The sequence below is a fragment of the Coleofasciculaceae cyanobacterium genome, assembly GCA_036703275.1.
Classification (GTDB): Bacteria; Cyanobacteriota; Cyanobacteriia; order Cyanobacteriales; family Xenococcaceae; genus Waterburya.
In genome coordinates, this window is record DATNPK010000076.1 from 1 (window position 1) to 57,671 (window position 57,671).

The 57,671-nt window shown below is 39.6% G+C and carries 60 protein-coding genes and 1 pseudogene (1 of these 61 running past the window's edge); 27 read left to right on the forward strand and 34 right to left on the reverse strand.

What is annotated here, in order from left to right; translation table 11 throughout:
• Positions 1 to 104: 104 nt before the first annotated feature.
• The 3 genes from V6C71_13560 to V6C71_13570 all read right to left on the reverse strand — a co-directional run bounded on the left by V6C71_13560 (position 105) and on the right by V6C71_13570 (position 1,856).
• On the reverse strand, positions 105 to 407 hold the full coding sequence (locus V6C71_13560; protein HEY9769500.1) for an MSMEG_0567/Sll0786 family nitrogen starvation N-acetyltransferase: 303 nt from the start codon (positions 405 to 407) through the stop codon (positions 105 to 107).
• Positions 408 to 1,389: 982 nt separating this feature from the next.
• A complete protein-coding gene (locus V6C71_13565; GenBank protein ID HEY9769501.1) occupies positions 1,390 to 1,734 on the reverse strand; it encodes a hypothetical protein in 345 nt (114 codons plus the stop codon).
• Positions 1,734 to 1,856: a hypothetical protein gene (locus V6C71_13570; GenBank protein ID HEY9769502.1), complete on the reverse strand. Its 123-nt coding sequence runs from the start codon at positions 1,854 to 1,856 to the stop codon at positions 1,734 to 1,736. The genes V6C71_13565 and V6C71_13570 overlap by 1 nt, the downstream gene beginning before the upstream one ends.
• Before the next feature lie 124 nt (positions 1,857 to 1,980).
• On the opposite strand from V6C71_13570, the pseudogene V6C71_13575 reads away from it, so the two are divergent.
• Together V6C71_13575 and V6C71_13580 are read left to right on the forward strand one after the other, a co-directional pair.
• Positions 1,981 to 2,702, forward strand: a pseudogene (locus tag V6C71_13575) (IS6 family transposase).
• Positions 2,703 to 3,078: 376 nt separating this feature from the next.
• Positions 3,079 to 3,900, forward strand: coding sequence for a DUF1838 domain-containing protein (locus V6C71_13580; protein ID HEY9769503.1), 822 nt, complete (start codon positions 3,079 to 3,081; stop codon positions 3,898 to 3,900).
• A gap of 22 nt (positions 3,901 to 3,922) precedes the next feature.
• Here the strand turns inward: V6C71_13580 and V6C71_13585 are convergent, their stop codons facing one another.
• Positions 3,923 to 4,726: an aspartyl/asparaginyl beta-hydroxylase domain-containing protein gene (locus V6C71_13585; protein HEY9769504.1), complete on the reverse strand. Its 804-nt coding sequence runs from the start codon at positions 4,724 to 4,726 to the stop codon at positions 3,923 to 3,925.
• A 153-nt stretch (positions 4,727 to 4,879) separates the two neighbouring features.
• On the opposite strand from V6C71_13585, the gene V6C71_13590 reads away from it, so the two are divergent.
• The gene (locus tag V6C71_13590; GenBank protein HEY9769505.1) at positions 4,880 to 6,367 is read left to right on the forward strand and encodes an amidohydrolase family protein; all 1,488 of its coding nucleotides are present in this window, start codon (positions 4,880 to 4,882) and stop codon (positions 6,365 to 6,367) included.
• A 35-nt stretch (positions 6,368 to 6,402) separates the two neighbouring features.
• Here V6C71_13590 and V6C71_13595 read toward each other — a convergent pair whose 3' ends face one another.
• From V6C71_13595 to V6C71_13605, 3 genes are all read right to left on the reverse strand, one after another.
• Complete coding sequence (locus V6C71_13595; protein HEY9769506.1) at positions 6,403 to 7,428, reverse strand: VOC family protein; 1,026 nt, start codon at positions 7,426 to 7,428, stop codon at positions 6,403 to 6,405.
• Positions 7,429 to 7,600: 172 nt separating this feature from the next.
• A complete protein-coding gene (locus tag V6C71_13600) occupies positions 7,601 to 8,527 on the reverse strand; it encodes a VOC family protein (GenBank protein ID HEY9769507.1) in 927 nt (308 codons plus the stop codon).
• A gap of 116 nt (positions 8,528 to 8,643) precedes the next feature.
• Complete coding sequence (locus tag V6C71_13605; protein HEY9769508.1) at positions 8,644 to 9,648, reverse strand: zinc-binding dehydrogenase; 1,005 nt, start codon at positions 9,646 to 9,648, stop codon at positions 8,644 to 8,646.
• A gap of 159 nt (positions 9,649 to 9,807) precedes the next feature.
• Between V6C71_13605 and V6C71_13610 the strand changes: the two genes are divergently transcribed.
• A complete protein-coding gene (locus V6C71_13610; GenBank protein ID HEY9769509.1) occupies positions 9,808 to 10,680 on the forward strand; it encodes a DUF4437 domain-containing protein in 873 nt (290 codons plus the stop codon).
• Positions 10,681 to 10,833: 153 nt separating this feature from the next.
• Here the strand turns inward: V6C71_13610 and V6C71_13615 are convergent, their stop codons facing one another.
• Together V6C71_13615 and V6C71_13620 are read right to left on the reverse strand one after the other, a co-directional pair.
• Positions 10,834 to 11,655: an alpha/beta hydrolase gene (locus tag V6C71_13615; protein ID HEY9769510.1), complete on the reverse strand. Its 822-nt coding sequence runs from the start codon at positions 11,653 to 11,655 to the stop codon at positions 10,834 to 10,836.
• 27 nt (positions 11,656 to 11,682) lie between these two features.
• On the reverse strand, positions 11,683 to 12,129 hold the full coding sequence (locus tag V6C71_13620) for a DUF3598 family protein (GenBank protein ID HEY9769511.1): 447 nt from the start codon (positions 12,127 to 12,129) through the stop codon (positions 11,683 to 11,685).
• Between the two features lie 515 nt (positions 12,130 to 12,644).
• On the opposite strand from V6C71_13620, the gene V6C71_13625 reads away from it, so the two are divergent.
• The 6 genes from V6C71_13625 (at position 12,645) to V6C71_13650 (ending at position 18,957) form a co-directional block, all read left to right on the forward strand.
• Positions 12,645 to 13,688, forward strand: coding sequence for a nitrilase-related carbon-nitrogen hydrolase (locus tag V6C71_13625; GenBank protein HEY9769512.1), 1,044 nt, complete (start codon positions 12,645 to 12,647; stop codon positions 13,686 to 13,688).
• Positions 13,689 to 13,733: 45 nt separating this feature from the next.
• A complete protein-coding gene (locus tag V6C71_13630; protein ID HEY9769513.1) occupies positions 13,734 to 15,149 on the forward strand; it encodes an aldehyde dehydrogenase family protein in 1,416 nt (471 codons plus the stop codon).
• 423 nt (positions 15,150 to 15,572) lie between these two features.
• Entirely contained in the window at positions 15,573 to 16,667 is a 1,095-nt protein-coding gene (locus tag V6C71_13635; GenBank protein HEY9769514.1) for a DUF499 domain-containing protein, read from the forward strand.
• Positions 16,668 to 16,691: 24 nt separating this feature from the next.
• A complete protein-coding gene (locus V6C71_13640) occupies positions 16,692 to 18,140 on the forward strand; it encodes a hypothetical protein (protein ID HEY9769515.1) in 1,449 nt (482 codons plus the stop codon).
• Positions 18,103 to 18,465 (forward strand): hypothetical protein, encoded by a 363-nt coding sequence (locus V6C71_13645; protein HEY9769516.1) that lies wholly within the window; start codon positions 18,103 to 18,105, stop codon positions 18,463 to 18,465. The genes V6C71_13640 and V6C71_13645 overlap by 38 nt, the downstream gene beginning before the upstream one ends.
• A gap of 63 nt (positions 18,466 to 18,528) precedes the next feature.
• Positions 18,529 to 18,957: a hypothetical protein gene (locus V6C71_13650; protein HEY9769517.1), complete on the forward strand. Its 429-nt coding sequence runs from the start codon at positions 18,529 to 18,531 to the stop codon at positions 18,955 to 18,957.
• Between the two features lie 15 nt (positions 18,958 to 18,972).
• Here V6C71_13650 and V6C71_13655 read toward each other — a convergent pair whose 3' ends face one another.
• From V6C71_13655 to V6C71_13665, 3 genes are all read right to left on the reverse strand, one after another.
• Positions 18,973 to 19,491, reverse strand: a complete 519-nt coding sequence (locus tag V6C71_13655) for a hypothetical protein (protein HEY9769518.1) — start codon at positions 19,489 to 19,491, stop codon at positions 18,973 to 18,975.
• Between the two features lie 414 nt (positions 19,492 to 19,905).
• Positions 19,906 to 20,262, reverse strand: coding sequence for a type II toxin-antitoxin system PemK/MazF family toxin (locus V6C71_13660; protein ID HEY9769519.1), 357 nt, complete (start codon positions 20,260 to 20,262; stop codon positions 19,906 to 19,908).
• Positions 20,263 to 20,265: 3 nt separating this feature from the next.
• Positions 20,266 to 20,532, reverse strand: a complete 267-nt coding sequence (locus V6C71_13665) for a type II toxin-antitoxin system CcdA family antitoxin (protein ID HEY9769520.1) — start codon at positions 20,530 to 20,532, stop codon at positions 20,266 to 20,268.
• Positions 20,533 to 21,058: 526 nt separating this feature from the next.
• Between V6C71_13665 and V6C71_13670 the strand changes: the two genes are divergently transcribed.
• Genes V6C71_13670 through V6C71_13685 form a run of 4 tightly spaced genes read left to right on the forward strand, consistent with a single transcriptional unit; the run spans position 21,059 to position 24,111 of the window.
• A complete protein-coding gene (locus tag V6C71_13670) occupies positions 21,059 to 21,637 on the forward strand; it encodes a helix-turn-helix domain-containing protein (GenBank protein ID HEY9769521.1) in 579 nt (192 codons plus the stop codon).
• Between the two features lie 21 nt (positions 21,638 to 21,658).
• Positions 21,659 to 22,756, forward strand: a complete 1,098-nt coding sequence (locus V6C71_13675) for a transposase (GenBank protein ID HEY9769522.1) — start codon at positions 21,659 to 21,661, stop codon at positions 22,754 to 22,756.
• Between the two features lie 3 nt (positions 22,757 to 22,759).
• Positions 22,760 to 23,608, forward strand: coding sequence for a TniB family NTP-binding protein (locus V6C71_13680; protein HEY9769523.1), 849 nt, complete (start codon positions 22,760 to 22,762; stop codon positions 23,606 to 23,608).
• Entirely contained in the window at positions 23,605 to 24,111 is a 507-nt protein-coding gene (locus V6C71_13685) for a TniQ family protein (protein HEY9769524.1), read from the forward strand. Before V6C71_13680 ends, V6C71_13685 begins: the two co-directional genes overlap by 4 nt.
• A gap of 172 nt (positions 24,112 to 24,283) precedes the next feature.
• Here V6C71_13685 and V6C71_13690 read toward each other — a convergent pair whose 3' ends face one another.
• The 5 genes from V6C71_13690 to V6C71_13710 form a co-directional block, all read right to left on the reverse strand.
• On the reverse strand, positions 24,284 to 24,502 hold the full coding sequence (locus tag V6C71_13690) for a restriction endonuclease subunit S (protein HEY9769525.1): 219 nt from the start codon (positions 24,500 to 24,502) through the stop codon (positions 24,284 to 24,286).
• 95 nt (positions 24,503 to 24,597) lie between these two features.
• A complete protein-coding gene (locus V6C71_13695; GenBank protein ID HEY9769526.1) occupies positions 24,598 to 25,488 on the reverse strand; it encodes a sugar phosphate nucleotidyltransferase in 891 nt (296 codons plus the stop codon).
• A 22-nt stretch (positions 25,489 to 25,510) separates the two neighbouring features.
• Positions 25,511 to 26,632, reverse strand: a complete 1,122-nt coding sequence (locus V6C71_13700) for a THUMP domain-containing protein (GenBank protein ID HEY9769527.1) — start codon at positions 26,630 to 26,632, stop codon at positions 25,511 to 25,513.
• 338 nt (positions 26,633 to 26,970) lie between these two features.
• Entirely contained in the window at positions 26,971 to 27,534 is a 564-nt protein-coding gene (locus V6C71_13705; GenBank protein ID HEY9769528.1) for a GAF domain-containing protein, read from the reverse strand.
• A 249-nt stretch (positions 27,535 to 27,783) separates the two neighbouring features.
• Positions 27,784 to 29,010 carry an MFS transporter gene (locus V6C71_13710; protein ID HEY9769529.1) on the reverse strand — a complete coding sequence of 409 codons (1,227 nt, stop codon included), beginning with the start codon at positions 29,008 to 29,010 and terminating at the stop codon, positions 27,784 to 27,786.
• 152 nt (positions 29,011 to 29,162) lie between these two features.
• Between V6C71_13710 and V6C71_13715 the strand changes: the two genes are divergently transcribed.
• Complete coding sequence (locus V6C71_13715) at positions 29,163 to 29,513, forward strand: hypothetical protein (GenBank protein HEY9769530.1); 351 nt, start codon at positions 29,163 to 29,165, stop codon at positions 29,511 to 29,513.
• Positions 29,514 to 29,671: 158 nt separating this feature from the next.
• Here V6C71_13715 and yidD read toward each other — a convergent pair whose 3' ends face one another.
• From yidD to V6C71_13740, 5 genes are all read right to left on the reverse strand, one after another.
• A complete protein-coding gene (gene yidD / locus V6C71_13720) occupies positions 29,672 to 29,908 on the reverse strand; it encodes a membrane protein insertion efficiency factor YidD (GenBank protein ID HEY9769531.1) in 237 nt (78 codons plus the stop codon).
• A gap of 62 nt (positions 29,909 to 29,970) precedes the next feature.
• A complete protein-coding gene (locus V6C71_13725; GenBank protein HEY9769532.1) occupies positions 29,971 to 31,602 on the reverse strand; it encodes a polysaccharide biosynthesis tyrosine autokinase in 1,632 nt (543 codons plus the stop codon).
• On the reverse strand, positions 31,563 to 32,213 hold the full coding sequence (locus tag V6C71_13730) for a hypothetical protein (protein ID HEY9769533.1): 651 nt from the start codon (positions 32,211 to 32,213) through the stop codon (positions 31,563 to 31,565). Before V6C71_13730 ends, V6C71_13725 begins: the two co-directional genes overlap by 40 nt.
• Positions 32,161 to 32,451, reverse strand: coding sequence for a DegT/DnrJ/EryC1/StrS family aminotransferase (locus V6C71_13735; protein HEY9769534.1), 291 nt, complete (start codon positions 32,449 to 32,451; stop codon positions 32,161 to 32,163). Before V6C71_13735 ends, V6C71_13730 begins: the two co-directional genes overlap by 53 nt.
• Positions 32,452 to 32,486: 35 nt before the next feature.
• Positions 32,487 to 33,584 (reverse strand): glycosyltransferase family 4 protein, encoded by a 1,098-nt coding sequence (locus V6C71_13740; GenBank protein ID HEY9769535.1) that lies wholly within the window; start codon positions 33,582 to 33,584, stop codon positions 32,487 to 32,489.
• Positions 33,585 to 33,813: 229 nt separating this feature from the next.
• Between V6C71_13740 and V6C71_13745 the strand changes: the two genes are divergently transcribed.
• On the forward strand, positions 33,814 to 34,746 hold the full coding sequence (locus V6C71_13745) for an ABC transporter ATP-binding protein (GenBank protein ID HEY9769536.1): 933 nt from the start codon (positions 33,814 to 33,816) through the stop codon (positions 34,744 to 34,746).
• A 245-nt stretch (positions 34,747 to 34,991) separates the two neighbouring features.
• Here the strand turns inward: V6C71_13745 and V6C71_13750 are convergent, their stop codons facing one another.
• A complete protein-coding gene (locus V6C71_13750; GenBank protein HEY9769537.1) occupies positions 34,992 to 35,354 on the reverse strand; it encodes a DUF1815 family protein in 363 nt (120 codons plus the stop codon).
• A 135-nt stretch (positions 35,355 to 35,489) separates the two neighbouring features.
• A complete protein-coding gene (locus V6C71_13755; protein ID HEY9769538.1) occupies positions 35,490 to 36,254 on the reverse strand; it encodes a hypothetical protein in 765 nt (254 codons plus the stop codon).
• A 156-nt stretch (positions 36,255 to 36,410) separates the two neighbouring features.
• On the opposite strand from V6C71_13755, the gene V6C71_13760 reads away from it, so the two are divergent.
• Positions 36,411 to 37,169 (forward strand): ATP-binding cassette domain-containing protein, encoded by a 759-nt coding sequence (locus tag V6C71_13760; GenBank protein HEY9769539.1) that lies wholly within the window; start codon positions 36,411 to 36,413, stop codon positions 37,167 to 37,169.
• A gap of 24 nt (positions 37,170 to 37,193) precedes the next feature.
• Here the strand turns inward: V6C71_13760 and V6C71_13765 are convergent, their stop codons facing one another.
• The gene (locus V6C71_13765; GenBank protein HEY9769540.1) at positions 37,194 to 37,961 is read right to left on the reverse strand and encodes a response regulator transcription factor; all 768 of its coding nucleotides are present in this window, start codon (positions 37,959 to 37,961) and stop codon (positions 37,194 to 37,196) included.
• A gap of 216 nt (positions 37,962 to 38,177) precedes the next feature.
• Between V6C71_13765 and V6C71_13770 the strand changes: the two genes are divergently transcribed.
• Positions 38,178 to 38,441 carry a DUF6761 family protein gene (locus tag V6C71_13770; GenBank protein ID HEY9769541.1) on the forward strand — a complete coding sequence of 88 codons (264 nt, stop codon included), beginning with the start codon at positions 38,178 to 38,180 and terminating at the stop codon, positions 38,439 to 38,441.
• A 219-nt stretch (positions 38,442 to 38,660) separates the two neighbouring features.
• Here V6C71_13770 and grxD read toward each other — a convergent pair whose 3' ends face one another.
• The 3 genes from grxD to V6C71_13785 form a co-directional block, all read right to left on the reverse strand.
• A complete protein-coding gene (gene grxD, locus V6C71_13775; GenBank protein HEY9769542.1) occupies positions 38,661 to 38,984 on the reverse strand; it encodes a Grx4 family monothiol glutaredoxin in 324 nt (107 codons plus the stop codon).
• A 143-nt stretch (positions 38,985 to 39,127) separates the two neighbouring features.
• Complete coding sequence (locus V6C71_13780; protein HEY9769543.1) at positions 39,128 to 39,379, reverse strand: BolA/IbaG family iron-sulfur metabolism protein; 252 nt, start codon at positions 39,377 to 39,379, stop codon at positions 39,128 to 39,130.
• A 171-nt stretch (positions 39,380 to 39,550) separates the two neighbouring features.
• Complete coding sequence (locus V6C71_13785; GenBank protein ID HEY9769544.1) at positions 39,551 to 40,213, reverse strand: hypothetical protein; 663 nt, start codon at positions 40,211 to 40,213, stop codon at positions 39,551 to 39,553.
• Positions 40,214 to 40,400: 187 nt separating this feature from the next.
• Here V6C71_13785 and V6C71_13790 point away from each other — a divergent pair, with 187 nt between their 5' ends.
• The 3 genes from V6C71_13790 (at position 40,401) to V6C71_13800 (ending at position 42,894) form a co-directional block, all read left to right on the forward strand.
• Positions 40,401 to 41,786: a phospholipase D-like domain-containing protein gene (locus tag V6C71_13790; protein HEY9769545.1), complete on the forward strand. Its 1,386-nt coding sequence runs from the start codon at positions 40,401 to 40,403 to the stop codon at positions 41,784 to 41,786.
• 222 nt (positions 41,787 to 42,008) lie between these two features.
• Positions 42,009 to 42,329 (forward strand): Asr1405/Asl0597 family protein, encoded by a 321-nt coding sequence (locus tag V6C71_13795; GenBank protein HEY9769546.1) that lies wholly within the window; start codon positions 42,009 to 42,011, stop codon positions 42,327 to 42,329.
• Positions 42,298 to 42,894, forward strand: a complete 597-nt coding sequence (locus tag V6C71_13800) for a (2Fe-2S) ferredoxin domain-containing protein (GenBank protein HEY9769547.1) — start codon at positions 42,298 to 42,300, stop codon at positions 42,892 to 42,894. The genes V6C71_13795 and V6C71_13800 overlap by 32 nt, the downstream gene beginning before the upstream one ends.
• Positions 42,895 to 42,896: 2 nt before the next feature.
• Here the strand turns inward: V6C71_13800 and V6C71_13805 are convergent, their stop codons facing one another.
• The 3 genes from V6C71_13805 to V6C71_13815 form a co-directional block, all read right to left on the reverse strand.
• Positions 42,897 to 43,790: a LysR family transcriptional regulator gene (locus V6C71_13805; protein ID HEY9769548.1), complete on the reverse strand. Its 894-nt coding sequence runs from the start codon at positions 43,788 to 43,790 to the stop codon at positions 42,897 to 42,899.
• 211 nt (positions 43,791 to 44,001) lie between these two features.
• A complete protein-coding gene (locus tag V6C71_13810) occupies positions 44,002 to 45,162 on the reverse strand; it encodes an aminotransferase class V-fold PLP-dependent enzyme (GenBank protein HEY9769549.1) in 1,161 nt (386 codons plus the stop codon).
• A gap of 40 nt (positions 45,163 to 45,202) precedes the next feature.
• Entirely contained in the window at positions 45,203 to 45,505 is a 303-nt protein-coding gene (locus V6C71_13815) for an NIL domain-containing protein (GenBank protein ID HEY9769550.1), read from the reverse strand.
• 205 nt (positions 45,506 to 45,710) lie between these two features.
• Here V6C71_13815 and folK point away from each other — a divergent pair, with 205 nt between their 5' ends.
• The 3 genes from folK (at position 45,711) to V6C71_13830 (ending at position 48,042) form a co-directional block, all read left to right on the forward strand.
• Positions 45,711 to 46,202: a 2-amino-4-hydroxy-6-hydroxymethyldihydropteridine diphosphokinase gene (folK, locus tag V6C71_13820; GenBank protein HEY9769551.1), complete on the forward strand. Its 492-nt coding sequence runs from the start codon at positions 45,711 to 45,713 to the stop codon at positions 46,200 to 46,202.
• 242 nt (positions 46,203 to 46,444) lie between these two features.
• Positions 46,445 to 47,758, forward strand: a complete 1,314-nt coding sequence (locus tag V6C71_13825) for an RNA-guided endonuclease TnpB family protein (protein HEY9769552.1) — start codon at positions 46,445 to 46,447, stop codon at positions 47,756 to 47,758.
• A 95-nt stretch (positions 47,759 to 47,853) separates the two neighbouring features.
• Complete coding sequence (locus V6C71_13830; GenBank protein HEY9769553.1) at positions 47,854 to 48,042, forward strand: hypothetical protein; 189 nt, start codon at positions 47,854 to 47,856, stop codon at positions 48,040 to 48,042.
• 140 nt (positions 48,043 to 48,182) lie between these two features.
• On the opposite strand, the gene V6C71_13835 is transcribed toward V6C71_13830, so the two are convergent.
• Positions 48,183 to 51,344 (reverse strand): alkaline phosphatase, encoded by a 3,162-nt coding sequence (locus V6C71_13835; GenBank protein ID HEY9769554.1) that lies wholly within the window; start codon positions 51,342 to 51,344, stop codon positions 48,183 to 48,185.
• 540 nt (positions 51,345 to 51,884) lie between these two features.
• On the opposite strand from V6C71_13835, the gene mutS reads away from it, so the two are divergent.
• Both mutS and hisC read left to right on the forward strand, forming a co-directional pair.
• On the forward strand, positions 51,885 to 54,500 hold the full coding sequence (gene mutS, locus V6C71_13840; protein HEY9769555.1) for a DNA mismatch repair protein MutS: 2,616 nt from the start codon (positions 51,885 to 51,887) through the stop codon (positions 54,498 to 54,500).
• A gap of 5 nt (positions 54,501 to 54,505) precedes the next feature.
• On the forward strand, positions 54,506 to 55,558 hold the full coding sequence (gene hisC / locus V6C71_13845) for a histidinol-phosphate transaminase (protein ID HEY9769556.1): 1,053 nt from the start codon (positions 54,506 to 54,508) through the stop codon (positions 55,556 to 55,558).
• A 22-nt stretch (positions 55,559 to 55,580) separates the two neighbouring features.
• On the opposite strand, the gene radC is transcribed toward hisC, so the two are convergent.
• The gene (gene radC / locus V6C71_13850; GenBank protein HEY9769557.1) at positions 55,581 to 56,312 is read right to left on the reverse strand and encodes a DNA repair protein RadC; all 732 of its coding nucleotides are present in this window, start codon (positions 56,310 to 56,312) and stop codon (positions 55,581 to 55,583) included.
• A gap of 73 nt (positions 56,313 to 56,385) precedes the next feature.
• Positions 56,386 to 56,922 carry a bifunctional pyr operon transcriptional regulator/uracil phosphoribosyltransferase PyrR gene (pyrR, locus tag V6C71_13855; GenBank protein ID HEY9769558.1) on the reverse strand — a complete coding sequence of 179 codons (537 nt, stop codon included), beginning with the start codon at positions 56,920 to 56,922 and terminating at the stop codon, positions 56,386 to 56,388.
• A 131-nt stretch (positions 56,923 to 57,053) separates the two neighbouring features.
• Between pyrR and pyrC the strand changes: the two genes are divergently transcribed.
• Positions 57,054 to 57,671: the 5' portion of a dihydroorotase gene (gene pyrC, locus V6C71_13860; GenBank protein HEY9769559.1), read on the forward strand. The gene runs 429 nt beyond the window's last position; only the first 618 of its 1,047 coding nucleotides appear in the window; its start codon is at positions 57,054 to 57,056; its stop codon lies beyond the right edge, outside the window.

Sequence of the window (57,671 nt, forward strand, 5' to 3'; positions counted from 1 at the left end):
ATTTTCCTCACCAACACGAACCTTAAGTTGTTTAATTGTTAATTCTCGTTATTTTTTTATGTAACTTTGCTTAACAATTAACCGCTTTTCTCTGAGTCATAAACTCATTTAAAGCGAACGGTTCGCACCAATCCAATACCAATACGCGCCCCTCGTCGATAGTCTGGGTGTACTCCCAACCTACCTCCATTCCAAAGTCCTGGTTGCGCCTCGTAGATCCTGACAACTCCGACAACTTTATCATCGTCATTAACTGCAATAATCGGATAAGCAATTGAATCATGTTCATCACGATCGCTTGTTTTAAAAATTCTTTGTTCCTGGCTGAATATTTGCTGTCTTAGCAAGAAATATGCTTCTAATTCGGCGGGAGACAATGCTAGTTTAAATTGATAGGTTTGTTTCATTTGGTATACGATAAATACAGATTGAACTCTAAGGGCGATTCGCCCTTAGAGACAATTATTTTCAAATGTAGATAACGCCGAACAAGCCCCACATTTAGCGCAACCTGCTTTAATATCTTGAGAAAACATAGCTATGCTATTTAACATTGCACCGACTTGTTCGTAGATAGCATACATAAACTCACTGCTGGGTGGCTGATGATTTGCTAAAGGCGTACCTGTAATCGGAACAAAGGGAACAACAAAAGGATAAACACCTACGAGGAAAAAGAAGCAGATAAACTAGCTCGTAATTGGTTGATAGAGGAAGAAGTATTAAATTTTTTTATTAACCAAACAAAACCAAAATTTTTTAAGAAAGCGATAATTAATTTTGCTTAATCACAAGACAGACACCCAGGTATTATTCTTGGTCGTCTTCAGCATGAGGGTTTAGTTCCATTCATAATGGTTTTTCCCGCCCCAGGATCGTCTACCAATAAGAAGCGCAGGGGTTGACGAGGTAACATATCCCCCTAGACTGCCATAATCTGGTATTGAACCTAAAGAGTATAGAAAGAATAATAGCGATCGCCTGCAAAAGTTTGAATGATTAAATTTCTTTCTTCTCTCTCGGTGAATCCTTACAGTAAAATGTATTTGTCTATATTGTGTAAATGCCGGGAGGCAGACTTGAACTGCCGACACGATGATTTTCAGTCCTCAAACAAATCTTTTAGCATCAGTATTTATAGCGTTTTTTAAATACAATTACTCCCAATTTACACCCAAAACTCTTATTTAATTCGGAGAGTTCTTAAAGTCATAGATTCATGACTATTATTTTCAATTCATAGTGAATTTGAATGTGTGTATGACTTTCACTACCCCAAAGTGACAGAATAACACTTGAAAAGCTTATAAGATAGAGTTCTTGGTTATTGAAAATTATATTGCCTACCTATTTTCTGCTATTTTAGGTTTTGTTAATCTAAAATCATTACTATGATTTTTTACTTTCAAAGTGCATTGCTCGATCAATATTTGCTATGGCATCAGAAATAATTTCTGCCGATTGTTTTATTTCTTCTTCAGTAGTAAATTTACCCAATCTTATTCTGAGCGAGCCTTCGATTAACTCTTCAGATAGATTCATTGCTCTTAATACATGAGAAGGTGCTGCGACTCCAGAAGAACAAGCCGAACCAGTAAAAATAGCCAAGTGATCGCGGATTCTAGCAATAATGGCACTATTGGGAATCCCTGGAATGGAAACATAAAGATTTCCAGCTAATTTAGAGGTTAGATCGCCGTTGACTACTAGATTTGATATTTCGTCTTGTAACATTATTGTAATTTGTCTCGTAATAGAGCGATCGCTTTTTCATCTTCTAGCATCTCTAACTGTTTTAACCGACAGGCTTCACCCAAACCAACAATACCAGTCACATTAAGCGTTCGTGATCGCATTCCTTTTTGATGGTTCTGCCGCAAAAAACTTGAAACGCGTTCGTAGTATGTTAAGCCTACAAACAATAAATAGGACAAATCAACTTAAAGCAGCCATAAAGAGTGGAAACATTTTCACGGAGAAATTATTTTACTCTGCGTCAGATGGTATCTAAAGTATGCTTTAAGTTACAGAAATCTTGAAGAGATAATGATGGAAAGAGGATTGTCTGTAGACCATACTACTATTTATAGATGGGTAATGATTTATGCACCTCAAATAGAAGAGAAAGCTCGAAAACATCTAAAGTTAACTAATGATTCTTGGCGAGTAGATAGACATATATTAAAATTAAAGTAAAGTGGAAATATTTGTATCGTGCAGTTGATAGTAATCGTAAGACTTTAGAGTTTATGTTGAGTGCCAAGAGAGATAAAAAAACAGCCTATAGGTTTTTAAAAAAAGCTCTAAAAGCTACACATAATAAACAGCCTAGAGTAATCAACATGGCGATTATAGATGCGGAAGCAAGTTCCGCCTGTCTCGCCATCAATGTCGATAAAAATCCTGCTTATCCTGCTGCTATTAAAGAATTAAAAGAAGAAGAGCTATTGTCAGAGGACTGTGAATTAAGACAGAAAAAATATCTGAATAATATAGTAGAGCAAGACGATAGGTTTCCCAAAAAGTTAGCGAAATATAAATCATGTTTCCAGTATTTTTATAGAGCATGGCGAACATTGAGAGGCTATGAAATTAAGGACGCTTCGGTCGGAGGTTGCCTCCGAATCGGAACGCATTCCCTTGCGACTTACGCCGTCCTAAAGGAAGACGCGAAGCGCGACACGAAGTTAGTCCGTGCATGATAAGCTTCGAGACCGAAGGGAATCCTTTAGGGCAAATGCTTACTTCATACCGCTCCGCACTTGTCCTTACCGCAATGAGGATAACGCGGGGTCGTTCCTCCATTTTAGCCGTCCGTATGAATGCAATTCGTAAAGGTCAAATTGAAAATATCATGAAAAGTGATGTATTAGTACAAAGGAATTTTATTCATTCTCTCTTTGGAATTACGGTCTAAAAAATTAGTTGTTTACAGAGTTTTTCTGTCCATTGAAATTTTTTGCAACAGAACCAAATAAAGTTTTTACTAAATTGTACATTTGGTCACAATATTGCTACCTTATAGCAAATATTAATTAAGATGAGAGATCTCGAACTCAAAACCCCATAATTAAGCTCATGGTTAATTCAATCAAGAAAATTAATAGCACAGAAGAGTTAGATGTTTCCTGTTGGGTTAAAACTCGTAACTCTCTTGCTGGCAAATCAACTATTTTGTTATGGGAAGGTTCTGTTTACGCTTTTGTTCCTAATGAAAAGAAAAAACACCTGTTTAAAATTGTGGGCATGAGTGTTAGTCGCTGCCTGCAAAATGCTGATAATAGTTGGGATTTCACTTCTCGTGAATTAACCTACTATCTCGATCCTCATACAGAAGAGGTAGTTCATCAGTGGCATAATCCTTGGATAAGAGAAACAGTGCCTGTTGTTCATGTTGCCAATCATCAAGTTCAAGGTTTATTTGAAGGCAATTTGCCTGCTCAAGTTAATGGGGAGACTACGACCTTTGTCTTCGATATATTTAGTGACTATCCTAATCCTTTAGGGGGAGATCCTAGATTTATTGAATATAGTCCTCAGAATACTTATCAAGCGACGGAATTATTTAAGCTAACTGTACCTACAGCAGAACTTCACGATCGCAATATTTCTGAAGTATCTCAAGTAATTCTGAGTTGGGATCGGATTGGTCCTTGGCTACCTTGGATGAAAATGGGTAATAAGCCTGGGCAACTAATCTATAGCGCCCATGGTTGTAAAATAAATGGTTTTAACGAATTACCCAAGTGGCTACAAGCAGAAATCAACCACCGTGTCCCATTGTATAAAGATGCTGCTGACCAGAAATTAGACGCAGAAAATATTACTTCTTGGAAATATTTTAAGCAACATTTTGCTGATTATTTAGCTGGGGCAAGATTTCCTTTACCAACTCCCTAAAAATTTCAATTATTAAATATTGTCAGGGAGTTCCTAAAGCCTTGTCCCACTCCAACTGATGCGCTAAACCATATTTAACAAAATCTTCTGGTTTAGCGCGATCGCTTTTGCCAAATACCCCCAAACTATAGGGATTTTCTTGCATTCTTTGGGAAATTAATTCTGTTTCAAATTTGATGACTTCCTCTGTTGGTTTATCGGGTTTAAAAAAGTCAACAATCAAGACCGTTCGATCAAAGTCAGTATAGTTATGGGGACAATGGGGATAACTATGATCGAGAATCATAAATTCTCCCTGGTGCCAATATAGCTTATCGTGACAGATTTTCATGGCCACATCTCCCTGAGGCACAATTAATCCTAAATAACCTCGATTCATGTGGGGATTATAGTTGACGTGGAGCTTAATATCTAAACCTGGATGAAATGTACCAAAATAAACGTTCCTAATTACATTATCATTGCTTTGGTTCACTTCGGTGATCGCTTTGCCTAAAGTCGGAAAATATTTGGCTCGTAATGCCAGTACCTCTGCAACTGTCTGGTCTGTATCGCGATCGGGATAAGTTATTTGATACTCTTGAATATATTTTTCAATGAATTTGCCCTGAAATAAGACCCCAAAGGCACTATATTTCTTGACACCTTTGGTTTTGATTGTTTTAGTTTTCGGACCCATAACATTCTCTGCCAGAGCTAATTCTGATGGAGATGCCTGTTCCATGAAGCAGCTAAACTCATCCCGAATTTCCTGCCAGCAATCTTGAAAACTCTTGAGAAAGGAAAATTGTTGAGGGTCTAGATTATACTCAGTATAAGTTTCCATCGTCTTTTCCCCAAAAGTGCCAGCTAAAGTATAAACAACATTTTGATTTACATCATAACCAACAGCTAGTTACTTCTCCATCTTAAGTCAGCTTTACTAGTAAATGCTTGGATTCAAGCTAAATTTAAAACAGAGCTAGCAAAAGAGGTTATTGTGTCTGAAACTCCTGTTCTGGACAAAATTATCAAAAACGTCCGTGTGGTTCGTCCCAATCAGCAATCTATTGAAACCCTCGATCTAGGGATTAAGGATGGTAAATTTGCCCAAATTGCCCCAAAAATAAACTCAAATCGCTCAATAAAAGTCTTTGATGCTCAAGATCGACTAGGATTCCCAGGCTTGATTGATGCCCATATGCACATCGGTATTTATCAACCCCTAGAGCAGGATGCTGTCACTGAAAGTAAAGCAGCGGCAATGGGAGGGGTGACTACTAGCCTCAATTATATTCGTACAGGTCAGTATTACCTGAATAAAGGCGGCTCTTATCAAGATTTTTTCCCCGAGGTACTGGCACTATCAGAAGGCAATTTTTACGTAGATTACGGCTATCATATCGCGCCGATCGCTTCTGGGCATATTGAAGAGATGGAGTATCTCTTTGAGGAACAAGGGGTAACGTCATTTAAAATCTTTATGTTTTACGGTGGTTATGGGTTACATGGTCTATCCGACCAACAAAATCTCTTCTTGATGATCAATAAGGAAGAACGATATGACTTTGCCCATTTTGAATTTATTATGCGCGGTCTGACCCAACTAAGGGAACGTCATCCTGAAGCCAGTGATTATCTTAGTCTGAGCCTACATTGCGAAGTTGCTGAGATCCTCAATGCCTACACCAAAATTGTCCAGGGCGATCGCAGTCTAACTGGTCTAAAAGCCTACAGTGCCGCCCGTCCGCCTCATTCCGAAGGATTAGCCATTTGTATCGCTTCCTATCTGGCACACGAAACCAACTGTGTGAATATTAATCTGCTGCATTTGAGTTCTCGTAAAGCAGTCGAAGCAGCCCTAACTATGCAAGCAGCATTTCCTCAGATTAATTTCAGGCGAGAAGTAACGGTGGGACATCTGATGCTGGATGTAGATGCGCCAACGGGCAAATGGGCAAAGGTCAACCCACCCATTCGTCCTCGCGAGGATGTGGAATATTTATGGGAACAGGTTTTAAACCGAAATATTGATTGGATTGTCAGTGACCATGCCTGTTGTTCATCTGCCAAGAAAGCCAGTCTCAAAGACCCCGATAATATCTGGTTGGCAAAATCTGGTTTTGGTGGTACGGAATATCTGCTTTCAAGCATCTTTAGTGAAGGTAGTAAGCGCGGGATGTCCTATAACCACATGGCTGAGTTACTTTGTTGGAATCCATCCCAGCGTTTTGGCTTGCGGGAAAAAGGAGATATTGCTGTAGGTTATGATGCGGACTTAGTTCTGCTCGATCCAAATGAAACTTTTGTCGTCCGTGCTGCTGAATCAGAATCTCAACAAGGTTATACACCCTTTGAGGGGATAGAGTTGAATGGAAGGGTCAAAAGTACATTCCTGCGGGGTAATCTGATTTATGACCAAGGACAAGTTATTGGTTCTCCTTGTGGGCAGTATTTAAAAAGACCTTATGGAATCTCCCCATCATAAAACTACCAAGACTTTTGCTATTTTGGACTTTAATTCTAAGTGCCGATCAAAGTCCAAAAATAACCATCAGGAGCGATAAAGGAAAAACTCTCTTCTCCAAACTCATTAGGGATTATGTCCGTAACTTGTGATGCGTTACTGCTTTTAACACGGTTAAAATACTCCTTGATTCCTCGGACACGATAGGTATAGAGAGACATCCCCAAAGCTCCAGGTTGCGCCTGGGCCAAGCTACTTTCTAACTTCATCTCTTCAGGAAAGCGAATAATATACATTCTGCCAGATCGGGCTAGTTTCCAGTCTGAAGCAGAAGATCGTGGATCGTCAAAAGAGGTTACCCAAAATCTCTCCCCTGGTTGTAGGTCAAAAATCGGTCTTCCACTTGGGGCATTTTCATAGGTACTTTCTACATCATCCTGGGTACGGAGTAGTCCTAGAACTTCTTCGTAAAACCTAAGGGTTTCTTTGCTATCATCCTGAACCACCATACCCATGTGGGTAACTTGGCTGGTTTGAAAAGTTGCATTCGGGTCGATCGCACCATAATTGGCAACAGTATAATTGAAGCGTTGAAAGAAAACCTGCCTCGTTAATGGTTGCAAGAGCATCATTTCCCTTACTCCCACCAGAGTATCGACAAAGGGACGACCCTTCTCTGTTTGATAGATCACAGTCCATTGAGGATTGATGTACTTGATAGGTAAACCATCTTTCTCTGCTTTCTCTGCATGGTTAAGGATATTCAACACATCAGCGGTTAAACTAGTCGCCCAACGGTTGCCTTTAATTTTCATTGGTGTTAGCTGCAATCCTTCATTAGTCGGATTTTCCCACATCATTAGACGAATCAAACCGTGGTCGGCATTCTGATGATAGAGTCTCACAGAGTGTAAAGCAGAATTTACTCCATATAAATCTTGTGCTACTGAGGTGGATAATTCTCCCTCCTGTTCAATTCGATAACCGAATTGTGACCAATATTGAATCATCGGTTTGGGATCGCTCACACCAATACAGACTTCATAGATACCTTCTATCTGATTAGTATTAATCTGATTCATCGCGATCGCTTATTTTAAAGGAGTAGGATTATTTATCAGTCTAGAGCAATCGGGCGATCGACCAATAGTCAAACTGTAAAAGGTTCTATAATTCCAGCATTGAGATACAGCTTTAGGACTACCCTTTTTCTTTCAAAACACAGTCAATGTATCATCTTGTTAGACAGCATTATTAACTCTTGAAAAACTGTATATTAACCCCATTAGGAGCTTCAACCAGGATCGCCCTAGCCCTTTCCCGATCGCAGCTAGATATTTCAACTGGTTTAGATAATATCTTGATATTGTTATCTTGTAACTTTTGGATCAAAGCGGATAGATCATCTACGGCAAAGGCGATCGCAAATAATCCGAGATGGGGAGGCCCCGCGCCATCAGCTAGGGATTTCCCCTTAACCGAACATTGAATAAACTCCAATGCCGCATTTTTACTTCCCGTTTGATTGATGAATGCCATTCTCGATTCAGTACCTTCTGGTAAATTGAGAATATTATCAATCATGCCTGTTGGTAATACTTGGTCGAAGACAATGTTTAGTCCCAGAATATCCACATAGAACTTAGTTACCTCTTCGATATTTTCCACCACTTGAGAGGTATCCAGCATAATGCCAAAATCACCTTTAAATTCTGGTATTGGTTCGCTTACCCGTTCGATCAAGGCAATAGCAGTGTCGTTAGGCGCAATCATAATCGCTTCCTTGACGGTGACGGGAACCCAACTGGGGGTATAGGTAATGGGAGGACAAATAAATTGATAACCTTTTTGCTTCAGGCTTTCATAAGCAGCATCAACGTTTTTAGCTCGAAAGGCGATGGTAAATAAACCGTAGTCCGTTGTATTGCCTCCAGAACGAATAAATTTATCAGATTGGGGCTTGAATTCAATTAACTCTAGTAAGGTTGTCTGTTCGTCATTCTTAAGACAGACTGCTTGACCAGTTGTTTCTGGCGGTAAGTTCCAAAGCTGCTCAATGGTATTAGGGTCTAGAGAATATTCCCCGACTACAGACATCTGGAAAATATCCCGATAAAATTTCACCGATTCATTCAGATCGCTTAAGCTAATGAGAATTCGAGCAATTCCATTTTTAATCATCTTTTTAACCTCAATAGAAGAATTTCAGCGATACTTAATTCGACAGAGGGCTTATGCCATAAGCCCCTACATGCCACACGCCCATACAAGCCATAAACTCCTGATAATTCCTGGTATTAAAATTTGACGACGACTTTGCCACAATTTTGCCCTCCCAGCAGGTAATCTACAGCAGCAGGGATAGATTCAATGCCTTTGAAATTGGTAGTATCTACTGCAACTTTGATTTGACCTGTATGGAAAAGATTGAACAAGCGATCGCGAGCTTCAGGCATATATTCTTGATACATGGACATCAGAAACCCTCTAACTGATGCAGCTTTCCAAAACAGCTTATGGTACATGCGCGGTTGGGATACTGGCTCTAGATTCTTACCATATTCAGAAATAAAGCCTACGACAACTAAACGTCCCCGTACTGCTAAATTATCGACGCAGGTGTCAAACATCTGCTTGCCAATACACTCAAACACTAAATCTATGCCCTGAGGATATTCTTGCTGAAGGACATCAGCGACATTTTCTGAGCGATAATTAATGATGCGATCGCAACCCAATTCTTTTAATAGCTGAAACTTTGCCTCTGAACCACAAGTGCCAATCACATGATTCCCTGCGAGTTTTGCCAGTTGCACCGCAATATGACCCGTTCCCCCTCCCGCTGCTGTCACCATCACAGTTTCTTGACTACCCATTGCGCCTACTTGTTCTAATGCCACTAAAGCGGAGACACCAGTAGGCATCAAACTCAAGACTTCTGGGGTTGGTTCAGCAACTTTATATGCCAAAGCAGAATCGATCGCCTGATATTCGCGGTATCCTCCTCTTTGAGTAGTCAATACCGCGTCACCGACAGAAAAATCAATGACCTTGTTGCCAATAGATTCCACTATGCCCACAGCTTCTACCCCTAACGCTATCGGAGGTGTTTCTAAAAAATAGGGTATCTTACCTTTGCACAATAAAGTATCAAAACCTGCATTCACTCCAGCATAATGGTTACGAATCAAAATTTCATTGTCAGCAGGTTCGGGAATTTTCTCCTCGACTATTTCAACAGCAGAATTAAAATCCTTGCTAAAATTCTTGGCAACTAATTTCTTGTAAGTTTGGGAATTCATAAATGAGCAATACTCGTGAAGCTATTATTCCTCTATTCAAGGTATGAGGGTAAAGTAAATAAACTCTTTTTACTATTTTTTACTATTAAGATTAGCAGCAAGATCGATCTAGTTTAAATTTAAATAAGATTCATCGTACAAGAGTAGACTAGAAGCATCATGGGAGAAAACCAGGAAAATTTTCAGGCAAAATCTATCAAAGAAGATTGGGGTGGAGATGGTAGAGGGCGCATGAACCTATCGGGTAGAAGTACAGCAATCTCCCCAGATTATGTGCCTCGTCAATACCAATTTTTTAACTCCAATTCTGTTCCAGAAATTGCAGAATGGCGTATTAAGGGAATGTCATCAAATGTGCCACAAGCAACAAGGCGATTATTATCTTGGCATGAATGTGGCGCATCCACATCAAAAGTTACTTTCCCCTCCCAATTTGAGGGCCCCGCAGGGATCTTTACTGCTGATTTAGAAATGTTTGTGCTTAGTGGAACAATCCAAATAGGGGAGTGGCAGCTAGATAAGCATAGTTACTCTTTTATTCCTGCTGGAGTTAGGGTTGGTGATTGGCAAGTATTAGGGGATGAACCAGTAGAAATTCTCTGGATGGAAAATGGACCAGTTTCGTTAAAATATGAAGCCACAGAAAGTGATCTTCCTAATACTAGAATGAATGAGTTTATTCCTGTATTGGACAGCAAAATTTTACCTTGGGGAAAAACAGATACATTACAGTTTGAAATTTGTAAAAAAAAGTGGTTAAGAAAAGATGGTCATGGAGGGGGAGTATGGTTACTGGCGCTCTTGCCTCATTATGACGGCACACATCAAATGATTCAATCCTACAATGAGGAAGCTTATTGCCTAGTTGGCTACTGTGACATAGGGGATTATCGATTTGCTAAAGATCATGTTGGCTATTGTCCTAGCTTTAGCACTCTTCCTCGGCATCAGACTGATGATGGCGGACTATTTTTGGTTCGAGTGGATCGGAATCTATCGCAACCTGGAACAGTTTTGTCTTATCGTTTTTAATTATCTAATACCAAATATCAAAGAGAATGCAGCAGATTTTCTATATATAAGCCAAGGCACTGCCTGCTCTAACTTTAGCTTGTTTAAATGTATGGTAAACATTGATTAATTTGGGATGATAACATGAATTCAATCTACTTTCTTGCTGTAATTCTAATCACTTTGGTCTAGAAAATAGCCTATTATTTGGGCTATTGCATCTTGCATCTGATTCATCATCCACAGAGTTCCATTAGCTACTTCAATCTCCTGACTATGGGGAATTGCTTTACAGAGCCAATCTTGATTCTCTGCTTTAGCTAAACCAGCTTGGAATAGAGGTTCTAAGGCTTTTTGTCCTGACAAAATCAGAGTCGGACATTCGATCGAGCGAAATTGTTCCTTAGCTTCGAGAAAGTAGTTTGTTGCTGCCATAGCAGGATAGATAGGAGAACCAAAACACTTAAGATCGTCGATGACACAACGGTGATTTAAATCTTGATTGCCAAGATAATTCATCCGAGCCAACCATCGTGCCATGAGGTGAGAGCCATCTTCTTCGAGGTCAAATCCCGCAGTATATTTCTGGAGAATTTTCTCTTGCTCATCTTTATTAAATCCAGGCACATTGCAGAGAATTAACTTATCAACTCGTTCTGGATAAGCTACTGCTATTGCTCCCGCGATATAACCCCCTGTAAGGCTACCGAGAATACTGCATTTTTTAATGCCCAATTCATCCCATAGTGCGATCGCATTTTGAGCATAGTCGGCAACTGAATATTCTCTCGATGGTTTATCGGAATCCCCTAACCCCATAAAATCCATAGCGATGACCTGTCTACTTTGAGCGAGAATGGGCATTAATTCCTGAAATTCATCACTACTGCGAGGAGCCATATGCAATAACAGTAGAGCTTCACCTTCTCCACCAATACGATAAAGAATCTGACCATCATCTATATCTAAAAATGCTCTTTTAATAAGTTGGCTCATTGATTAATTTTTATCCCTGTTTCTCGGCTATGGCTTGCGCTCTTCTTTAATCAGAGTTCTTTGATAAATTTGATTATCTTTAAACCAATGCCAAGTACGGGCGCGATAATTATTGCACGGACTAAGATGGATCATTTCGTAGATATAGGCATTGGCTATGTTTTTGTAGCTAAAGTAGAGAATAACTAGAGAGTCGTCCGCTTCCCACGCCTTGCCTTCAATCCGTTCTGTATCGAACCAGAGTGCTTGATCTCGATACATTCCAGGGAACTGATATTCTTCCTGTTTTCCATCAGCCCACTTATATCGATTGGTTTGAAAGTAAGGATATTCTTTACCTTCAGGAAACTCACAAGTTATATGGGATTCATTCTGGTCGAGAATCTTACCATTATTATCAACGGTTGTATAAGTACCAATCCAATCACCTTCATGTCGCACAAGAACGGGCATTTCGTCTTCGATCTTAGACATAAGACTTTCTCCTGATATTGCTAATCTCAAATTAAGCTTATGGCAAATATTCTAAATTTTCCCTTAAATATTAGGCTTTTTGCTAAATCCCGAAAGAAACTTTTACCGAAAATTATTTGAAAGCTAAGATTTTCTGATTAACTTGTCGTATAGTGCATTAAATTTCTTGACAGTTACCAGCCTCAAAATCAGCGATCGCTTCATTAGCCAATGTTTCTAGCTTCCCTTCTGCCACATCTTTTTCTAAATCCCGATCCCACCGCTGATAATCTAAGTCAGAAAACCACTTTCTTAGTTTCTCTAAATCATTTTTGGTTCGGGAATTGCTATGTTATCTACTCTCACAGATGAAGGGTTGCCGTAATTGTGAATTCTTAATGCTTTCATCAGAGGTTTTTATTTATCTTAATCCTCAAATTTCTGCTTAATTAATTTAAAGGTTTAAATTCAAAGCATTGATAGTCGATAAACTGAAAGATAACTGCAAGCAAAATTATCAAAATAGCAGCACCAAGATGGAAGCAAACACCGATCGCATCGACTCATTTAGAGCTTTGGCACTCCAGGTAACTTGCCATGCCGTTAACCATGTCAAAGAAAGGACACAAGTGCGATCTCTAATGGAGCAAGCAATCATGCGCTTAGAGCCACAAATCGCTGCCAGCCGTGCTTTTATTGGGTCTGATTGTCGCTTAGTATTGCTACCTGAATATTGGCTGACTGGCTTTCCGATGGGAGAGCCGATTGCTGTTTGGGCAGAAAAAGCCTGTCTGGAAATGGAAGATTCTCTATACGATGCCTTGGGTAGTATTGCTCAAAAGCATGACATATTTCTGGCAGGGAATGCTTACGAACTAGACCCGAATTTTCCTCATCTTTACTTTCAGAACTGTTTTGTCTTCGATCCTACAGGAACCATGGTTTTACGCCATCGCCGACTCAATTCTATGTATACCCCTACACCCTACGATGTCTGGGATAAGTATTTAGATTGCTATGGTTTAGAGGGAGTCTTTCCCGTAGCCAAAACTGCGATCGGTAACTTGGGAGCGATCGCCTCAGACGAAATTTTGTTTCCTGAAATTGCTCGCTGTTTAACTATGCGGGGGGCAGAAATCTTACTTCATCCCACCTCAGAAGTTTATGGCGATGCGCGAGCGCCTAAAGAGGCGGCAAAAATTTCTCGGGCGGTGGAAAATATGGCTTATGTTGTTTCTGCCAATACGGCGGGAATTGCTAATACTCCAATTCTTCAGGCTTCTGTGGATGGAGGTTCTAAGATTGTTGACTATCGAGGTCTTATTTTAGCTGAAACAGGCTTAGGGGAAAGCATGGCAGCATATGCTGAGATCGACTTGGCTGCCTTACGACGCGATCGCCGTCGTGCGGGAATCAAAAACGTGCTATCTCGACATCGCCCGACACTGTATGCGGAAAGTTATCAACAGCAACACTTTTCTCCTGCTAATACTATGTTAGAAGGGGAAGTTGAACGTCAACATTTTATTAAAACTCAGCAGGAAACTATCGAGCGCTTAACTAAGCTCGGGATTATTTGAAATGAGGTTCAATTAAAGATAATTTAAAGAATAAGGATTGGAGTAATGGATAACAAAATTGAGGTTCGCAATCCACGTACAGGAAAAATTGATTACTGGATTACTCCCCCAACAGGCGATCGATTAGCGGGCATTTGTACTCGTTTGCGTCAAGGGCAAGTTGCTTGGCAAGAATCTGGTTTAGAAAAGCGTATTCAAGCAATGCAACAGTGGAAAAACGTTTTACTATCCCATAAGGAGGAGCTGACAACAGCCCTAGTTGCTGATACGGGCAGACTATCTGAGTCGAGGATCGAAGTTGATTCTTTTTTGTCTAGCATCGATCGCTGGTGTCGTTTAGCACCAGATTTATTACAAACCGAGTCACGAACTACAGCAGTTCCTTTTATTCGTTTAGAACAGCAATTAGTTCCCTATCCCTTAGTGGGGGTAATCAGTCCCTGGAATTTTCCCTTGTTACTTTCGGCGATCGATGCCATACCTGCATTACTGGCAGGCTGTGCTGTCATAGTCAAACCCAGTGAAATCGCTCCCCGCTTTATGCAACCATTGCTCAATACCATTGCCTCAGTTCCTCAGCTACAAGATATCTTGACATATGTTCCCGGGGCAGGGGATATAGGTTCTGCATTAATTGAATCTGTCGATTTAGTTTGTTTTACAGGCAGTGTTGCTACAGGGAGAAAAGTTGCAGAATTTGCTGCGAAAAATTTTATTCCTGCCTTTCTCGAATTAGGTGGCAAAGATCCTGCCATCGTTTTAGCTTCAGCAGATCTGGAATTGGCAACTTCGGCTATTTTGTGGGGATCTGTGGTCAATGCAGGACAATCCTGCCTCTCCACTGAGCGTATTTATGTAGCAGAATCTATCTGCGATCGCTTTGTTGAGAAACTAGTAGCCAAAGCTCAAAATCTAAAACTAGCTTATCCATCTGTTGAAGAGGGACACATTGGACCAATAATTGCCGAAAAACAAGCGGATATTATTGCCGAACATTTAAAAGATGCAGTTAATCGAGGGGCTGTGGTTCGTTGTGGTGGTACTGTCGAAAAACTAGACGGTGGTTTTTGGTGTCAGCCTACAGTTTTGACTCAGGTTAATCACTCCATGAAAATAATGACCGAAGAAAGCTTTGCCCCAATTATGCCAGTTATGTCTTTTTCTCTGACCGAAGAAGCGATATCTTTGGCAAATGATACTATCTATGGACTTAGTGCTGCTATATTTGCTGCCTCGGAAACGGAGGCACTGCGAGTAGCCAACCATTTAGATGCTGGTGCAATTAGTATTAACGATGCAGGATTAACTGCCTTCATCCATGAAGCTGAAAAAAATGCTTTTAAGTTCTCTGGTATGGGCAGTTCTCGTATGGGTGCGGCAGCTCTCAAACGGTTTATGCGGAAAAAAGCTTTTTTAATCAAAACAAATTCATTTGTAGATCCCTGGTGGTTTGAAATATAAACGGTTTTATCATTATTGGATATGAAACTAGAGAAAAAATTTTCATATAATTTCTGATTATGCCCAAAATCTATATTAAAGTTTAAAATCGGTCTAAATGTTAGGGGGCTAGGACAATTGTTTGCACTCCTGAATTATGGGGTGCATTGACGACTCTCACTACCCCAAAGTGTGCAAATAATTCTTTAACAACTTTTATTGATTGGTTTTTAGTTATTTTCAATAACTCTATCTACCGATTTTCTATCAGTTACAGCAGTTTTGTAAGAGCATTCAATAGATTTATAATTTGCTTTAATTAGCAATCAAGGATAAAAATCTAGTTGTATAAAAGTGTTACTAGTAAATAGTCTCATATCTTACGAAGATTACTAGAAGTAAATGGGCATTCTAGGAACAAGCTTCTAATTAGAGACTTGGTTTATGCTACCTTCCATTTTTGAAACTTGTATTCCCAGAGAAGAAATATTAGCAGGAGAACTTTCAGTAGACCTTTTTGCTGCTAAATTACGGTCTGTAGTTGAGGGAAAAGCACCTCAGATATATCAGAATGCAGAAAGTTTCTTTGCTAATACTTATGCTACTGATGGGATAAAAACGCTAATAAGAGAGGTTTTTAGCAGGTTAACAGGAAAGTCATCAGATTCTCTCATTCGATTAGAAACTAGCTTTGGTGGTGGTAAAACTCATGATGAGATTGCTTTATGGCATATCTGTAGAGAAGGAAGAAGAATTCAAGGCTTAGAAAGATTTGCCGAACTTGGTTTAATCCCCGATCGCCCTGTACAAGTAGCAGCAATAGACGGACGAGATTTAGATCCTGAAAATGGTATTAATCACAGCAATGGCATAACGACCAAAACCCTTTGGGGTGAAATCGCCTATCAAATTGCTGGAATACAGGGTTATCAGCTTTTGGCAGGAAGCGATCGCTCTGGCATTAGTCCTGGAACAGATGTTTTAGAACGGTTATTAGATGATCGGTCAACGGTAATCATTTTAGATGAAATTGCTCGTTATCTGAGGGCAGCTAAAGCGAAACAGATAAATAGAAGTGACTTGGCAGAACAGGTTGTGGCGTTTCTTTTTACTTTGATGGATTTGGCAGGAGCTTGTAATAATTTAGTGTTTGTATATTCTCTGGCTTCAACTTCAGACACCTTTGCCGAAGAAACTACAGAATTGCAAGAATTAATTCGTGCTTCTGCTAGACAAGAAAGAGTTTTAAGCCCTTCAACCGATGTAGAAGTCTACAATATTGTTAAGCAACGCTTATTTAAGAGTGTTAGCTCTGAAGCAGCAGAAAAAGCAGCATCAGAGTATTTTACTGGTTGTCGTGCCAGTCGAAGTGATTTACCCGATGCTTGTAAAGACGCTCGTTATAGTGAGGCGATCGCCCAAAGTTATCCGTTTCATCCAGAACTATTTAATCTGCTAACTAAGAAAATCGCTTCTATTCCAGAGTTTCAAAAGACTAGAGGCGCATTACGCTTACTGGCAGTGGTTAGGCATCTATAGCGTAACCAAGAAAATTGGACACCGATGATTCACACTCACCATATACCTGTGGGTTTGGATGAAGAAATAACTAACGACTTAACCTCAAGACTTCAACGTCCGCAGATGCGACCACCTATAGGAGCAGATATCTACAATCCGAGTGGTAGAGAAGCTTATGCTCAGATACAAGATGAAGAATGGATCGCAGCAGATAAACCACCTTTTTCTAGTTGGGTAGCTAGAACTATCTTTTTACATTCCCTGACTCAAGGGATTTCTTCTGGTATTAAGAGAGCAGAATTAAATTTATCATTACTGACTCCTGGACTAGAAGTTAGTTTTGTCGATCGCGCCTTAGACAAACTGACAGCCGTAGCTTGGTATCTCGATGACGATCCGATTACTTCTATTTCTCGCTTTAAAGAAGAACCATCGATTAATAAAATTGTTACGGAAGAAAAAGAACAAGTAGAACGCAGTGAAGCAAAAGATGATTTGCGATCGCGTCGAGATAGTATTTTTGCTAAGAAAATATTTACACCAATTTTCTCCCCTGAAGGATCGGGAGATGTTGATGATGTTCCCGATAGTGTTGCCCTTTGTTTAATTGATTTTGACGAGGCGACTGTAATTAGCTCTGTTGATAGTCCACCCAATATTGTCGAGCAAATTTTTAATAATACGGGAGAATCTGGTAAATTCCGTCTTTATCGCAACCGTTTATTGTTCCTGGTTGCTAATCGACAGGAAATAGAGCGAGCCATTGATAACGCTAGAGAATACAAAGCAATTCAGAATATCTTAAAAAACCAGACTCGCTTAGAAGACTTATCGGGTACTCAACAAAAGCAACTTAAAGAAAGAGAAGGGGGTAAAGACTTAGATGTGCGAATATCTTTGACTAATGCCTATCGTCATCTATTTTATCCTACTAAAGATGATGTAAAAGCTCCTACTGGCTTAATGCACTATGTCTTACCCGCTCAAGATTCTAGTACTGTTAAGGGTAATACCAATCAGCAGTCTGTCATTCTCAAAGCTCTTAAAGACTGTGAAAAAATTCGTCCCGAAGGTTCTAAGCATTTTACCCCTGTTTACATTTTGCAGAAGGTTTGGAGTAAAGGTTTAGATCGCTGGACAACTAAAGCTTTAAAAGATGCTTTTGCCAAAGATTTAAACCTAAACATTTTGCTGGATGCCGAAATTGCGCTATTGCGAGACACCGTTCGCCAAGGCTTACAGGAAGGACATTGGGACTTAAAAGTAGGAGAAAAGGTTTATATCAAAAGCGATGTAAGGGCGATTCGCCCTTCAGGTTCGGCACTTTGCTCAACGGAGGATACCTCCGCAACGCAAGTGCCTCACGAATCGCCCCTACCTGAATCAATTGAGTTTAGCGATCGCTTTACTTTATATAGTCGTGGAATTCTTCAGCCTCCCGAACCTAAAGTAATTGAAAGAGATCGAGTCTTTAGAAATATCAGTAGATAAACTCATTGACTACCGAAAGCTAGGTACAACTATTCCTTTATTAAGTCGTTTCCCTCTCAGAATTGACCAAACCGCGACTATTCAAACAGGCGACCAATTTGTGCGTTTGGAGTATCAAGGACAAATTAAAGGATTTCAAAGCTTTTTCTCTACTATTAATGGCTTACTTAATAGCCCTGAAGCTCAAGCTAATGTCAATCTTAAAATTACCTTTGAGTTTGAACAAGCAATTTTATCGCAAGGAACAGAGTTAAACGCCATCCAACAAGCGCTCGATCGCAATCCAGTAGAGCGAATTAATTTAGCCGCAAAAGTCAAGTATTAAATCATCTGTAGAGCGAGCGTCTCGATCGCTAATGCCTCATTTTATCTGGGAGTAAAACAACCCGTGCAAGAATTTCAATTAAAAGTAATACCTACAGATAATAATAATTTTGCGTTGGAATTATATCAATGCGCTTATAAAAAAGCAGGTGAAAAAAAGCGTCCTGCTGCTGAATTAATTGGTTGTCTTAAAGGTAATACTTTGGTTTTGGTCAAACACAGTATTTATCAAATACTTAAAGCCAATAATTATGATCCTAAAACTCTTTATAACAAACGACAAACTCCTTACATACTATCAGAAGAGTCAGGAGTACAAATAGCAATCTTATTCCAAACAGTTAGCCCTCTTTCTCAGTGCGATCGCATTAGTAAAATTGCTATGGGTATTTCGGCAATGAGTAACGAAGAAGCTCATTATTGGTTTGCTATGATTGCCAATGGTAGACGAAATAGTGCTTTAAAAGCTTTGAGAATATTGTTTGGAGATTAGTTGCTATCCTTCAACTCAAAATTTAATTTCTTGCCATTCTTTAGCTTCAGTGAAGGGACTGAGATGTTTGACGTTAGTGGTAGCAATAACGCCCTCGCCAGTCGCTTCAACGGGTTGCGAACCCGCAACGCGCTGGCTCGCAATATATCTGCCTGGATATTTTTTTCCCAGTAGTTTGTACTGAGCGCAGATGATTATATCGGCATCAAGGCTTTTATCATCAGCGGTAGGTATTCCTTGTATGCGCGTTTCTGCCCAAAGATTAGCAGCTTCTTTTAAAACTGCATCATTTATGGGTAAAAAATTAATGAATTCGGACAATTTGTCTAAGTTACTAATTCCCTCTGAAGATAAACCTCTCATAGAATTAAGAATTAGCGATCGCCTTACTTCGTAATCACAGATTTGACTGCTAACAACATATACTCCTTTGGCTAATAGCGAGTATAATTTTTCTCTTGCAACTTCAACTTCAGCAGAAGAATTGGGATTGCAGAGTTTCCCTAGTATTCCAGAATCAATCAGCACAATCATTCTAATGCTCGTATAGTTTTTGTCCTACTGGTCTTTCTGCATCAATTGTTTGTTTAAATTCTTCAAAAGCAGCTTCTTTTTCTAGTGAGGGAGATTCTTGTTTTTTTTGCGTCAATCCATTCTCTAAGTTTTTTCAGTTTGGGTTGATTTTTGCGTAATTGTTCTTCTCTATCCCATACACCGTCGCTATTTTGCTTCAACTTTACTTTAAGATGCTCTTTGATCGATATTGCTTCTTGTGAATCTAAGGCGATCGCTTTTTCACAGCCTTCTAGAATCAAATGATATTCGTTGTTTTCTGCTTTCTCGTCTTGGGAGTAAAGCAATAAAGCGATTTAAATCAATAATCTTACCGCTTGGCAATTCTATAGTTTTATTTATATTTTTCATTTCCTTTATTAATTGATTGCTGAATTAATAAATGCCGATCGCGATTTGAATTGCCCTTTGAATACGGGCAAACGATTCAGGGGTTATTTCGCCATAAGGTCCACGCTCAAGATAGCGTTTCTCTATATTGGTCATAACATCGCACATCGCCACAGAATCTACATTCAAACCCCCTTCTCCCTGTTTAACCAAGACACGACTAGGATTAGCTGCATCAGAAGTATCGCTAGAAAAAGGGACGACTAAGACAGTAGAACTATATTGATTACGGATATCTATCGACATGACTACTACTGGACGTTTTTTAGTATCCCCAGACTGTTTTAACGCCTTGGATAAATAAACTTGTCTTTGGCAAGGGAAATTTTCACTACTACTCATATCCTATTTAGATTCGTCCCAAGGAAATTCCTCCCAAGCTGCGATCGCTTGTTCTTGTGTTTCTTCCGTCCAATCTTTTTCAAACTCGATATCAGCCTGAGAACGGTTTTGATAGAAGTTTCTCAATTGTTCCTCGATTTGCTGTTTGCGCCACAGACGTAAACCCTCTTCCACCGCAGCGGAACGATTTTTAGTCATTTGGTCTACTTCTTCTAGTAACTGTGAATCTACGGTGATTGATATTCGTTGTTTCTGGGAATTATTAATCATAGAAGCTTATTTTCTCTCTGTATAAATAATAATACTTTTTATATTACTAAAAATAATAAATTTATTCGCTTCCAATTTAGGTCTACTGTACATTTAATTATTGAATGTACACGTTGAAAGTCAAATGAAATCGGCTGGCTTTACCACTAGCGGAAGTTGCTTCGACTCTCTCGATGTGGGAGACGTTGAAAGCTGAAACAGCCAGCTCAGACCATATCTTGAAGAAGAGTTGCTTCGACTCTCCCGATGTCTCCATTCGAGGATAAATGTACAGTGACTAATTAAATGACATCGAGACTAATTGCTGTCATCGATTCAACCTGATCTATACAAGGGTTTTAGAGCTTTGGATGTATTTTACCTTATTAATTTCAGTGACAAAATAAGTGTCGTCTTTCATATAAAAGACAAATTAACTATCGTCAATCTAAAAACAATATTTAAGGAAAGTGACAAAATCTGCGTCACTTTTTTATTTTTGTTATAGGATTACATTATGTGCTTTTAAAAAATTTTTTTTTAAATAATGCAAAATGATGACACTATCAAAGAAATGTCAGTAGAGAACAGATTGAAAGCAGAAAAGAAGGAAACCTTCGTTACTTCTGAGCTAAAAGAAATAGCAAAGGTAAGACTAGAGGTAATCCAGAGTCTGCTCGAACCATGCGATCGCACCACTTATGGAGAGAGATTAAGATCGGGAGCTAAAAAGCTTGGTATTTCAGTACGTTCATTGCAGCGACTATTTAAGAAATATCAGGAACAAGGATTAACGGCTTTAGTTTCTACAAGCAGAGCAGATAAAGGAAATCATCGCATTAGCCAATTTTGGCAAGATTTTATTCTCAAAACCTACCAACAGGGAAACAAAGGCAGTAAGAGAATGAGTCCTAAGCAGGTTGTTTTAAGAGTGCAAGCTAAAGCAGCAGAAATTGGAGAGGAACAACCTCCAAGCTATAAGACTGTATTGAGAGTTGTCAAGCCAATTCAACAGAAAAAAGAAAAAAGTATTCGTTCTCCTGGATGGCAAGGGACGACTTTATCGGTTAAAACTCGCGATGGTCAAGATATCAGTATTAACCATAGCAATCAAGTATGGCAGTGAGATCATACTAAAGTTGATGTTTTGCTTATAGATCGACATGGAGAGGTAATTGGTCGTCCTTGGCTAACTACCGTAATTGATAGCTATTCTCGTTGTGTGATGGGAATAAATGTCGGTTTTGATGCGCCGAGTTCTCAAGTAGTGGCTTTGGCATTACGTCATAGTATTCTGCCCAAAAATTATAGCCATGATTTTCAGTTACATTGCGATTGGGTAACTTTTGGTCTGCCAGAATGTTTGTTTACGGACGGAGGAAAAGATTTTCGCTCCAATCATTTAGAAGAAATTGCAACTCAATTAGGTTTTATTCGTAAGTTACGCGATCGCCCTTCTGAGGGAGGAATTGTCGAACGTCCTTTTAAGACTCTAAATCAATCGTTGTTTTCTACTTTGCCTGGTTACACTGGCTCAAATGTTCAAGAGCGTCCAAAGGATGCAGAAAAGGATGCTCTATTAACTTTGAGGGATTTAGAAATATTAATAGTACGTTTTATAGTCGATAAATATAACCAAAGTGCGATCGCAGGTAAAGACGAGCAAACTCGCTATCAACGTTGGGAAGCAGGATTAATCAGAGAACCAAAGATTATTGCCGAGCGAGAATTAGATATTTGCTTGATGAAAACTGCTAGACGTACTGTTCAAAGGGCGGGAAATCTACAGTTTGAAAATATTGTTTATCGTGGTGAATATTTAGCTGGATATGCAGGAGACATAGTTAGCGTTCGATACGATCCTAAAGACATAACTACAATTTGGGTTTATCGCCAAGAGAAAGGAAAGGAAGTATTTTTGACTCGCGCTTATGTTTTAGGTTTGGAGACAGAAATACTTTCTCTATACGAAGCCAGGGCATATGTGAAACGCATACGTATGGCAAAGAGAAAAATAAGTAATGAATCAATACATCAAGAAATTCTTCATCGAGATAGTGCAGTAGAGAAGAAGAAAAGTCGCAAGCAACGGCAAAAAGAAGAACAAAGTTATAAATTACATTCAGCACCAAAAGTTGTCGCTGAAGATATTGAACTACAAGAAATAGAGCAAAACATTTCAGAGGAAATTGCTGATGTAGAAGTGTGGGATTTCGATGAATTACAAGATGAATATGGATGGTAAACAATGACTGAAGCTAAAGCGATCGCCGATAAATTAGGCAAAATCGAATCAGATGAAGAATGGGTACAAAAAGAAATTGCTCGTCTAAATCGTAAAAGTACAGTAGCCCTAGAACATATTAAAGAATTACATGATTGGCTAGATGGAAAGCGCAAATCAAGACGATCTTGTCGGATAGTAGGAGAATCAAGAACGGGGAAAACAATTGCCTGTGAAGCTTATGTTATGAGAAATAAGCTGAATAAAAAGCCTCAAGAAAGACAAAGTAAAAATCAAATTCCTATTGAGCCTATAATCAAGATTATGCCTCCACAAAAATGTGGTGCTAAAGAGTTGTTTCGGGAAATCATTGAGTGTTTAAAGTTTAGGGCTGTCAGAGGTAGTATTGCTGAATTTAGAAATAGAGCAATGGATGCTTTGCAAGGGTGTCAGGTAGAGATGCTGATTATTGATGAGGCGGATCGCCTTAAGCCTGAGACGTTTTCTGAAGTAAGAGATATTTATGACAAGTTAGAAATTGCTGTAGTTTTAGTAGGAACAGATCGTCTGGATGCAGTAATAAAAAGAGATGAGCAGGTTTATAATCGCTTTCGGGCTAATCGTCGCTTTGGCAAATTGGCAGGAATAGATTTTAAGAAAACAGTGGTGATTTGGGAGGAAAAAATTCTCAAACTTCCTGTTGCTTCCAATCTAACTAATAAGACTACACAAAAAATTTTGCTGACAGCTACTGAAGGCTATATCGGTAGGCTTGATGAGGTTTTGCGAGAAGCTGCGATCGCATCTCTGTCTCAGGGATATCAGAAAGTCGATCCCAAGATTCTTAAAGATATAGCTAGGGAGTACTCATGAGTGATACTAATGAAGTTGAACCTTGGCTGTTTCCTATCGAGCCGTATGAAGGAGAAAGTCTGAGTCATTTTCTGGGAAGATTCAGAAGGCGCAATCATCTTTCTCCTAGCGCATTGGGAGATTTGGCAGGTATTGGTGGAGTTGTTGCACGTTGGGAAAGGTTTCACCTTAATCCTTTTCCTACAGTTCGGGAGTTTCAAGCTTTAGCTGAAGTTGTAGGAGTCGATAGCGTCAGGTTAAGAGCTATGCTTCCACCAAAAGGGATGGGGATGAAATGCGAACCTATTCGTATATGTGGGGCTTGTTATGGGGAAGTTCCTTGTCATCGGTTGGAATGGCAATATAAATCTGTTTGGGAATGCGATCGCCACAAATTGAAGCTCATTTCTAAATGTCCTCATTGCCAAGCTAAGTTTAAATCTCCTGCTTTATGGGAGTTTGGTTGTTGTCATCGCTGCCGTTTGCCTTTTGCAGAGATGGCAGAGTATCAGAAAAATAGCTAATTTTTATGTATTTTTAATAGATATTTCAATCAATGCCTCGAATAAATTTGATTTTCCTGTTCCGTTTTTACCAACAAATACATCTATAAAACTATTTTCATTAAAAGACAGGTTAAAGTCTTTTAGGTTTTTATATTCACTAATATACACAGATTTTAACCGCATATTTTCCCTAGATAGCTGCTATAACTTCATTTAAGAGAGCAGTTTGTTTTTCGGTTTGATTTGTTGATTGTGCTTCGAGTCGATCGCATAATGCCATCAGGCGATCGACTTTGGCAACGATGCGCTGTTGTTCTGGTAGTGGTGGCAGGGGAATTAAAGCATTTCGCATATCTCCAACATTAACGTGTTTTGCTCCAATTCCTTTATGTAGCTCAAGAAGTCTCAATAAAAATGAAGGGTTCGATAATGTAAGTTGTCTTTTGCTCGAACAATACACACAACAATTTTATGACCTCAAGTTAAAACTTTAATCGCAGTCGGCTACTTGCTACTGTTTTGATAATAATCAATTATTGTTTGGCGATAGAACAAAGGCATTCCCGTATCATAGTATTGTCCTTTGACTAAGTAGGCGATCGCCCCATTTTCGGCTCTTAGTTTATCCAAGCAGGTTGTTAATTGAAATTCGCCTTTAAAACGTTCATTGTTGGCGATCTCTGAATCCAATAAATTGAAAATAGCGGATTCCAAGATATACATTCCGAAAACTCCTAAAAATCGATCTTGGGGCATACCTGAGACTTGCAAATGTTGCCTGGCATACTTTAAGGTGGGCTTTTCATAAATCTGAGCTATTTCTAAAATCGAATCGGTTTTCCACTTACCGCCAACACATCCTGCTTTGTGAATCACATCGGCATCCATCACGGTAATACCGATAACGCTTGTACCTAGTTCTTGATAAATATTTACCATTTGCGCTGCGCAAGAATCATCGTCAGAAGTATAGACATGATCTCCTAATAAAAGTAAAAAGGGCTGGTTGTCCACCCAATCACGGCTGCAAAAAACAGCATGACCAAAACCTTCTTGGTCACTCTGAGTCAAAATTGTAATGCGATCGCCAATAGTTTGTAGATATTCCGTATAGGCTCGATTTTCTGATGATAATTTCTGCCATAATTCAGGTTTGGGCGGAGATTTTAACAGATCGTTAAATAAATCGCGATCGCTCTTTTGCACCACAATTGCTACTTCTTCAATCCCGGCACTAATCGCTTCTTCTACTATAGCCAGGATAATTGGCTTGGCTCGTCCATCTTTGTCAATGATGGGAAACAATTCTTTTTTTAGAGCCTTGGTAGCAGGATACATCCGAGTACCAAAACCCGCAGCAGGAATTACTGCTTTACTTACTTTCTTACTAGACATAGTAAATGGTTACTAATTAGGCTCAATACATTTCATATTTCAAAAGAGTACAGGGAATTGCGCCGTTGTACAGTTTAATGCGCTTAGAAGTCCTGAGTCCGACGTGCTTGGAAAGCTTCATGCTACCCGTCAGAATATATGCTGTCCAGCCTCTAAATCTCTGTTTAAAAATATCTCCTAGCTGTTTATATAATTCTCCTAATTCCGCTTCTTTGCCCAATCTTACGCCATAAGGAGGATTACAGACCAAAACTCCACGATCTGCTGGTGCTTCGATAGTAGAGAGTTCCTGACGGGCAAATTTAACATAGTCTTCTAGTCCAGAACTTTCCGCGTTGACAAAGGCTTGCCTAATCACGTTCATATCGCGATCGCTGCCAATAATCGGCACGGCAAGATCGTGTTTTTGGCGATCGCTAGCGTCTTTAAGTAAACTCTGCCACAAATCGCGATCGTAGTCTAACCAGTTTTGAAATCCAAAGTCGCGATATAAACCTGGGGCAATATTTAAAGCTTTTAGGGTGGCTTCAATTGGTAAAGTACCGCTACCGCACATCGGATCGAGAAAGGGTAAATCTGGTGTCCATTCCGCCATTTCCAGTAAAGCTGCGGCTAAAGTCTCTTTCATCGGTGCTGCGCCAATTGCAGGGCGATATCCCCGACGATGTAAACTTGAACCTGAACTATCTAGGCTAATAATACAGTGCTTTTCGTCAATATGGGCATTAATTAGCAGATCTGGGTTTTCCGTATCAACGCTGGAACGTTTCCCTCCTCTGCGTTTTTGCCAATCTGTGATGGCGTTTTTGATTTGCAAAGCAGTAAAATGAGTATGATTTAGATTTTGATTCTTACCCGTACAGGTAACAGCCAGAGTCATATCTGGATCTAAATATTCTGACCAATCTAGCTTTTGCACGCTACGATAAAGCTCCTCGCCGTTGAAACTTTTTACTTTAGCGATCGGCATTAAAATCCGAAAAGTAGTCCTTGTCCAAAGATTGGCTTTGTAGAGTAGTTCTTTATCGCCCTTAAAGTGAACCCCGGTAAAGTCTGGGCGAACCTCTTCTGCACCGATACGTACCAATTCTTGTGCAGCAACCTCTTCTAAACCGCGAGATACTGTAGCAAAATAATTATTCATGCGCCCGATGTGAGTTGGCTTCGTTTTGATTGATGCTCAAAAATCTTTGACTCTTAGCTTTTAGATTATTGTAGGTGAATCTGGGATACAGATCATACAACAGTTTTTGATTGGGTAAACCACATTGATTTGTCTGAGTAATAAATCCTTTAGGACTGCTTCTTTAAGCTATGCCCTAAAGGACTCCTAAAGGATACACCTTCGGATATAGCTTCGCGTCGCAAATAATAAGTTTTACTCAACTGAAATTCGCTGTAAGGAACTAAGTATGGGGATCTATTCGCCTAAAAATTAAAAATCTCTTGTTTAATCTCAACCTTAATCAGAATTAATCAGATTTAATTGCCAATGAATTGCTGTTTTCTTTGAGAGCGATCAATTTCTTTAGTTAAACATTCTCGCAAATAGCGACGATTATATAGTCCAGTCAAAGGATCGCGCAGACTTTGATATCTCAGTTTTTCCTGAAGTTTTAAATTGGCAAAAGACATCGCAATATTTTGCGCGACGGTTTCTGCTAAGTCTTGAATTGATTTATTAATTGTTGCAGAATCACTGAAACTCAAATACAGCATTCCCAATGTTTCTCCTTTAGCAATCATTGGTAAACAAAGAGTAGGAGTTAAATTAGTCTGACAGTCAACATGAGAACAATAAAGTCCAGAAGTATGAGGATGGGAAATATGGGAATTTCCTCTGCGCAATGACCAACATTCATTTGGCTCAAAGCTAATGTTACTATTAGATACTCCCCAAACGGCGATCGCCTGAAATAAATTTTTGCTATTGTTCATGAGATATACTGCACCGTGAGCGTTAGGAAATAATGGCTGCAATAAATCGGTTAACGCTGTCTCAGCTTCTTGGATAGTTAAACAAGCTTGCAGAAATTCGTTCTTTATGCCATGATTCTAAAGTTTTGACTTGTTCAACTAATTCCAGGTTAGGTCTGGCTGATTCTGACTGATTTTTTTAGTTTCGGTAATATCTTGGGTAACGCCTAATATTTGTATTGGCTTGCCAGTATTATCTCTTGAGATTTTAAAACAACTGTTGCACAAATAATGCAGTATCAAATTATACTGTTTTAATCAAGTAGTAAGCTGGTAAAATAATGTTTAATATTTATTGCCAGTTAAATTTTTAGCTATTCATCTAACTGCTATTAACCGTTTTAAATACTGTAAGATCCCCATACCAACAAGTATAGAGGTGGCACAACTAAGCCAAAAATAATTAGTAAACTGGGGATGATCTAATGCCCAACCTCCCAGTGGTGGGCCAATAAAGTAGCCGATCGCCCAACACTGAGAATTAATCGAGAGATATACTCCTCTCAAGGATTCTGGTGCTAAATCTGCTACTAAGCTAGATGCAATAGGGGTATAAGTCACCATTCCTAAAGACATTATTCCTAAGGTCAAAACTGCCCAGTTCAGAATATAATCGCTCCTAGTTCCTGTTACCCAAACAAAAAGAAAGGCGATTCCCCAAAGTAATAGCGAAAAGCTTAATCCAGTAATGCGACTGAATCGATTTAGCATCCAGGCTGCGGGAAGCTGGCAAATAGCAGCAAAGGCAATGTGCCAAGTAAACAGACCGCTAATGACCTTTTCTGAAAAACCCGTACTCGTATCAGACAGTTGCACAAAATTTTTCAGATAAAGAGGCATGGTGCTTTGTACCTGAGATAGATAAATAGTAAACAAAATATTGACCAAAACAAATACCATCAAAGCGCGATCGCGTAACGCCAAAGACCAAGCGTTTTGATTAACTATTGTTGATTGGGGTTTAAATTGATAAGTTTCGGCGATCGCAAAGTAAATTACGGCAAAAAAGATGGCAAAAGAAATTCCATCAATAACGAATAAAGCTCGGTAATTGCCAGAGTTAGCAATTAAAGCTCCTCCTAACACCACCCCCAAACTCAAACCTAAACTATCAGCTAATCGAGTAATGGCGAAGGCTTCGTTACGTTGTTCTGGGCTAGTTAGATCGATAATTGCTGCTTCAGTAGCTGGCCAATATATTCCAATCCCGAAACCCATCAACAGATTGCCTAAAACTAAGGTCGAAAAATTTGCTGCTAAAGATAAAACCACGTCTGCCAGTACGGATATGGCAGCAGAAGCCAGCAATGTTTTTCTGCGTCCCCACCGTGGAGAATCTGCGCCCTGCCCACCTAAAAATCTACCTACAACTCCTGAAACAGAAGCACTGCCCAAAGCTACGCCAACCAAAGTAGAAGAAAGCCCGACCTGATTGACAAAAAAGATCGGTGCATAGAACAAAGTAAAGCCTGACCCAATTTGGGATAACAATCTGCCTGCTGCTAAAATCCAAACCTTGAAATTAAAATTTAATATTCGGGACATAAAATTATTGCTCGTCGCTCATTCATCATGGATCGATTCCTAGTCATACTGCTAATTCTGAACAAAAACTGCATAAAAAAATAGACCAGTCGTAACTAGTATCTGTAAGCAAAACACACTAACTCAAACTTACTAATACGAGGTCTACAATCATGAAGAAATCCACACTAGCTTTTCTAACTACAGTTATCGCATTCGCTCCTTTAACTGCTTTTGCCCAAGACGCTCAAACTGGCATTCAAACTAATACCAACTCGGCTGCTGCCGTAGGTGACGCTAATCTAGTCCTGCAAGATGCTGACCAAGCCAACTATCAACAACAGCTTAACTTAGATGCCTACGGTGTACCCGCTACACCAAATGCCCAAACATCTGTACAGAGTGGAGTTAATGAAGCTGCTGCTGTAGGTGGTTATAACATCATCGATCAGCAAGGAACTCAAACCAACGTTCAAGATCAAGCTGACGTTAATCAGTATATTCCTTCCGACCTTCAGTATTAAAGTTATCTCCAGTATTAATCATCACTAAGAAACCGATAAGGGCAGGCTGCTGCCCTTTTTTGATTTGACGAGATCGCCTTAAATTGTCTATTTTACTGTTAAAACTCAATCCGAGTAGTCAAGAATTTAAATACGTCTAAAGTTTGGTTGAAATTACGTTATTTGGAATTAGAAGCTCGATCCGAAGATGGTACAGGGTCGTAACCTCCAGGATGAAAAGGATGACACCGCAAGATGCGACCAACGGCTAACCAACTACCTTTTATCGCTCCGTAAATCGCGATCGCTTCCATAGCATATTGAGAGCAAGTGGGTTGGAAGCGACAAGTAGGAGGAAACAAAGGCGAAATTAGCTGGCGATAACTGCCGATTAGCCAGAGCAAGATAGTTTTCATTAAAGATTTATGCGTCGCTAGAGGAATTACCTAATACATTTAATTCAAACATAATATTTATTTTAAATGCGAGAACCAGCGTTTTTTCTAGTTTCCAATACCTGTTGATATTGGTGAAGCATTTCTCGGCGTTTTTCTAGGTTTCGTTTCTGTCCTACTAAAGTTTCATCAAGCATTCTCTTTCTTTCCTGCTCCTGGCTTAACTGACTATCCGAATAGAACAGCTCGTTTTCACTAGTAATATTGGCTTTTCGCTGAAGATTTTTTACCTTGTGACGCTGTAGCAAAAGTTCATCTTCTTGTTCATTTACCAGTTGAGTCAAATTGAATAGATCTTGCTGGAGGTGCAACACCATTGCTTCTAGCTTGTCTAAAGGAGCTTGCTGTAGTTCGGACTCATTTAAATTGCTAGCCAGCTTATCTTTCTTTGATTCCATCGCCCAAGTAGAAATTGTCTGCCACAACGCTTCTTCATTAGAAGTCTCTGGTGCTGTGCCTAGCTGAAGAACGCTTGGTTTCTCTTCAATGGCATAGTAAGAAGAGTGCGAATCGAATTGAGGAACAACACCATTAAAGACAATTCCCAAAATATTGAGTCCCGAGCGAGCCAAAATTTCTTTAGTATAGGTTGCTTGAGAGCGCTCCACAGAACCTGGTCGAACAACTAGTAATACTCCATCAGCTATACGACCCATAATTGGCGCATCAGCAGTTAAATCCAAAGACGGTGTATCAAAAATTACAAAGTCGTAGCGTTCTGACCAATAGTCCATCAACATTCTCATTCTTTGAGAATCTAGTAGAGTAGCAGGATAAGGGGTTATGGTACCAGAGGTCAGTAAGTCAAGGTTAGACATGACTTCTTCGATGGTTATCTTAGGATCTAATTGTTCTGCAACAACATTACTTAAGCCTTTATCGTTACCAGTGTTCCAAATACGATGTTGCATTGGTTGGTGAAGATTAGCGTCAACCAGCAGAACTTTATTTCCCACCTGAGCCATAGATGCTGCTAAATTCGCAGCTACGGTAGATTTTCCCTCTTGAGGCGCAGAGCTGGTAATGACAATACTCTTAACGGAGCGCTCTGAATTCAAAAACTTAATATTAGACTGCAACATCCGATAAGACTCGCTTAGTGGTAGTGAAGGAAAATTTCTCACCACTATTCTGGGTATAGATGCGTCTTGATTAGATTCTGGCAGGCTTAAGGGTTTGATTTTATCAATTCCAGGTATTACCCCTAGCCAGGTGTAACCGTATAGCTGTTTGGCTTCTTCGATAGTTTTGATGGATTTGTCGCTAATTTCTAGCAGATAAATTACTCCCGCTGCTGCAAGCAGAGCTAGAGAGCTAGAAGCAAGATAACCAACTGCGCGGGAAGAAACAGGTTTAGTAGGAACAACCGCATTAGATATTACCCTTACATTTCCAGGATCTTGGCTTTGCGCTATTCTAACCGTTTGTAGCTGTTGCCATAAAACTTCGTAAGTCGATTCAAACGATCTTAGTTCCCTCGATAACTGCTGCAATTTTTGTTCTAATTCAGGCACTTTGTCGATTTTATCCGGACGATCCTGTTCTATTTCGGTAAGACTCTCAACTTGCTGGCTTAATCCAAAATTACTAGCTTCAAGCTTGATCAATTCACTAGTCAGCTCATGTTGAATTTCACCAGTTTTGATATTCTGCACGATATCTTTTGCCGCCTTGCCACCGATAGATACGGTTGTTTACCCAGCAGTTTTTCTAAAGAGTTTACCTGCTCTTTTAGCTCAATTACGTTAGGACTGTTGGGCGTAAAACGAGCCTGAGCGATCGCCAAATCTGATTCCGCGCTTTGTAGCTTGGATAATGTTTCTCTAACCTCAGGAGACTGGCTAACCGTAGCTAAGACTATAGCCTGCTCTGCCGTCAAACCTAAATTATCTTGAATATAACCAGCCTGAGAATTAGCATTTGCCATTTCTCCTTTGGCTTTAGCTATTTCTGCCTGTAGTTCTTGCATACCTTCGATTAAAGCTTTGGTATCTTCATCTGGAGAGACAAATTCATTAGATTCTTTAAGTTGGCGTATTGCAGCTTCAGTTTTTTGTAAAGATTGCTCCACCTTGGGCAATTGTTCTTCTAAGAATTCTCTGGCAGATATTGCTTCAGCTTTGTTAACCACCAAGTTATTATCTAAATAGTTTTTGACCAGCGTATTAACTACTTTTGCTGCCTGTTCGGGATCTTGACTTATGTAAGAAACCTTAAGAATATCTCTGTGGGGCTGGCACTGGCAATAAAGGTAAAGGTAAAACAAAATACCTCATCTCCAGCCTTAACTTAACTCCAATCAACTTCAAAGCTAAATATAGTGCAGCCGTACCAGATGACAACGCAGTAGCATATTCCGCTCCTACTACCTGAGAAAATTCTTGTTCAAAAGCATCGATATTATGGCCAACAGGAGCCACCCAATTGGTATCAAAGGCTTGTTGAACAAACTTGAGTTTCTGCTGACTGATGTGGGGCGTTGATAAAAGTATGGGCTGTTTCACTTAATTATTTTGCATACTGAATAAAGCAATATGTTTTAAGACTTTTGCGCGATCGCTTCTTGATAAGCTGCAATAGTTTTGTTATACATATGTTTAAACGTGAGTTGAGATTCATATTTCTGGCGAGCCATAATGCCCATGCTGATTCTAGCTGACTCATTTGCGATCAGATAATTTAGCTTTTGTCGTAACATTTGGCGATCGCCGCGGGGAATTACATAGCCCGTTTGCCCATCAATAACAATTTCTTTGACCCCACCAACATTAGAAGCAACCACGGGTAACCCCGCCCGCATCGCCTCAATAATCGTACAGGGCAGCCCTTCCCAGTTGGAGATTAAAGCATAAATTTGTACCTGGGCTAAAATTTGCGCTACGTCCTGGCGAAAACCTAGAAAAGTTACTTTCTGATTGATTCCTAGCTGCTCTACTTTTTGGCGGGTTTTTACCAAACCTGGGCCATCTCCCACCAAAATTAATTCTGCATTCACGTCTTTAAAAGCTTCGATTAAAGTCAAATGATCTTTTTGTCGGTCGAAACGAGCAACCATCGCTACTTTAACCGGTTCAGATTGAGTTGGATTAGCTCTCAAATTGAAAACAACATCTTTCATGCCGTTATGAATCATTACTAGTTGCCGCGAGTGAATACCAGCTTTTAAACCAATTTGGCGATCGTATTCGGAGACACAGATTATTTTATCGGCCAGAGGTACAGTTAGTTTTTCTAGCCAACGATAAACACTACGGTGAGGTTCGGGAATACCTGTGGTAAAAGACCAGCCGTGAGCAGTGAACACACAAGGCACTTTAGTGATTTGACTAGCCAAACGCCCCAAAATTCCAGTTTTGCTTGAATGAGCCGCGATTAGATCTGGTTTAAATAAACTTACTATATTAAGGATGTAGCGTAAACTTTTGCCGTCTGCAACAGGGCTAATTCGCTTCTGCAAGTATTTGCAGGCAACTGATTCTATACCTGCTTGTTTTAAATCTTCATTGTAGATGCCTTGCTCTCCAGTAACAATCATTACTTTATGCCGATTTTCCTGTAAAGCAATAGCCAAATCTTTGACGTGTACTTGAGCGCCCCCGATCGTATCTGCTCGAGTAATTATAAATAGTATATTCATGTTTTTATAAAAAAAAATTGAAAAAATTAAGTTAACTTACTGTAATGATCATTACAGTAAAATAATCTGCAACGATATTCTATGTTGTTTTGATAAATTGCCCAAAATAAGGCGGAGATAATTGTAAAAAAAAGACAATTTAAGGGAACTATATAGGGAAAATATACTTTCTAAGCGACTGTTGTTTATGCATTCTGCTGATTTATCACCCACTTTTTCTCGCGATTCGATGCCAGTAGTTCAAACCTGGAATCTGGGTAAAACCTACCGAACTGGCTTTTGGATGAATCAAAAAATTGAATCGCTAAAAAACTGTTCTCTAACTATTTATCAAGGAGAAACTTTTGGTTTATTAGGTCCTAATGGTGCAGGAAAAACTACTTTACTAAAAACTTTACTAGGTATTACTCGTCCGACTACTGGTAAGGCGGTTATCTTAGGTAAACCAATAGGCGATCGCACCGTCAAGCAAAAGATTGGCTATCTACCTGAAAATGCTTATCTTTATGATTTTTTGACTGCTTGGGAATTTTTGGAATTTATTGCTGGACTATTTCAAATACCGAAGCATAAACAGCGTCAACGTATTGTCGAATTACTCGATCTGGTGGGACTAGCTCAGTCTACCGCCCGTCAAAAGAAGCTCAAGCAGTATTCTAAGGGAATGTTACAGCGGGTGGGGATGGCACAGGCTTTAATTAACGATCCCGAAATTGTCTTTTTAGATGAACCCATGTCTGGACTAGATCCGATGGGTCGTTATCGAATGCGAGAAATTGTTTTATCGCTCAAGCAGCAGGGTAAAACGATTTTTTTTAATTCTCATATTTTGTCCGATATTGAACAAATTTGCGATCGCATTGCTTTTTTAGCTTTAGGAGAATTAATCTGCCAAGGTTCTCTCGATGAATTACTGGGTACTACTAATGCCTATCAAGCTATTGTGTCGGGCGGTAATTCCTTAACCCTAGATCCGTGGTTGACCAATTTAACTCAAGAAAATAATTATTGGCACGGACAATTAAAAGTCGAACCCAATCAATTCGTCGCTCATCTAAATGATGTTGAAGCCCAGTTAGTCAGTATTCATCTAGCCAGGCCTTCTTTGGAAGAATTTTTTATGCAGCAACTGCGAGATAGAGGCATCGAAGTCAGTCGATAAAGTTAACAAGGTCAACGCGCAGAGCAAGTAGTCACTTGACTTTTCATACTAAGTCCTGTACAGATATACCATTTACAAGTCAAAAGTCAGAAGCTTTTTAGCCTAGTTAAAACTACTTACCAAAAGTGGATTTTCCCAACCAAATCTAGTACCATAACCTGATTCAAAAACGTCTAAAGCGTAAATAACCCCAACTAGCTGTTTAGTTAGGGTATTTTTGTCTGATTATCGGTCATTGAGAATAACTAAACATTTTGCAAAGTTGGCGAATTGTCTGACTCAAGTACTTGAGATGCCGATGACTGTACCTGGTATTTAATCAAATCTGCTAAATCCTGTAGTTGGTTAATTGCTTCAGCACCTTCTAACTTCATTAGTTCGCGGTCATCTCTCATTTCAGTCCAAGTAATCCCATAGTCTGAGACTAAAAACCGGATCAGATGCTCATCTCTCAAACTGACCATAAAAGAAGCACTATTCATTTCGCCACCGCAGGTATAGCATGATGCTAAATAGCCTCGATTTTCAAATGCGATCGCTAAAGCCTGAAGAGTCATCACTAAATCCTTGACAAATTGACGATGCTGTTCTGCAAGTCTTGTAAACACTTTGTTCCTCCGAACACCTTAAATTTTCTTGTAACCGGTCGGGTATTTTTTTGTACTTTTTTAAGTTTATTTTCAGCACCCTTTTTTGCCGTTGAGCGTAGCTTTCATTCAGTGTAGCTAATTTTTAACAAAACTTTATGTGTCATTTGATTCAATTAAAGGTTTTAGCAGAAAATCGCACAAAGGAACCACGGTTTGATTGCTTAATAAAGCTTCAATACTCAGCTCAAATTCCGTTGGGATGCCTGCAATTGCTAGAGAAAACTCAAAACCGCTTTGACTAGCAGTTGGAATATCAGGATACTGCTGTATAACTATCGGACGACGCAATTTAACAGGAGTTTCTAATAAACTTTCATTTTGATACATAACTCGCACGGTTTTAGCTGGCGACTTTTTACCTAATACCCATCCTTTGACCAAGATTGCTCCTGTAGTAATCGTCAAATTGACGTTCGGCGTAATAATTCCAAAACCCCATAAAGTTTCAAAATCTTTTTTAGGCAGAGTTTTTTTAATGTCTGTAATTTGAATTGGAGTTTTAAGCTGCTGTGTCCAATTTTGAGCAATGGCTAATTGCTGCTGTACAAGCTTAAATTGAGATTGAGTGAAATCGAACTCTTTTTGCTGCTCAAACAATTGTTTTTTGTAGCGTTGAACTTCGGCTTGAGCTTGCTGTAACCTTTGCTGCGTTTCTCCTAACTCTATTTGAAAACCTTGATTGATTTGTAGCTGGGCTTTTGTCTGTGCTAGTTCTTTTTGAGATTTTTGCCAATCAGCGCTCAATTTTTCTAGCTCAGACTTGATTTTTGGCACTTTAGCTTGTGCCTGCTGTGCCTGTTGTCGGTATTTTTCTAAATCTCCATCAGAAAACCAATTTGCAAGTTTTGTCAGCCTCAAATTTTTACTCCTCTGGCAATAGTGGTTAAATCACAAACTCTTAGCTTATCGGTAAACGGGGATTTAATGTGTCAACTCTCCGTAGCGGACTATAACCTTAAAATGCGGTCAGTTAAATTTTAGCTTAAGATCTGAAATATTCTGATGAGATAAGCTATGAGTGATCGCCATGTTCCGCCCGTATTACGTTTAGAACAAGTCAGTCTTCAGGCAAACATTGGCTCAGATTATTTATTGCGGAATATTTCGTTCCAAATTCAACCAGGAGAAAAAGTAGGAATTATCGGAGCATCAGGTGCAGGAAAAACTTCTTTGCTGAGACTGCTTAATCGTCTAGTTTCTCCAAATAGCGGTGAAATATACGTTCAGGAACTGCCGTCTCGGCAGCTAACATCAGTTCAACTGCGTCGTAAGATCGTTCTAGCTGCACAAGAGCCTAAATTACTGGGAATGAAAGTTATTGAGGCGTTAAGCTATCCTCTAAAACTACAGCAACTACCAGAGTCGCAAATCCGTGTCCAGCTCGATACTTGGACAGGCTTATTGCGTATTCCCTCAAAATGGTTCAACAAAACGGAACTACAGTTATCTTTAGGGCAAAGACAGCTGGTAGCGATCGCTCGCGCTTTGATGATGCAGCCTCTGGTAATTCTTTTAGATGAGCCAACATCAGCTTTGGATATTGGTCTGGCGACTCACTTATTAACTGTATTAAACGAATTAAATCAGAGTCAAAACACGACCATTATTATGGTTAACCATCAACTAGAGTTAGTCAGAGGTTTTGGCGATCGCCTTTTGTTTATCGATCGAGGAACATTAGCAGAAGATCTCCCCGCTACCGAATCAAACTGGCAAAAGTTACGCCAAAAAATAAAGCTGTTACAGGAGCAACAGGAACAAGATTGGCTTTAATTAATGATTAATCTTTAACTGAGGTTATATTTGACGAGAAAAACGAGTTATATTGGCAGGGGCGAGCGCTGGTAGCTTATTTTCTCGGGAGTTTTTTTCGGTTTCAATTAACTCAGGATTAAATCGATAGCCTACATTACGAACCGTTTGAATGATGTTGGGCTGTCGTGGATTAAATTCAATTTTTTTGCGCAGCGATAGTACATGGGTATCTACAGTACGTGGATTATCAATAGCATCGGGCCATCCACGCTGTAATAGTTCTGAGCGACTTAAAGGATTCCCTTCAGCTTGAGCCAAAACATAAAGCAAACTAAATTCTTGCGGTGTTAATTCAATAAAATTACCTTTCAACTGTACTCGTCGCTGTGCCAAGTCAATTTTAAGATCTTTACATTCCATAGACAGGGGAACAGAACTAGTCAAGCGACTTCGTCGCACTAATGCCTCAACTCGCGCCAAAAACTCTTGCATCCCAAAAGGCTTGGTTAAATAATCATCAGCACCACTTTTCAACCCTCTCACTATATCTTGCTCATTGCTTCGAGCCGATAACAAAAGAATCAACGACTTTTGCTGTTGGAATAACCAATGAGATAATTCCAATCCATCTCCATCAGGTAAATCAGAGTCAATAATCATTAATGTTGGCTGATGCCGATAAAAAGCATCTCGACCCTGTTGCAAACTAGCAGATTGGCTAACAACATAACCTGATTGTTGCAGATGCCAACCTAGTAGCGAGCGTAAGTGAGGATTACTTTCAACTATAGATATATGTGCTGAAACCACTTTTGCCTCATTAAATTTAGGGAAAATTCCTATAAGAATAAGGCTAACAGAGGCTTCGATTGGATTTTGTAGCGATGGATACGAGTCATCAGTACTAATAATTCTCGAAAAAAATGTGATTGTTAAAAGCCAACACAGTAAAATAAGAAAAGATATAAAACTTAATAAGAGTTTAATTCCTACTAATATATTAAGTAACACTAACGAATAAAAGTCATGATTCTTCAAAATCCTCAAACCATTAGACATTACCAAAAAATTACAGACGGCATGGTCGATCTGTGGCGCAGACGTTATAGTTTCGAGGAAATTAGACTGTATCTCGATGGATACATTGCCTGTCTACGGAACAGCGACTTTGTGGAACAATATCATATTCACCGCCTGGAAGAACAAGCATTACGCTTTTTAAGAGATCCCTCTAACTTTGAGCTATCATCACCTCAAACTCAGATGGAAGTAGACACTGATTATTATTAAATATTTAATCTAGATTGGCGGCGTTCGTATTAAACGTTTTTTAGCTTTAAGCGTTAAAAAATTAGCTTGTGTATTCTGAATGTAGTAAAGTTATTTGAAAATTTGATGGTTATATTTATAGAGCTATAGAGCTATCTAACAAAATAAAAGACGACTAATATGTATTAGTCGTCTTTTGCTTACGTCAAATTAGCAGTTTTGAACCAGCTGAGTTGGACTTTAAGAAGCTAATGCTACTTCTGCCATCTGTTGCAATTCTCCAGTTTGGTACAGCTCGATCGCAATATCTGAACCGCCAACAAACTCTCCATCAATATAGATTTGCGGTATTGTGGGCCAGTTGGAATATTCTTTAATTCCTTGACGTATTTCTGGCTCGGCTAAAATATCGACGGTTTCGTAGGGAACACCCAGAGTATTCAGGATTTGCACTACATTATTAGAGAAACCGCATTGGGGCATGAGTTTCGATCCCTTCATAAATACCATAATTTTGTTTTCATGAACTAAGCGATCAATTTTTGCTTTTACTTGAGGTGTCATAAGTTTTAATTACCTATTTTTCTTAATTTACTAAAAACGCCAGTGATAATTCGTAGCGATTAATTTGGTTAATTGTACTAAGCTGTCAAACAGTTAAATGATTAAAGTGGGCATTCAACATGTTTTAAATTTACAGTTTAATTTTATACAGCTTGGCCAATAGCCTGCCAAGTTTCAGGAGTATAAGTTTTGAGAGACAAAGCATGAATTGTTTCTGATGCCATTTCTGCTTGTAATGCCGAATATACCATCTGATGCTGTTTGACTCTAGTTTGACCAACAAAATCAGGCGAGATAATTATGGCTTCAAAATGCTGTCCATCGCCGACAACTTTGACTTCGGCACGGGCGAGCCTCTCTTGAATCATTGTTTGTACTTGTTCTGGACTAATCATGATTGGTTTAGTTGGTTTAAACAGATTGATTTGAAAATCGATCGCTCTTATCTAATTGAAGAGCGATGACGTTTGCTAACGATCTCTATTTTACTTTTAAATCTAGGTCAAGATGTTCAATTATTATGACCTTAATTTTCCTCTAGTCTGATCAAGAAATTTTACTACTAACTACTCAGGAGTATCTGGAGGAATTGGTGGCTGTGGAGTTGAAGTAGGAGGTTGTCCTTGAGTCGGAGGTTGAGGATTAGCAGGTGGCGTTTGAGGAACGGGAGGCTGGGGAGTATAGGGAGTATCGACAAAGCCAATTTCTAGAAGCTGTTCGTAGGCTTTTCTTCCTAGTCCAATACCAGGACTTTGGGAAGTAACAATTTGCACTAATAAAGGAATCGATAGCTCGGGCTGATTTTGCGATCGATGTACTAGGGCTAGCTGATAAGTGGCTTTATCCCTCTCAATGCTGGTATCTAAAGCTTTTTTACGGTGAGATTCGGCAGCAGCATTATCTAATCCTGTAAAGCTATTAAATAGCTGGAGGTAAAAATTGGATAGCTGATTGAAAACTTGTCGCGCACTCTGCAATTTCTCGACAGCAAGATCGTACTGCTGAGCATCAATAGCTTGATCTGCTTCCTTCATTAATTTATTGCCTCCTTCGATGCTAAAAACACTGTCAGACTGCGTCGGAGTAGAAGTATCTGAATCAGGAATGCTTGGCGTGGGTTCTGCTGGAGCATCTGTCTCTGCCTGTAAGTTAGTGGGAAACCCGATGGACAATAAGCTCAGAAATAACAAATAACGCGCACTACGGTCAATAATATTTAGTTTTGGCATAAGTTTATATATCTTGGTTCTTTCTCGCCATTTTAAATAAGAGAATTAGACTTCAGGTATCTTATCACCCAATAATCATAGTGTCAGAAGAAGAAAATGCCACTTTTCTTGTTTAGAGACTAGTTGATTTTAAGTTAGTCCGCTTATGGTAGAAAGGTTTGTTTTTAAAGCAGTAGACTCTTGATTTATGTATCGCTTAAAATGGATCTTTTGGTTCGGCTTTGCTTTGACTATAGCCTGTTCTCAAAACTCTCAACAATCGACTAACTTACCACAAGACGAATTTATTCAAGTTTATTTTAATCACCGAGAAAGCAAGACTCAAACTTATAGCGATCCTTACCGTAAAATAGAACGTCAGGGAGATAATTTAGAATTAGTAATTATTCAAGAAATCGCAGCAGCAAAGTTTACTATTGATCTGGCTGTGCATGAGCTTAACCTACCATTAGTTGCCCAGGCTTTGGTAAAAAGCCAGAATTCTGGGGTACAGATAAGAGTAATTTTAGATAATAATTACAGTCGTTCGTTAAGCAAATTAAATTCGTCAGAAATTGACCGCTTAAATCAACGCGATCGCCAGAAATATAATCAGTTTTTTCAACTAGTCGATCTAAATCAAGACAACCGCTTAAGTTCTGCCGAAATTGCCCAACGAGATGCTTTAGTCATATTAGAAAATGCTGGTATTCCCGTAATTGATGATACTGCCGATGGCTCGAAAGGCAGTGGTTTAATGCATCATAAATTTATGGTTGTTGATCGTAAAACGATAGTGACTGGCTCAGTTAATTTTACGCTAAGTGATACGCATGGCGATATAGATAATCCTGAAACTAAAGGAAACGTGAATCATTTGCTCAGAATTGAAAATACTGAGGTGGCTGATTTATTTACTGAAGAATTTAACTATATGTGGGGAAATACTCCAGATGCAATTAACAGTAAGTTCGGTTTACGAAAGCCTTGGCGATCGCCAAAGACATTTATTTGGCAAGATACTCAATTTACGCTACAGTTTGCTCCTACTTCTGCTAGTCTGGATTGGCGTTTTAGTACCAATGGTTTGATCGACAAAACAATTGATAGTGCTACTAAATCTATCGATCTAGCTTTGTTTGTTTTTAGCGAACAAGAGATTGTTGATACTCTACAGCAAAAGCACCAGCAGGGTATAGAAATCGCAGGAGTATTTGACTCTGGTTTTGCCTATCGTTATTACAGCGAGGTACTTGATATGCTGGGCGTTACTTTGTATCTAGGTTGTCAAGCTGAAGCTGCTAATAATGCTTGGAGTAATCCCCTGAACACAGTTGGCATAGCACAGTTGGCTACAGGTGATAAACTTCATCACAAGTTTGCACTTATAGATAATCAAACAGTAATTTCAGGATCGCACAATTGGTCAAAAGCTGCTAATACAAACAACGATGAAACTCTAATTATTATTAAGAATTCTTTGGTGTCTCAACATTTTGCTCAGGAGTTTCAACATCTCTATAGTTCAGCATTATTAGGTTTATCTGCCAAAATTAACTATAAGCTAGAGCAGCAACAGCAAAAATGCAGTTGATTAAGATTAGAGCTTCAGACTTTCAGCCCAATATACCAAAGCTGCGAAATATTAATCTATTAGGCTAGCAAGACTTTTGCCACACTTAATTTTTGAAATCTATTGACAAATATTATTGATTAGTGTTTATAATTTTGTCAGGTCAATTAATTGACTATTATTTTCAATAAGCTAATTAGTTGATTCCTTCAAGCAAAACACTTAAAACACAGGAAATCTGGGATGAGCGATCGCACCTCAAAAAAACTCAACGCTTCCGAAAATGAAAAGCAGCCGAGCCGTATACTGACAATTAAATGGGCTTATCGGTGGGATGTATTTCGCCGTTTAAAATCATTAGAAATTGATTGCCAATGTTCGACTAATGAACCTTTATTAGTCGATGTATATAGCCCGACTACTCTAATCCAGATTTGGAGTGTAGTCAGACAATTTAGCGCCGAACGTCACGAATTAATTGATTGGTTGGATAATTGCTGGTATGTGCAATACGATCATCAAAGTAGGCAAAATGAATTTATTAATCATAATGGCAAAAGTTAACCACATATCTGGGTTTAATTTTCAAGGCAAGCTAAGTAAAATCTCTTTTAAAAAAAACAAGATTAAATACATCAAGCTAGTTACAAATGAGGGCAAATATTGGCTTAAAATCCCTAAAAACCTAAGAGAGAAAATTGCTGGTTTATCTCCTGGGTGTCAACTAGAAGTAGCAGGAAAATCTAAGCAGCATCCAATAACGGGCAAAACTAAATACAAAGCTGAAACCGTCGTGCTAGTTGCTCAAAAGCCAGCTGCTTCGGTTAAAACCAAGGCAGTTTCTCTGTTACCTGTATTTGACAGCAAAACTAAATCGAAAGCCAAGGTGCTAGTTTGCCAAAAGTCGAACTGCTGGAAAAAAGGAGGCAAAAAAGTTTGTCAAGAGTTGGAATCTATACTAAGTGATCGCGGATTAACTAAGGAGATTCCGATTCAGAAAACAGGTTGTCTCAAACAGTGTAAAAAAGCTCCAGCATTAGTAATGATGCCAGATAAAGCTCGTTACAACCAAGTAAAGCCCCAACAGGTAGAGAAAATGGTAGAAAAACATTTAATTGCCGATAGCTAAAATTAGATCTGGCTTAAATCAATTTGTTTGAGAAAATCGATAAATGCCCAAACTGCATGAGACAAGTCAGCATCTTTGGGAGTTGCGACTACCACAATTCGCTGTAGGGGCTTAGGTAACTGGCAGACGGTAACACCTTTGGGAATGTGAAATACAGATAGCTGCGGTAAGATAGCAGCTTCCGATCCTGTTGCTACTAGGTTAACAATAGTGTCGCTTTCGCGGACTTGTTCGGTGGGCTGAAATTGATAACCCTCTACTTCAAAGTAATGTTCGATCTGTTTATAACAACTGTTTTGGCTGGGATAGGAAATAATTGGTAGATCGAGCAATTGTGTCCAGCTAATTTTAGGGCAATCCATCTGGGCAACTAAATTTAGGTGAGGTGGCAAAAGAACAACATAATTATCCCGCAGCACTTCAATAGTTTCTAGATCTTTAGAAGTCGGCAAGATCGTAAAGCCAAGATCGGCTTTGCCTTCATAAACCATTTGCTCTACTTGAGGACAATCTTTTTCTTCAACAATTTTGATATCGATCTGGGGATGCTTAATTTTAAAACAGGCTCTAATTTTTGGTAATAGTTGCGCAGATGCACCACGAAAAGCCGAGATTCTAACTGTTCCCCCTGATAAACTTTTATAGCGGTTGGCTTCTTGCTTAATATCCTCAATCGACTGTAAAACGCGATCGCAATGCACTAAGACACCTTCTCCTGCTGGGGTAAGATTTACGCCTTTTTTGCCCCGAAACAGTAGTTGAATTCCTAAGTCGTTTTCTAAGGTAGCGATTGCATGACTAACAGTTGGCTGTGTCAGATCTAACTCTACTGCTGCCTGACTAAAATTACCACATCTGGCTACTGCTACAAACGACCTTAATTGGGAAAGTTTCATTGGGGAAGATTTTCACAAGTTGTTCTTAATATAGCCAATTTCTCACTCGATAATCTGTTAAAAAACCTTTATAACAAGTGAACTATAGATTAGGACATTAGCTAACAGCTAATAGCTAATAGCTAAAAAGCGAAGCAGCGCGGTGGACAGGTTCAAGAACTAGTTAACTAGTTAATCATACAACTTAGTCTAAAACTGCTTTAGCTTATTTTTAAAGCTTGCTAGCCTGACGCAAAGATTTAATAGTGGCGATCGCCGTTTTTCCCGCCGTTTCAATTTCTTCAGGGGTATTAAACCTACCAATGCCGAAGCGTAAAGAGGCATGGGCTAGTTTTTCATCCCGACCCAAAGCGGTTAAGACATGAGAAGGTGCAGTAGATTCAGAAGAACAAGCCGAACCAGAAGATAAGGCTACCACTGATTGCAGTCCTAATAATAAAGCCGAGCCGTTGACCCCTTTAATGCTAATATTGAGATTATTGTGCAGACTTTTTTCAAAATTACCGTTAAGCTGGATACCTTCAAGTGGTTCAAACATCGACCAGAGTTGTTTTTTTAGCTGCAACAACCGCACTGACTCTAGTTCCATTTCTAATACGCCGATTTCCAATGCCTTGGCAAAGCCAACTATCTGCGGGGTAGATAGAGTACCCGATCGCCTGCCTTTTTCCTGTCCTCCTCCCTGGATTTGCGAAGCTAATTTGACTTTGGGATCGCGACGACGCACATATAAAGCACCAATGCCTTTTGGACCATAAATCTTATGAGCAGTAAGCGACATCAAATCGATATTCATTGCTGTTACGTCTAACGGTATTTTAGCGATCGCCTGTGCAGCGTCGGTATGAAATAACACCCCACGATGATGACAAATTTCACCAATTTTGGCTAATGGTTGCAATACACCAATTTCATTGTTAGCTGCCATGACTGAAACCAGAATGGTATCCTCACGTATAGCTGCTAGTAATTTTTCGAGATCTAATAAACCATCAGACTGTACTGGAAGATAAGTAATTTCAAATCCCAATGTTGCTAAATATGCACAGGGATCTAACACCGCCCGATGTTCGGTAGCGACGGTAATAATGTGTTTTCCCTGATTAAAATAAGCTTCGGCAACACCTTTGATTGCCAGATTATTAGCCTCTGTTGCACCACTAGTAAAAACAATTTCTTCAGGAGTGGCGTTGATTATATTGGCGATAACTTCCCGAGCATTTTTAACTGCTGCGCTAGCTTCCCAACCATAAACGTGTGTATTCGTCGCAGGATTGCCAAAACGTTCGGTAAAGTAAGGCAGCATCGCTTCTAGAACTTTTGGATCTACTGGAGTAGTAGCATGAGCATCAAGATAGATAAGATTGCGCATCCAAAGATCGATAAATATCCGTCATCTTAAACATTAACACTTACCAACCATCTAGTTCTAGATCTTGTTCGTGCCAAATTTCAATATCTAATTCTGAAAGGTAAATCAAAGCATTATTAATTTGTTGAAAAGTGCCTAAGAGTTTAATGTCAAACCAGCCATCTCCCTGACCATCTTTACCTAAAATTGCTGCCAACAAAACAACTTTGAGCTGATATTCAGAGATTAGTTGGGAAATAATTGGTTCTTGATGATAATTCTGAGGCACTCTAAGCTTAAGCTCAATTTCTGTCGGTCGATTGTCTAATTGCCTTTTTTCGCATAACAAATCAAGATTATTCATGGATCATCTCCTGAGTTATTTCTTAAAGAAGCCGATTATCTTTTAGTTTTTAAACTAGAATTCAATCCTAAATCATCTATAAAAAAAATGCAATTCATTTAGTTTTCAGAAGCATAAATAATGTTTAAGCAACGCGGCTTAAACCTTTATGCTAAAAGAGACTAAAAGTTTACAATAAATAAAACTCTTGAATTAACTAGGCACGATGAGAGAATGCGCAATCGCACTAGGCAGTAATCAGGGCGACTCTTTAAGTATTTTAGAGAGTTCTCTTGATGCACTCAATCAAATTCCTGGGATTAATCTCCAGCAAAAGTCTAGCTGGTATCAAACCAAAGCTGTCGGTACACCACAACCTCAAGCCGATTATCTTAACGGCTGTGCTTTATTATCGGTAGAACAAGCACCAGAAGAACTACTAACTATTCTTCAGGGTATTGAAATTCAGTTTGGCAGAGTGGGCAAAGGTACATTGGAAGCTAGAACTTTAGATCTGGATTTGCTGCTGTATGGCAACGTAGTTTTAAACACCCCTAATTTGACTATTCCTCATCCTCGAATGAGCGATCGAGCTTTTGTTCTAGTACCCTTGGCCGAAATTGCTTCTGACTGGATTGAACCAAAATCGGGAAATCAAATTGCTCAGTTACTTAGAGGTGTCGATACCGCTGGAGTGCAACCATACGTTACAGTTTAACCTGTTGTAAAAGAATTCTCCTTCAAAACTCGAAAAGTTTAGTGGGAGATTAATCGCGACGCGTTTGCGAAGCAAGTCCGAAGGACTTCAGCTAGTCCTAAAGGATAAGCTTCGCCCTAAAGGATATGCGGAGCGGTATGCTTTAGCACTAGCTTCGCGTCGCAAATCATGCACGGGAACTAAATACTAAGTAGGATTATTTATCTAGAGCAAATTTATCATTATATGGTATAGTGATAGACATGATTAGACAAGCACAGAAAGTACGAATTTATCCAACTGACGAACAAAAACATCAACTAGCAGGTGCTATGGGCTGTTGTCGCTGGTGGTGGAATCATGCTTTGAACAAAAGTATTGAAACTTACAAACAGACAGGTAAAGGCTTATCTCGCGCAGGATTAAATGCTTTGTTGCCTAATCTAAAAGAAGAAAATGAATGGTTGAGGACAGAAGTTTATTCTCAATCGCTGCAACAGACATCACTCAATTTGTCTCGCGCTTTTATAAACTTCTTTGAAAAAAGAGCTAGATTTCCTAGGTTCAAATCTAAACATGGTAAACAGTCAGTTGGTTTTCCTCAGTCAGTAAAGATTGCAGGAGACTGGATTAAACTACCTAAAATTGGATTAATCAAAGCAGTATTTGATCGTCGCTATGTTGGCACAATCAAAACCGTTACTGTTACCAAGGATAGTTCAGATAGATATTTTGCCAGTCTTATTTATGAATTAGAAGCTTGCTTTGTATCTGGCAATGGTGACAAAATAATTGGCTTAGATTTAGGAATCCTTGATTTTTGCATAGCTCATGATGGTACTAAGACTAGTAAATATGCTAATCCTAGACACTTCCTCAAGCATGAGAAAAATCTAGCTCGTAAACAACAAAAATTATCTAGAAAACAAAAAGCGATGAAGTGTGGTCTTGGGACGGCGGCTTTTGAGTGGGAAGCTTCCCACTCAAAACGCGCCTTGGCTTTCCCCCATGAACAACTTCATCAAGAAGGAAGTAAAACCAGACAAAAAGCTAAGAAATTAGTGGCTAAGGTTCATGCACGTATAAGCAATTCCCGTCAGGATTTTTTACATAAACTAAGTAGAAAACTGACCCAGATAAGCAAAGTTATTGTGGTAGAAAACCTCAATATTAAGGGATTAGTGCGTAACCATAAATTAGCTCAAAGTATATCTGATGTTGGTTGGGGGATGTTCGTAAATTTTCTAAGTTATAAACTAGAGCGTGAAGATAAACGTCTAGTTGAAATCGATAGATTTTTCCCTAGCTCTCATATCTGCCCCGATTGTCTAACTCAAACTCCAAAGATGGATTTGAGTATTAGGGAATGGACTTGCTTGAACACTTCATGTGGGAAAACTCATGATCGTGATGAAGCAGCAAGCCGAAATATTAGAGCAGAAGGCATCAGGATAATAAAGACGGATGGAATAGCCGTCTCTGCTAGTCGAGGGACTGTAAGACCGAACCGAGGACGAAAGACCAAGGTAAGGCAAGACCCAGCGAAGCTAGAAACTTATTCTAAATCGAAGATTTAGTGTAAGTAGTTCATAAGTCTATCTTTGGTACAACTAACTATGTCAGGCTTTTAGTCAAAATAGATTAAATTCGCCATATTTTGAGTTAAATTATCATGTCTGACAAGAAAAATGCCACTGGTAAAAGCGGTACTGCCAAGCCGAATACCAACGCTAATGCTCAAATGGATCTAGCCTCTAATCCAGCAGTCGATCCAGAGACAATCTTAGAAGAAACACCCGCAGCAGATCGAGCAGAATTAGCTCCAAAAAACGAAGCTGCTACTAAAAGAGAAGAAGCATAAAAAGTTTCAGAGGACATCAGCCGATGTCCTCTGAAACAATTAGCGTTTAAGTGTCATATACAAAGAAGTTTTATTTTATTCCGTTCAATTTTAACCTCAGCAATTTATTCGATAGTGCGATCGCCATATATTGTCAAAATTTAAACAAAAACAAAATTATCTGCATTCAAGCTAGCAGCATCGACACCTTGTAAAATTGCCAAGTCGCTGTCATCAGTAGCAATCAAAGCATCCCCATTACTATCGGTAATACTCAATTCCTCGAAGCCGATACCCAAACCAGCAATGCCAATAAGATCAACACCAGACTCAAAATCGGTAATAGTGTTAGTTGATTCGGGAAATTGCGCATCAGCAAGCCAAAATTGGTCTGCGCCTTCGCCTCCAGTAATAGTATTATCACCGCCACTAGTGACAAAGAAACGATCTACACCTTCAGCACCAACGAGGCGATCGCCCGTACCCAAAATTGCCAGATCGTCTCCATCGTCAAGATAGATGCGGTTGCTACCTTCACCAGCAATAGCAGCATCAACTAGATCGTTACCTTCACCAGCAAATACTAAGCGATCGCTACCTTCTAGTTCAATAATGTCGATATCTGTAGTACCGAACAAAGGTTCAAAGCTGGTATTGTCTCCGCTATCACCCTCATTATCGTCAGCTATCTCTTCAGGAGCAACTCCAAACAGAGTTTGATACATAATACGGTACATATCAGTGTTGTCTACCGTATCTTCAATTAAATCGGAGTTTAAACCGTAACCTTTAGAAACAATACTACCTGCAACATCATTGGTGCTGACATAGCCCAAACCGAACTCAAAACTATCTCCATCTGCATCGGGTGCGCCAGTATTAAAAGGTTCAGTATCATTACCTGTTTGCCCATCGAGAGGAACGGGGATACCATCGGCATCATCACCAAAAGCAGCTAATTCTGGCTGTACGTCAATTGTACCAACAGTTTCACTCTCTTCATCAACATCGACTACTTCTAAACCCCCAGCATCGCTGTCAGCAGCAGTTAAAACCAAAGTATTGGGATCGACATTGTTAACAAAATCTTGCGCCACGCCAATTGCCTCATCAGCCCGTAAAGTGGCTTCAATTGCACCAGCACCATTGTTGTTATTAGGAAAGTTATCCGAACCTTCCTCTTCCATAACTACCATAAAGCCGTCTTCGGCATTAGCAAACTTATCAAAACCTAAAGTTACATCGAGCATTTCGGCAACAGTAGGCGGATTTTTATTCCCTGGTTGACCATAAAGAATCAGTTCGCCATTTTCATCAACAAAGCCTTCTTCTTTTAAAGTTGCCTCGTCGGTGTCGTTATAGGTATCTTCGGCTGCAAAAACACCCAGTACTTTGTCAGCGTCAGCGGGTAAGCTATTTAGTTCTTCGCGCGTATAAACAACGGTGTAGCCCATTGCTTCGGCTTCTGCAATTAGGTTGCGTCCGTCTTCACGGATACCTTCTTCTCCAAAGCGTCCTACAGTGCCTACGGGCAAATATTGGATTTCACCACCACCCATAATTACGTCTGCACCAGACTCGACGATTTCGGCGGTAATTTCAGCAACATTATCGCGATTTTCAGCATCGGCAAGAAATGCCCCTGTACCAGGTTCGGCAATAATCCCAGAATTGATTACAGCAGTGGGTTTACCTGCTGCGATCGCTTCATCCATAATACTTATGCCTTCTTTACCAGAAAGAGACTCTACAGGGTTACCTGCTTCATCCAAACCAAAAGAATCAGCTTGTACTTTAACTCCAAAAGCATGGGTAACCGCCCCAGCATTAGAAGTTGCCACAATTTGATCATCCATGTGACCGAGATAAACCCCTGCATCGGTCATTTTGTCCCAGTTCAATCTACCATCTGTACCAACAGAAGCAAATCTAGCAGCACCATAATGAGAAGGACTGGTTCCGTCTGGATGAATAAAAATCACGTTTCCCGTATCTTCTGTAGGTTCTGGGGCAGGTTCAATACCGTCAGGAACGCCTTCAGGGGCTTCTAACTCTACGTCAAAAAGAGTTTCATACATCAGACGGTAAATGCCCGTATTGTCTACAGTCGCAGGAAGTTCTTCCGCATTCAAACCATAGGTTTTAGAAACAATACTACCGGCAAAATCAGGAACTCCTGCCCAACCGACACCAAATTCAAAAGTATCGCCATTATCATCGGGTGCGCCAGTAGTAAAGGGTGCAGTATTATTCCCAGTCGTACCATCATAGGGAACTTCTGTGTCAAAAGGTGGTTGTACTTCGGTAGTGCCTACTGTTTCTCCTTCAACATCGTCAACTTCTAAACCGCCACCATCACTATCAGCAGCGGTAACTAATAAAGTGTCGGGATTGACGTTATCAATATAGTCTTGTGCCACGCCAATAGCTTCATCTGCCCGTAAAACTGCATCAACTGTCCCCGCCGCATTATTATTATTACCAAAGTTGTCTGTGCCTTCTTCCTCCAAGACGACAAACATTCCATTTTCATTCTTGTTGAAAACTTCTAAATCTAAAGTTGCTTCCAGCATTTGAGCAACGGTAGGCGGATTTTCATTTCCTGGTTGACCGTAGGAAATTAAATTACCTTCTTCATCGACCAAGCCTTCTTCTTTTAATGCTCCTTCGGTAACGTCATTATAAGTGTCTTCGGCGGCAAAAATGCCTAAGACTTTTTCCGTATCGGCCGGCAGACTTTGTAGTTCTTCTAGGCTGAAAACTATCGTATAGCCCATTTGTTCGGCTTCTTCGATCAGGTTACGTCCGTCTTCACGGATACCTTCTTCCCCAAAACGTCCCACTGTTCCTTTAGGTAAATAGTGAATTTCTCCACCACCCAAGATAGCGTTAGTACCCGACTTGACTATTTCGGCGGTAATCGCAGCAACGTCATCACGACTTTCCGCATCGGCTAAAAACACTCCCGTACCAGGTTCGGCAATAAAACCTGAATTAATTACGGCTGTAGCTTTTCCATCGGCGATCGCCTCTTCCATAATGGTCGTGCCTGATTGACCAGAAAGGGCAGTATAGGGATTGCCCGACTCATCTAAGCCATAGCTACCAGCATATGGCTTGATCCCGTAAGCGTGAGCTACTGCACCAGCATTAGAAGTAGCTACAATTTGGTCGTCTAGATGTCCCAGATAAACTCCCGCATTGGTCATCTCGTCCCAGTTAAGTCTGCCATCTGGTCCAACCGAAGCAAAACGCCCCGCCCCGTAGTGTGAAGGACTTGCACCGTCTGGATGAATAAATATTACGCTATTTTCGTTGCTCATAATCTATTGATTTCTTGGGTGATTGTTTAGCAGTAACGAATACTTCATGTATGTGGAAATGAAGCAGAAACTTATATCGTCAAATCCCCAATTGCCTTAAAAGCTTCAAGAAGGTGGGTTATTGAGAATAAATATTTTTCTTAATAAAATCTTCCTATTCTCGGATTAAGAAAAAGTGATTTTTGGTTTAAGTATTATCTAGCTTGTGATTAAGAATTATTGGAATTTACCGAAGCGCAAAGCAATGCTAATGTAGTTTTAAACGGTTGCGGCTATTTAGTATGTGTTAATGCGTCAAGAGAACTACAAAGATTAAATATTTCACAGCAATTAATCCAACTAACCTTAGCTCTTAGTTTATATAAATTATTTTTGATTAATTAATGGACAAACCACTAGGAGCAATATCAGGCTTGGGTTTTATATCTTAAACAAACAGCGTCAATTAAAGAATTCTTAAAATAGATCGAGATTACCGCCAAGAAGCCTAATTTGGTGCGATAAAGTCATAGTAGTAAAGATACTGATTAGCACAGATTTATGTCTTCCGAAAAACATCATCAAACAGATAGAAATATCATTACCGATTGCAGCAACATAGACAAATCTAAGCTTTCGCCGATGTATCAACATTATGTTGAGGTGAAAGAACAGTATCCTAATGCGCTACTGCTATATCGAGTAGGAGATTTTTTTGAATGTTTTTTTCAGGATGCTGTGACTATTGCTAGAGAATTAGAATTAGTTCAAACCAGCAAGGAAGGGGGAAAAGAGCTTGGACGAGTTGCAATGACTGGAGTACCCCATCATGCTTTAGAACGTTACAGTACGATGCTGGTGGAAAAAGGGTATGCCGTGGCAATTTGCGATCAGGTAGAGGATGCTGCCACTGCTGCTGCGGAAAAACGGAATTTAGTCAAAAGGGAAATTCAAAAATTACTTACCCCTGGTACTTTGACTGATGATGGGATGTTGCAAGCACGCCAGAATAATTTTCTGGCTGCAATTGTAGTTGCAGGAGAACATTGGGGTTTAGCTTACGCAGACATATCTACAGGCGAGTTTTTTACGGCTCAATCGAATGAACTAAGTTCTTTAACTGTAGAACTACTGCGTTTACAACCATCAGAAGTTCTAATCCCTGCTAATGCGCCAGATATTAATGGTTTGCTGCGTCCAGGAGAGAAATCTGAGTATTTGGCTGATTATTTGCCTGATAGCTTTTGTTATTCTTTGCGATCGCAACAGCCGTTTACTTTAGTTGAAGCCAGTCAAAGACTTAAAGATACGTTTGGCGTAAGTTCTTTAGAGGGCATGGGGTGCGCTGATATTCCTTTGGGAGTTAGGGCTGCGGGTGGTTTATTAGAATATGTTGAGGATACGCAAAAAGCCTATCAAGTTCCTTTGCAACCATTACGCACCTATAGCCTGGCAGACTATTTGATTCTCGATCATCAGACTCGTCGCAACTTAGAAATTACCCAAACTATCCGAGACGGTACGTTTCATGGCTCTTTACTCTGGGCATTAGATCGCACTAGTACGGCAATGGGTGGTAGAGCATTACGACGTTGGATATTGCAACCATTAATCGATATCAAAGGTATTGGTGCAAGACAAGATACGATTAAAGAACTGGTAGAAAATACTTCCATGCGCCAGGATTTACGCTCGATGCTGCGTAAAATATATGATATTGAAAGATTATCGGGTAGAGTAGCTTCTGGTACGGCGAATGCGCGAGATTTATTAGCTTTAGCTGAATCTTTGATTAAGTTAGCCGATCTATCAGCGATCACTTCTTTTGGTTCTGCTCCTTATCTTAAAGCCTTACATAAAATTCCTCCAGAGTTAGAACAGTTAGGTGTTTATGTAGCAGAAAGACTCGTAGACTCTCCACCCATACTTTTAAAAGACGGCGGAATTATTAAAGATGGTATAGATTCACGACTAGATGAAATTCGCCAAAGACTAGAAGATGATAAGCAATGGCTTACGAACCTAGAGGTAACCGAAAGAGAAAGAGTCGGCGTAGCTAATATCAAGGTGGGCTATAACAAAACTTTTGGCTATTACATCAGTATGCCTCGTTCCAAAGCCAGTCAAGCTCCTGATAATTATCAGCGTAAGCAAACTTTAACCAACGAAGAAAGATACATCACTTCAGAATTAAAAGAGCGCGAAACTAGAATTCTCACGGCAAAAGATGACTTAAACAATCTTGAATACGATATTTTTACCGAATTAAGAGCTACGGTAGCTGAAAAAGCTCAGCAAATCCGCAGTATCTCTAAAGCCGTTGCGGCGATCGATGTTTTAGCGGGGTTAGCCGAAGTCGCTGTTTACCAAAATTATTGCTGTCCTGAAATGGTTAAAGGACGTGAAATAAATATTTTTGAAGGTAGACATCCTGTGGTCGAGCAATCTTTAGGGGAAGGCTTTTTTGTACCCAATTCAGCGAAAATGGGCGAAAAATATCCAGATTTAGTTATCCTAACTGGACCTAATGCTAGCGGGAAAAGCTGTTATCTGCGACAAATTGGCTTAATTCAACTAATTGCCCAGATTGGTAGTTTTGTCCCTGCTACAGAGGCTAAATTAGCGATATGCGATCGCATTTTTACTCGCGTTGGTGCAGTAGATGACTTAGCCACAGGACAATCTACTTTTATGGTAGAAATGAATGAAACTGCTAATATTCTCAATCACGCTACCCCTAAATCTTTAATTCTTTTAGACGAAATCGGACGAGGTACAGCAACTTTTGACGGATTATCAATTGCTTGGGCGGTTGCAGAATACTTAGCCACGGATATCCAAGGACGAACTATTTTTGCCACCCACTATCACGAATTAAACGAACTGGCTTCAATTTTGACTAACGTTGCTAATTACCAGGTAACAGTCAAGGAAATGTCCGATAAAATTATTTTTCTCCATCAGGTAACTCCAGGTGGTGCAGATAAATCCTACGGTATTGAAGCAGGCAGACTAGCAGGTTTACCCTCTTCAGTAATCGATCGCGCAAGACAGGTAATGGGACAAATAGAAAAACATAGTAAGATTGCCCTAGGTTTACGTAAAGGTATCGAACAGGTGAAGCCCAAGAAAGATGCTGACGCTAATACTATGGAACAGCTAGATATTTTTGAATAATTAACATGAACTATTTTCGTCCGGCGATCGCCACAATGCCAGGCTACACTCCTGGGGAACAACCCAAGCCAGGAACACCAATCATTAAACTAAATACTAATGAGAATCCTTATCCCCCTTCACCCAAAGCAATAGAAGTATTACGCAATTTAAATAGTGAATGGTTAAGACGTTATCCCGATCCATACTCCAGAGACTTTTGTAATGCAGCGAGTGAAGCTTTAGACGTGCCTGTTGATTGGATTATTGTCACTAATGGTAGTGACGATCTCTTAAATATCTTAATTCGTGCCTGTGCCGAAGGGAAACGTAAGGTAGTCTATCCCATGCCGTCTTATGTACTCTATAAAACTTTGGCATCAATCCAAGCTGCCGAAGTAGTGGAAGTTACCTATCCTCAAGATTATCGCTTACCTATTGATGAATTAGTTGCTGCTGATGGTGCAGTTACTTTGATTGCAACTCCTAATAGTCCTTCTGGTCATCTTGTACCTTTAAACGATCTGCGTCAACTAGCTAGTAGAGTATCGGGTATATTAGCAATCGACGAGGCTTATGTGGATTTTGCCGACTACTCCGCATTATCTTTAGTCCAAGAATTTGATAACGTAATTATCTTACGCACACTTTCTAAAGGTTATTCCTTGGCTGGCTTACGCTTGGGTTTTGGTATTGCTAACCCTAAGCTAATCTCAGGTTTGTTTAAAGTCAAAGATAGCTATAGCGTCGATGCTGTTGCCATTTTAGTTGGTGCAGCAGCCATGAAAGACCAGGAATATAAAAATGCTTGCGCTGAAAAAGTAAAGCGATCGCGCGATAAACTAGCAATAGACTTAAGACAAATTGGCTTCAAGGTAAGAGATTCTCAAGGTAATTTTCTATTAGTTACCCCACCCGATCATAAAGCAGCAGCTATCTATCAATCTTTAAAAGAACAAAATATTTTAATTCGTTATTTTAACTCGTCAGGATTAGACGACAAAATACGGATCACCATTGGCACTGAGTCACAAAATCAAAAATTACTTCAAGCAATTAATTCAGCTTGTAACTTTTGACTTCTGACTTCTGACTTCATATCTACTCCCCTTGTGGATAACGTTCCCACAAATCTGTTCCTTGTCTAAGACTTTGATGATCGCCATTACCTAAAATCAAATGATCTAGCAGCGGAATATCCAGATATTGCGAACCCTGCAACAACTTTTCAGTTAAATAAATATCTTCGGGAGAAGGCTCTAAATTACCAGATGGATGATTATGAGCAATAATTAGTTTAGTTGCTCCCTGGCGCACAATTTCTCGAAAGATTTCCCGGGGATGAATTAAGGTTTCGGTGGCCGTACCAATAGTTAAAACTTGAGTAGCTAATAAATAGTTTTTGACATCAAGCATTAAAATTGCAAAACGCTCTTGATTCTGCCACATTAGGTCATGGCTTAAAACCGCTGCTGCTGATGCAGGACTATCTACGGTTACTCGTTCATTCGGTCTAAATTTAAAGGTACGTTTGCCCAACTCTACTGCGGCAATAATGGTAGCTGCCTTGGCAGGACCAATACCAGGAATTCGCATCAATTCACGAGGATTAACATCTCGTAAGACATCTAAAGGAGCGCGTCTATATTTGCCTAACTCCTGCAATATATGCTGCGCCAAGCCAATTGCTGATAAATTTCCCCTCGTTTGTCCTGTGCTAATTAAAATAGCCAGAAGCTCTGCCTCGGAAAGATTCTTTGCTCCTACCGCCATCAATCTCTCACGGGGACGCTCACTAACTGGTAAGTCAGCAATTCTCAGGCTATAAGTCATAACAGCTTAAACAAAATAAGATCTTTGTAAGACAAATATAACTTATGTAATACTGCGATCGCCTCAGCAATACTTAATCTTTAATTAATTCCACCGCATCTTTACCATCTAGATGGTTAAAATAAACTTTGACCTGTTCTTCTGAAGCTGTTGGCAATTTCTTGCCGATAAAGTCAGGATGAATTGGCAATTCGCGATGTCCTCTGTCTACCAACACGGCTAATCTAATTGCCTGTGGTCTACCGTATTCAATAACGGCATTGAGTGCAGCACGAATAGTACGACCTTTATAAATTACATCGTCTACTAGCACCACGGTTTTTCCTGTCAAATCTACAGGAATTTCAGCTTTAGCAGGAATGCGGGTACGAATTTTATCTAGATCATCCCGATAAAACGTCACGTCGATCGCGCCTACTGCAACCGAAGTGTTTTCTAAAATCTCAATTTGTGTAGCTAATAAATGAGCTAGAGGTACACCCTTGGTATGAATACCCAGTAAGATAGTTTCCGACAAATCTCCTGATTTTTCGATAATTTGGGAAGCCATGCGATTAATAGTACGGCGAATTTCTTCAGCAGACAGTATGGTAATTACTTGGGCTGGCATTGATTAGGGTGAGCAAATACTTGTCTATTCTGGTATTTATTAATTATATATATAGCTCAATTCAATACACTTTTGGCATAAATCAAAAAGCTCGACCAAAAATGAAGTTGAGAATGAGCTAGAGACAAGGTATGGCTTTACCCGTAAAGTTAAAAGTTAAAATGATGACCAATCACAATAAGCAAGTAGTAATTAATTCTCCTTTAGATATGCACCTCCATTTTCGAGAGGGAGCAATGGCGCAGACGGTAATCCCTCTGAGTTCATATTCCTTTGCGGGAGGGGTCGTGATGCCAAATTTAGTGCCTGTGGTAGATAATTTGGAGCGTTTAAAAGGATATGTTCAAGAAATTAAATCGAACGTTGGCAAAGATGTTTTTGAACCATATATGACGGCTTTTTTTAAGCAGTATAGTTATCAAGATCTTGAGCAGTTTAAACCCCATATTTTGGGAGTCAAACTTTATCCTGCGGGAGTAACTACCAATAGCGAGGATGGAGTAGCAGCACTAGGTAAAGCCGAAACTACAATCAAACATTTACAAGAGTTGGAGATTCCTTTAATGATACATGGAGAAACTCACGGCTTTGTGATGGAGCGAGAAAAATTATTTTTGCCGATCTTTGAGCATTTAGCGCAAAAGTTTCCTCGATTAAAAATTATCATGGAGCATATCACCACGGCAGATGCAGTCTCTTTGCTAGATAACTACGAGAATCTTTACGCCACTGTAACTTTGCACCATCTG

Coding starts and splice junctions, on each gene's coding strand:
- V6C71_13560 (HEY9769500.1), bottom strand. CDS start 407: ATGAAACAAACCTATCAATTTAAACTAGCATTGTCTCCCGCCGAATTA.
- V6C71_13565 (HEY9769501.1), bottom strand. CDS start 1,734: ATGTTACAAGACGAAATATCAAATCTAGTAGTCAACGGCGATCTAACC.
- V6C71_13570 (HEY9769502.1), bottom strand. CDS start 1,856: ATGCGATCACGAACGCTTAATGTGACTGGTATTGTTGGTTTGGGTGAA.
- V6C71_13580 (HEY9769503.1), top strand. CDS start 3,079: ATGGTTAATTCAATCAAGAAAATTAATAGCACAGAAGAGTTAGATGTT.
- V6C71_13585 (HEY9769504.1), bottom strand. CDS start 4,726: ATGGAAACTTATACTGAGTATAATCTAGACCCTCAACAATTTTCCTTT.
- V6C71_13595 (HEY9769506.1), bottom strand. CDS start 7,428: ATGAATCAGATTAATACTAATCAGATAGAAGGTATCTATGAAGTCTGT.
- V6C71_13600 (HEY9769507.1), bottom strand. CDS start 8,527: ATGATTAAAAATGGAATTGCTCGAATTCTCATTAGCTTAAGCGATCTG.
- V6C71_13605 (HEY9769508.1), bottom strand. CDS start 9,648: ATGAATTCCCAAACTTACAAGAAATTAGTTGCCAAGAATTTTAGCAAG.
- V6C71_13610 (HEY9769509.1), top strand. CDS start 9,808: ATGGGAGAAAACCAGGAAAATTTTCAGGCAAAATCTATCAAAGAAGAT.
- V6C71_13615 (HEY9769510.1), bottom strand. CDS start 11,655: ATGAGCCAACTTATTAAAAGAGCATTTTTAGATATAGATGATGGTCAG.
- V6C71_13620 (HEY9769511.1), bottom strand. CDS start 12,129: ATGTCTAAGATCGAAGACGAAATGCCCGTTCTTGTGCGACATGAAGGT.
- V6C71_13625 (HEY9769512.1), top strand. CDS start 12,645: ATGGAAGCAAACACCGATCGCATCGACTCATTTAGAGCTTTGGCACTC.
- V6C71_13630 (HEY9769513.1), top strand. CDS start 13,734: ATGGATAACAAAATTGAGGTTCGCAATCCACGTACAGGAAAAATTGAT.
- V6C71_13635 (HEY9769514.1), top strand. CDS start 15,573: ATGCTACCTTCCATTTTTGAAACTTGTATTCCCAGAGAAGAAATATTA.
- V6C71_13640 (HEY9769515.1), top strand. CDS start 16,692: ATGATTCACACTCACCATATACCTGTGGGTTTGGATGAAGAAATAACT.
- V6C71_13655 (HEY9769518.1), bottom strand. CDS start 19,491: ATGATTGTGCTGATTGATTCTGGAATACTAGGGAAACTCTGCAATCCC.
- V6C71_13660 (HEY9769519.1), bottom strand. CDS start 20,262: ATGAGTAGTAGTGAAAATTTCCCTTGCCAAAGACAAGTTTATTTATCC.
- V6C71_13665 (HEY9769520.1), bottom strand. CDS start 20,532: ATGATTAATAATTCCCAGAAACAACGAATATCAATCACCGTAGATTCA.
- V6C71_13670 (HEY9769521.1), top strand. CDS start 21,059: ATGCAAAATGATGACACTATCAAAGAAATGTCAGTAGAGAACAGATTG.
- V6C71_13680 (HEY9769523.1), top strand. CDS start 22,760: ATGACTGAAGCTAAAGCGATCGCCGATAAATTAGGCAAAATCGAATCA.
- V6C71_13685 (HEY9769524.1), top strand. CDS start 23,605: ATGAGTGATACTAATGAAGTTGAACCTTGGCTGTTTCCTATCGAGCCG.
- V6C71_13695 (HEY9769526.1), bottom strand. CDS start 25,488: ATGTCTAGTAAGAAAGTAAGTAAAGCAGTAATTCCTGCTGCGGGTTTT.
- V6C71_13700 (HEY9769527.1), bottom strand. CDS start 26,632: ATGAATAATTATTTTGCTACAGTATCTCGCGGTTTAGAAGAGGTTGCT.
- V6C71_13710 (HEY9769529.1), bottom strand. CDS start 29,010: ATGTCCCGAATATTAAATTTTAATTTCAAGGTTTGGATTTTAGCAGCA.
- V6C71_13715 (HEY9769530.1), top strand. CDS start 29,163: ATGAAGAAATCCACACTAGCTTTTCTAACTACAGTTATCGCATTCGCT.
- yidD (HEY9769531.1), bottom strand. CDS start 29,908: ATGAAAACTATCTTGCTCTGGCTAATCGGCAGTTATCGCCAGCTAATT.
- V6C71_13740 (HEY9769535.1), bottom strand. CDS start 33,584: ATGAATATACTATTTATAATTACTCGAGCAGATACGATCGGGGGCGCT.
- V6C71_13745 (HEY9769536.1), top strand. CDS start 33,814: ATGCCAGTAGTTCAAACCTGGAATCTGGGTAAAACCTACCGAACTGGC.
- V6C71_13760 (HEY9769539.1), top strand. CDS start 36,411: ATGAGTGATCGCCATGTTCCGCCCGTATTACGTTTAGAACAAGTCAGT.
- V6C71_13770 (HEY9769541.1), top strand. CDS start 38,178: ATGATTCTTCAAAATCCTCAAACCATTAGACATTACCAAAAAATTACA.
- grxD (HEY9769542.1), bottom strand. CDS start 38,984: ATGACACCTCAAGTAAAAGCAAAAATTGATCGCTTAGTTCATGAAAAC.
- V6C71_13780 (HEY9769543.1), bottom strand. CDS start 39,379: ATGATTAGTCCAGAACAAGTACAAACAATGATTCAAGAGAGGCTCGCC.
- V6C71_13785 (HEY9769544.1), bottom strand. CDS start 40,213: ATGCCAAAACTAAATATTATTGACCGTAGTGCGCGTTATTTGTTATTT.
- V6C71_13790 (HEY9769545.1), top strand. CDS start 40,401: ATGTATCGCTTAAAATGGATCTTTTGGTTCGGCTTTGCTTTGACTATA.
- V6C71_13795 (HEY9769546.1), top strand. CDS start 42,009: ATGAGCGATCGCACCTCAAAAAAACTCAACGCTTCCGAAAATGAAAAG.
- V6C71_13800 (HEY9769547.1), top strand. CDS start 42,298: ATGAATTTATTAATCATAATGGCAAAAGTTAACCACATATCTGGGTTT.
- V6C71_13805 (HEY9769548.1), bottom strand. CDS start 43,790: ATGAAACTTTCCCAATTAAGGTCGTTTGTAGCAGTAGCCAGATGTGGT.
- V6C71_13810 (HEY9769549.1), bottom strand. CDS start 45,162: ATGCGCAATCTTATCTATCTTGATGCTCATGCTACTACTCCAGTAGAT.
- V6C71_13815 (HEY9769550.1), bottom strand. CDS start 45,505: ATGAATAATCTTGATTTGTTATGCGAAAAAAGGCAATTAGACAATCGA.
- folK (HEY9769551.1), top strand. CDS start 45,711: ATGAGAGAATGCGCAATCGCACTAGGCAGTAATCAGGGCGACTCTTTA.
- V6C71_13825 (HEY9769552.1), top strand. CDS start 46,445: ATGATTAGACAAGCACAGAAAGTACGAATTTATCCAACTGACGAACAA.
- V6C71_13830 (HEY9769553.1), top strand. CDS start 47,854: ATGTCTGACAAGAAAAATGCCACTGGTAAAAGCGGTACTGCCAAGCCG.
- V6C71_13835 (HEY9769554.1), bottom strand. CDS start 51,344: ATGAGCAACGAAAATAGCGTAATATTTATTCATCCAGACGGTGCAAGT.
- mutS (HEY9769555.1), top strand. CDS start 51,885: ATGTCTTCCGAAAAACATCATCAAACAGATAGAAATATCATTACCGAT.
- hisC (HEY9769556.1), top strand. CDS start 54,506: ATGAACTATTTTCGTCCGGCGATCGCCACAATGCCAGGCTACACTCCT.
- radC (HEY9769557.1), bottom strand. CDS start 56,312: ATGACTTATAGCCTGAGAATTGCTGACTTACCAGTTAGTGAGCGTCCC.
- pyrR (HEY9769558.1), bottom strand. CDS start 56,922: ATGCCAGCCCAAGTAATTACCATACTGTCTGCTGAAGAAATTCGCCGT.